The organism is Adlercreutzia equolifaciens DSM 19450, assembly GCF_000478885.1.
In the GTDB taxonomy this organism is placed as follows: domain Bacteria; phylum Actinomycetota; class Coriobacteriia; order Coriobacteriales; family Eggerthellaceae; genus Adlercreutzia; species Adlercreutzia equolifaciens.
Map to the genome: position 1 here is coordinate 115,343 of NC_022567.1, position 57,671 is coordinate 173,013.

Annotated in this window: 9 protein-coding genes and 1 tRNA gene (2 of these 10 running past the window's edge); 6 read left to right on the plus strand and 4 right to left on the minus strand. The window is 61.8% G+C overall.

The window, feature by feature from the left end; genetic code table 11:
• Positions 1-603: the 3' portion of a tyrosine-type recombinase/integrase gene (locus tag AEQU_RS00420; RefSeq protein WP_009305493.1), read on the plus strand. Its footprint begins 768 nt before the window's first position; the window shows 603 of its 1,371 coding nt (coding positions 769-1,371); its start codon lies off the left edge, out of view; its stop codon occupies positions 601-603.
• An 80-nt stretch (positions 604-683) separates the two neighbouring features.
• Positions 684-757 (plus strand) — tRNA-Gly (locus tag AEQU_RS00425).
• A gap of 343 nt (positions 758-1,100) precedes the next feature.
• Here the strand turns inward: AEQU_RS00425 and AEQU_RS00430 are convergent.
• A complete protein-coding gene (locus AEQU_RS00430) occupies positions 1,101-1,415 on the minus strand; it encodes an MATE family efflux transporter (protein WP_022738158.1) in 315 nt (104 codons plus the stop codon).
• Positions 1,416-1,667: 252 nt separating this feature from the next.
• Between AEQU_RS00430 and AEQU_RS00435 the strand changes: the two genes are divergently transcribed.
• Positions 1,668-2,405, plus strand: coding sequence for a nitroreductase family protein (locus AEQU_RS00435; RefSeq protein ID WP_022738162.1), 738 nt, complete (start codon positions 1,668-1,670; stop codon positions 2,403-2,405).
• A 51-nt stretch (positions 2,406-2,456) separates the two neighbouring features.
• On the opposite strand, the gene AEQU_RS00440 is transcribed toward AEQU_RS00435, so the two are convergent.
• Together AEQU_RS00440 and AEQU_RS00445 are read right to left on the minus strand one after the other, a co-directional pair.
• Positions 2,457-3,914, minus strand: coding sequence for an aldehyde dehydrogenase family protein (locus AEQU_RS00440; protein WP_022738166.1), 1,458 nt, complete (start codon positions 3,912-3,914; stop codon positions 2,457-2,459).
• Positions 3,915-3,938: 24 nt separating this feature from the next.
• Entirely contained in the window at positions 3,939-4,718 is a 780-nt protein-coding gene (locus tag AEQU_RS00445; RefSeq protein WP_022738169.1) for an SDR family NAD(P)-dependent oxidoreductase, read from the minus strand.
• A 123-nt stretch (positions 4,719-4,841) separates the two neighbouring features.
• On the opposite strand from AEQU_RS00445, the gene AEQU_RS00450 reads away from it, so the two are divergent.
• Positions 4,842-5,528, plus strand: coding sequence for an HAD family hydrolase (locus tag AEQU_RS00450; RefSeq protein WP_022738172.1), 687 nt, complete (start codon positions 4,842-4,844; stop codon positions 5,526-5,528).
• 5 nt (positions 5,529-5,533) lie between these two features.
• Complete coding sequence (locus AEQU_RS00455) at positions 5,534-5,992, plus strand: VanZ family protein (RefSeq protein ID WP_041714267.1); 459 nt, start codon at positions 5,534-5,536, stop codon at positions 5,990-5,992.
• A 273-nt stretch (positions 5,993-6,265) separates the two neighbouring features.
• Here the strand turns inward: AEQU_RS00455 and galE are convergent, their stop codons facing one another.
• Positions 6,266-7,483, minus strand: coding sequence for a UDP-glucose 4-epimerase GalE (gene galE, locus AEQU_RS00460; protein ID WP_041714269.1), 1,218 nt, complete (start codon positions 7,481-7,483; stop codon positions 6,266-6,268).
• A gap of 891 nt (positions 7,484-8,374) precedes the next feature.
• On the opposite strand from galE, the gene AEQU_RS00465 reads away from it, so the two are divergent.
• Positions 8,375-57,671, plus strand: the 5' portion of a protein-coding gene (locus AEQU_RS00465; RefSeq protein WP_022738184.1) for an InlB B-repeat-containing protein. The gene runs 25,469 nt beyond the window's last position; the window shows 49,297 of its 74,766 coding nt (coding positions 1-49,297); the start codon lies at positions 8,375-8,377; the stop codon falls past the right edge of the window.

Here is a 57,671-nt window from a genome sequence, read left to right on the forward strand (position 1 = left end):
TTCCTCCACGAAGTGAAGGCGCTTCCCCTGTCGCCTTTCAAGGTGGCGTGCCTCGCCCTTTTCTCCAGCGGGATGCGCCCCGAGGAAGCACTCGCTTTGAAGATGGGCGGCGTCAACGTCGGCGGCGTCCCTTCGGCGAGAATCACCGGGTCGCTCGAACACGGGACGGCGGAAATCGTTGAGTATACGAAGTCCGATTCGTCGTACCGCACGGTTCCTATCGACGATTACACCTCCCGCGAGATAGGCAGATGGATAGAGGAGAAGAGCAGACGCCTGCGCGCCATGGGCATCAGGCCCGGCCCAAGCACGCCTCTCGTGGGAGAACTTGACAAGCCCCTCACCTACAACGTGCTCAAGAAGCAGTGGCAAAGGTTCGTGGAGAAGGTGGGGTTCGAGGGCGTGCGCCCCTACGCGCTGCGGCATACGTTCGCCACCATCAACCTCGCTCGCGGCGAGAACATCAAGACCATCTCCGTCATCCTCGGACACGCGTCGCCGTCCTATACGCTCGACCTCTATGTGGGCTACATCCCCTCGACAAGCAGGGAGCTATCCAACAGGTACGTCTCACGGCTCGAATCGCTGCCGCAGGCCGCATAGTTTTGGAACTTTTGTATTCCGCTGCGTTTTGCTTGGGATGCGTTATAATTCAAGCGCTGCGTTTAGTCAGCGAATGAATTGCGGGCGTCGCCAAGTGGTAAGGCCCAGGCTTCCCAAGCCTGTACCGCGGGTTCGAGTCCCGTCGCCCGCTCCAGCAATCAACGAAGGGCATCGGCGTTTGTCGGTGCCCTTCGATTTTTCTCTTGCAGATGTCCAGTTTTGAAAACAGTTGAAATTTGACGAACTTTTTGACGAACTTCTCGCCATGCGCTAAACTCTAAAAGCGATTTTGCAGGTGACGAGCGGTTTTCTCGGAAATGGAGCTCGGGATGGAAATAGCTTCCCAAGCTTGTATTCGCGGGTTCGAGTCCCGTCGCCCGCTCCATGAACTTCCCGACCCTGCCTTCCGGCGGGGTCGTTCGTTTTTTGGGACGCGGATATTGTTTCGAGAGCGAAAGACCGCTGCTTGGCGTGAGTCAGGGGGACGGCCCTCTGACTCACTGATGCGCGGGCGAGTTCCTTCTCGCCCATAGCCGGAGGTATGCGAAGCCGATGATGGCGGGCAGAACTGGCGCCGCTGCCTGCGCTGTATAGGTTCCGACGAATCCGCAGCCCAAGGGAGCCGACAGGAGCAAGGCTAGCCCCATTCTCATGATGAAGGCGTCGATGAGGGAGTTCGCAAGGGCCAGCTTCGGCGCGCCCGATGCCAGGGCAAACGAATCGAGGGCGTACATCGACGCGTAGAAGATCCCGTTGACGCTGCAGGTGATGCGAAGATAGAGGACTGCCGCCTGATCTGTTGATGCTGACATGGAAAGCCTTTCGATGGGGGGGTGAAAACAAAAAGAGAACGGACGCCTGCCCGTTCTCGTGCCCATCGTCCATGTGCGCAAGCCGAAACAACCCATGGCGGGTTTTCACGGTCGACGATTTTTCAGGGTCTGCTCCGGTCCCACTGGGATTGGCCCTAGTTTTATCTGGGTATCCTCTAAGTCGTCCCCTGCGTTTTTGGCGCATCTTGCTTGTGCTATGCTGAGCGTGGCAACTTCGCTGAAAGGATTTCCATGGCCGCTCTGCAACCCGATCCTTGTGCGCTCCTTCCCTTTTCCGCCGGACAGCTCACGCCGATGCAGGCGATCGAGGCGCGCCATGCTGTGCGCAGCTATACCGACGAGCCCCTCGCGCCCGAGGCGGTGGAGGTGTTGCAGAAGGCCATCGCCCCGGTGAACGAGGAAGCGAACCTGAATATTCAGCTCGTACTTGACGAGCCGCGGGCTTTCACTGGCTTTAAGGCGCGGCTTGTGAACTTCACAAACGTGCGCAACTACCTGGCGCTTGTGGGGCCTGAATGCAAGGAACTCGACGGTATCGTCGGCTACTATGGCGAGCAGCTGGTGCTGCTGGCCCAGTCGCTCGGGCTGAACAGCTGCTGGGTCGGGGGCACCTACAAGGTGGTGAACCGCGCTTACAATGTGGATCTGGGCCAGAAGCTGGCCGCCGTGGTAGCGCTCGGATATGGGGCCACGCAGGGGGTGCCGCATCGGTCGAAGGCGCCCCAGGATGTGGCCCCGGGCTACGACGGGGCGCCGGAATGGTTCAAGCGCGGGGTGGACGCGGCCTTGCTTGCTCCCACGGCCTTAAACCAGCAGAAGTTCTCCTTCTCGCTTGACGGCGAAGAGAACGACGTGCCGGTGGTGCGCGCATCCACCAAGCGCGGCGCGTTCACCCAGATGGACCTCGGCATCGCCCAGTGCCACTTCGAGATAGGCGCCGGGGACGCCCTTTATCGCTGGGCCGAGTAGTAGGCGTTAGGAGTCAGGAGAACCGGCCTCCTTGGCTCCGCTTCCCAGGGCCTACTTCCCTGGCATGACCAGCTTCAGCAGGCGCATCTTCGTCTCGTTGAAGGGTGGGTTGCGAATGCCGGTCTCGATGAGGGTCGATTTCTTCATGGTTGACTTGTAGTGGGTGAACGCGTCGAAGCCCACCTTGCCGTGGTAGGCGCCGATGCCGGAGTTCTGCACGCCGCCGAAGCCCATCCGATTGCTGCTCGCGTGAATGACCACGTCGTTGATGGTGGCCCCGCCGCAGCGCACCGCATCCAGGATGCGCCGCTGGAACCGGCGGCTGTTCGAGAAGATATAGCAGGCCAGTGGATGCTTGATCGATCGCACGATGTCCAGGGCTTCGTCCAGGTCGCGCCAGGTGATGACGGGCAGCGCCGGGCCGAAGATCTCCTGACTCATGAGCGGGTCGTCGATGCGCACGCCCGTCACTACGGTTGGTTCAATCTGCAGTGTCGTGGGGTTGCGCCGGCCGCCGAAGGCGATACGGGTGCCCTGGGGGCGATCGTCGATGAGCTGGCACACCATGTCGAAGTGCTTCTGGTTGATCATGTGCGGGTAGTTGGGGCTGGCCAGCACGTCCTCGCCGTAGTACTCGTGAATCCACCGCTGCAATTCTTCCACGAACTCGTCGGCCACATCCTCGTGCACAAGCGCGTAGTCGGGCCCCACGCAGGTCTGGCCCGAGTTCAGGCACTTGCCCCAGGCGATGCGCTGGGCGGCGCGACGGATGTCGGCATCGGCGGCGATGAACACGGGGCTCTTGCCGCCGAGCTCCAGGGTGACGCTCGTCAGGTTCTGGGCCGCCGCTGTCATGATTTCCTTGCCGACGCGCGGGCTGCCGGTGAACATGATCTTGTCGAATTCCACCTGCAACAGCCAGTCGTTCATGTCGTTTGATCCGTGCCAGCAGTACACGTAGCGCGGATCGAACAGTTCGCGGCACATATCGCGCAGAAACTGCGACGTGTGCGGCGAGGTCTTCGACGGCTTCATGGCCACGCAGTTGCCCGCGCCGATGGCGTCCACTAGCGGAATGAGCGTCAGCTGCAGCGGGTAGTTCCACGGCGAGAGCACGGCGGCCACACCGAAGGGGTAGGGGTACACCGTGGACGAAGAAGGGAAGTGCGCAAGTGGCGTAGGCACGTGCCGCGGCCGCGCCCATTGACGCAGCTTCCGCAGGTAAAGGCGAATCTCGTCGTAAACGAGCCCCAACTCGGTGGCGTACGACTCGAAGGCGGATTTTCCCAGGTCGGCGTGGAGGGCATCCAAGGCTTCCTGCTCGTGGGCAAGCAAGTAGGCTTGCAGCCGGCGCAGCTGGCGCAGGCGGAAATCCACGGGTAAGGTGGCGCCGGTTTCGAAGAAGGCCTCCATCTCGTTGATCTGGTTCTGCACGTCGGCCATGGAGGTGGCAACGCCGTAGTTGTTGGGGATGGGGGTCGTGGAAGGCGTGGAAGAGGTATCGTTCATGAGGGGGTTCCTTTCGAGGGAAAGTTACAACCGGCGCAGCACGTCCCAGCCGGCCATGGTGATGCAAGAGGGAACGACCTTGCCGATGAGGCGCAGCGCCGCCGACTGAGGGCTCGCGCAGGCCACAGCGAAATGGGCCTTGTTCGCGCAAAGCGCGCGGCGCACCACTTCCTGCGGCGTTTGCTCGCCGAGGAGGTGCCCCACGTCGTGGCCGCCGCCGGAGGTGCGCGCCACCTTCTCGAAGCCGGTCTTCACCCAGGTGGGGCACAGCGCCGTGGCGGTGATGCCCGTGCCGTGCAGCTCCCAGCGAAGGGCGCGCGTGTAATGCAGCACGAATGACTTAGTGGCGGCGTACACATTCATATGGGGCAAGGGCGTGAAAGCAGCGGCGGAGGCCACCTGGATGATGCGGCTGCCCCGTTCCATATAAGGCAGCGTCGCACGAGTCATATCCACCAGCCCGCGGCAGTTCAGGTCGATCATGGAATCCACCGCGGCATCGGAGATGGTCTGCCAATCGCCGAACTTGCCGAAGCCGGCCGCGTTCACCAAGAACGTGACGCGGGGGTCTTCCGCGGAAAGCGTTGCGCGAATGTTCGCGATGTCGGTCTCGCTGGTGAGGTCGGCGGCTACCGCGCGGGAGGGCGTGTCCAGCTCGCCGGCCACTTCGGCCAGGGCCTTCTCGTTGCGCGCAACAAGCCACAGCTCGTCGGCCACCTGCTGCGCATCTAGCTGTCGCGCGAACTCGCGCCCCAGCCCGGAGGACGCGCCCGTGATGATGGCTACTCGTTTCGAAGGATTCATGGAAAGTTTCTTTTCTGAACAACCGTGGGTTTAACCTAACAGTCAGAAGGCTGTTTCCGCACTGGAAGCGGGCAACCGTTACAATGATGTGGCTCTATAAAAGCTCGAAAGGACCAAAGCCTCATGGCTGCTGAAAAACCAACGCCGCCCTTCGACACGTTCGTGTTCGATGTGGACGGCACGCTGCTCGATACGCTTGACGACCTCGTCGTGCTCACTAACGACGCGCTCGCTGAATTCAATCTGCCCCCGCGCACCCGCGAGGAGATCAACTCCTATGTGGGCAACGGCGTGAAGGCGCTCATGTACCAGGCGGTTCCTGAAGGGACGCCCCAGGACGTGGCCGACGCCTGCCTCGCCCGCTGGAAGGAGAACTACGGCACCTATCCCAACGACCTGACGAAGCCCTACCCGGGCATCCCCGCCCTGCTAGCCGAGCTGCGTCGGCGCGGCTGCAAGCTGGGCGTGCTGTCGAACAAGTTCGATGGCGGCGTGCAGTTCATCATGAACAAGTGTCTCCCCGACGCTGTGGATGTGCAGCATGGGGAAGGCGGCCCGCAGAACTTCCCGCGCAAGCCCGACCCCACGGGCCTGCTTACCACCATTGAAGAGCTGGGAAGCACGCCGGCGCGCACGGTGTACATCGGCGACTCCCCGGGCGACATCCACGTGGCCCGCAACACCGGCTGCTATGCGGTCGGTGTGGACTGGGGCTATCACGACCCGGCCGATTTCGCCGCCGAAGGCTGGGAACCCGACCTGCTCGTGAGCGATCCGGAGCAGATTCTCGTTCTTGCTCCGGAAGTCTAGCGCCTGTGTCGCAGCGAGCCCACCTCATACTCTCCTGGGTTATCGTCGCCCTGTGGGCGGGCGTGATCTTTTTCATGTCCGCCCATACTGGCAACGATTTCGACGGCAGTGGCCCCTTGGCCGCAATCAAGCGTTGGCTTGTGGGCCTCGTCGCTCCCATTTTCGGCCCCGACACCGACATCGTGAACGTGGCAGCTCACTTTACCGAGTACCTGATATTCGGTGTGCTGCTCGTTGTGGCCGCGCGGCGCACCTGGCCCGCGCAGGGCTGGGGAAAGCTCGCTCTCGTCGCTGTCGCCCTCGCCAGTCTTTACGCCGTGACCGACGAGTTCCACCAGTCCTTCGTCCCCGGCCGCATGTGCGACCCCGCCGACTGGCTCACCGATACGCTGGGGGCTGCATTAGGAGCTGGCACTGCTGTTCTTGCGCTTGAAAAGATGTTGGCAAAGAGGCAAATGGGTTGATCGGGCGAGGCAAGCGGCGGGATCAGAGAGTGAAAGTCTCCGGCAGATCTGGAGGGCGATTTCGGGCGGAAATTTCGACTTGTTAGGCATGTGCATAGGTTCAAGTACGCACCGAATTGCTATGTATAATGTAATTCATGTATTAATATGCGAATCGAATACGATCATCTAATTCGCACTATTATTGAGCGCCTGGCAAACTCTAACAAGTCGAAATTATTGTCCTCGCAAAGCGCTAGTTCTGCGAGAAATGGGCACGAGAAGCTCCTGCGCCTATTCCGCGTCCCCGTAGCCGTCGGGGTTCTGGGACTGCCAGCGCCAGCCGTCCTCGCACATGCGGGCCATGTCGTATTCGGCCGTCCAGCCCAGCTCGTCGCGGGCCTTCGTGGCGTCGGCGTAGCACTCCGCGATGTCGCCGGGGCGCCGGGCCATGATGCGGTAGGGAATCTCGTGACCGCACGCAGCCTCGAAGGCGTGAATCACGTCGAGTACCGACGAGCCCTTCCCCGTGCCCAGGTTGAAAATGCCCACGCCCCGGCGCGTTCCGTCTTCCGCCGGCTCGCCAGCCACCGAGCCCACGCCGATCGGCTCGCCGGTGCCCACGCGCCCGGCCATCCAATCGAGCGCCGCCACATGGCCGCGGGCCAAGTCCACCACGTGAATGTAGTCGCGCACGCCGGTGCCGTCAGGGGTGGGGTAGTCGTCGCCGAACACACCGACCTGCTCCAGCTTGCCCACGGCCACCTGAGCCACATAGGGCAGCAGGTTGTTCGGGATGCCCTTCGGATCCTCGCCGATGCGACCGGACTCATGGGCGCCGATGGGATTGAAGTAGCGCAGCAGCACGACGTTCCACTCGTTGTCGCCCGTGTACAGGTCGGAAAGGATCTGCTCGAGCATCGATTTGGTCCAGCCGTAGGGGTTGGTGGCGTCGTGCTTCGGGCAGCTTTCGGTGATGGGCACGAACTCCGGCTCGCCGTACACCGTGGCGCTCGACGAGAACACGATGTTCTTGCAGCCGTGCTCGCGAGCAACTTCGCACAGAACCAGGGTGCCGGCGATGTTGTTCCAGTAGTACTCGAGCGGCTTGGCCACCGACTCGCCTACGGCCTTGAAGCCGGCGAAGTGGATAATGACGTCCACGGCGTGCATGGTGAAAATGGTCTCCAGGGCCGCGCGATCCAGGATGTTCGCCTCGTAGAAGGTGAGAGAGGGCCCCGGCGCAACCTCGCGTACCGCAGCGCCGGCCACAGCTGCGACGGCCTCGGCCTCTTCCTCGTTGGGCAGGTCGGCAAACACGGGAGCCACGCCGGTGATTTCGCCCACGCGCCGCACGGCCTCGCGACTGGAATTGCTCAGGTCGTCCACGATGACAACCTGGTAGTTGCGCTCCAGCAGTTCCACGACCGTGTGGCTGCCGATGAACCCAGCGCCTCCCGTTACCAGCACGCACGTGTTGTCAGGATCTTTCGCAAGCAGTGCATTCGCCATGAAGTCTTCTTTCTCGAGCGACGGGCAGAAAGTGGTTCTGCGATTTTTCGCGAAAGCCCGCAGGAAGAGACCGCGCGATTTCGCGAAAACCCGCAATGCAATACGCAAGACGAAAACTTGCCTTGCTATAGTAGCAGGTTGTCTGAGTTGCTGCAGTGGTCAAGGGAAAGCGCCCTGCACCGAGGGGCTATTAGTCAATTCTAATAGCCGATCGCCCTTTTGACGTGGTGTTTTGCGATATACCTGGAGGGCGTTTTCACGAGTATTACTTTTTTGGTAATACAGAGAAGCGGCCCTGTCAAGTGAGGGAAGGTGCGCTAAAGAGGGCCAAATACCCTCTTATAAGAGTGTCATTACCATCTCATGTAGTATAGGGCGGTGCTTGAGATTCGCGGAGGAATATAAGGGGAAACTCAAGGAAACCCCTGCGTAAGTTACGTAAGCAAATTGAGCCAATCGGTGGAAAACGTTACCTAATAGTGGGAAAAACACCTTGTCAATTGTTGACTTTCCGTTGATAATGAAGGATGCGTAAAACTGCACTGTTGGTGACCTGCGCCCAAAATGTAGCTTTAAATTCACAAAGGTCACAAAAACAGGGCAACGTACTCATCAATGGCATGAGTGGAAACTATCTCGGAATCAGGGCCGAGATTGTGGCATAGAACGTAAGGATGGTCATATGTTTAAACATATTGATCGAGGCGCGAAAAAGGCTGACGGGGGGGGGTGTGTCCCTCTATGGAGCGCTTCTCGGCTGAGGAAACGTTCTCGGCTGAGGATGCTTTGGTACCCCCTGCTTCTCCCCAGCCGGAACATGGTAGTGCTGTCGGAACGTCTGTAATATCCGGGCGCACCCGTCAACTGACACCTTTCGGCAAGGTCATTGCGGTGACGTTGTCGGTTCTTCTGTTTCTTACTACGTGGAATACCTACTCTATTGAAGAGGCGCGCCACCTCATTATCGGCGACGACGCTGTGCCTATGGCCTCTACGGCGGGCGACGAGATTATTGATGAGTCTCTGGGAGACGATGCCACTTCCCAAGTGGCCGATCACTCCAATGGCGAGGGCGACAACCCCCTCGGCACCGATGAACTCACGCCGAACGATGATGCGCCTCAAGACCCGGCTGTCACCGACGAGGCCATGGATGCGCTTTTGCCGGACGGTCTCGTAGAGGCCGATGAAGTGCTGTCTTCCCTCGACGATACGGCGAAGAACCGACAGAGCGATCATGTGCTGAACGAGGCCGCCGTGAAGAACGGCACCCTGAAAGATGCTTCAAAACTGCAAGAGGCTCTGCTCGGCCACATAAGCTACGGCCTTGAGGCTGCGGGCACGCTGCAAGCTTCTGACCAGCGCTATCATGTGGACGGAAGCACTCTTTCCCTGACGCCTACCCTGGCCGAAGGCTCGACGGCTGAGAATTTGCTGCAAGGCGGTCACTTCGGGGGCACGTCCGATAGCGACCGCGTGGTTCTCACGTTTGATGCTCCTTATCTCTACGAAGACGCTCTGGGCAACATTGGCACGACGCTCTGCCGCGAGGAGTGGCTCGTTCGCGGCGGGGACGCGCAGGATATGCGCGCCGTGCTTGCGGTAGCTGCCGATCAGCTGCCTGCCGGCTGGGCGGTGTACACCGAGCACCGCGGCAAATATCTGGAGCGCACCGCGGAGGAATTGGTCCAAGGCTTGTCCGGCCGCATTCTCTTTGTTTACAAGGGCGTGCAGGACGAGCATGGCATTACCGCTAAGGAAACGCGCTGGCAGCTTACGGCGGAAACGCCCTTGCCCCAGCTGACGGCAACCCTGACGAGCGCTGTGCCGGCCGATGTTCCGGTTGAGGTGAAGGGCGGCTACCAGCTGAGCTCCTTTACGGCCGCTACTCCTGATGATGCTGCGACAGAGCCCGCCGATAGCGTCTATTACGAAATGGCTGATGAGAGTGCAGTCACGGTCTCTTTGGTGAACGCCGAGCCTCGTGAGTCGGTAACCGCCTCGGTGCGTCCGGTGGGCCAGGCGCTCATGGGAGCCGATGGCGGATACGCTGCTTTCGCCGTCGATGTGACGGCGACGGCGGGCGTGTTGAACGAGCGGGGCTACGACCTCGTCCTGTCCGATATTCCGGCGTGGAACCGGGAAGGCTCCGGCCTTCGCGCTGCCGATGTCGTGGCCTTCGATGCCACGGGCATGGAAGGCGCCAATCTCGATGCGCTCGATCCAAGCGATAGCGCCGCTTTGGAGCGTGCGTTCGAAGGTGCCGAGCGCGCGACGGTGGAATCCCCGTCCGATGGCGTTGCTCACCTGAGCATGAAGGCCGCCGGCCAGCTGGCAGCTCCCAAGGCAGCTGGCGCCGAGGAGGACGCCGCCACGGCGCGCACTATCTATATAGTAGTGCCCTTTGGCCCCGATGCCCTGGCCACCGACGAGGCGGGTGCCTTTGTGCCCAAAACGATCGATATCGCGGTAACGGCGCAGTTCAACGCCAAGGTCGTGCAGGAAGAGAAGGCGGGAGACGCCAAGACGGTCAATGAGACCTTGGAAGACGAGGATATCTCGTTTACCTCGTACCTGACGGCTGCGGCGGCATTCGAAGCAGATTCCGAACTTGAGCCCGAGCCCGAGCCGGCCGAAGAGCCCGAGCCGACCGATGAGCCGGCGGCGACCGAAGAGCCCACCGATGAGTCCACGGATGAGCCGACTGACGAGCCTGCCGACGAATCGACGGCGGAAACCGAGCCGGCCGACGAGTCCGTCGATGAAGCCTCTGAAACCACCGGCGATTTCATCTACGATGAGAACGGTTGGCCGCAAAGCACGGTATCGGTGGTCGACGCCGTTAACTACGTTGCGCCCTTTGCCGCTGGTGATGAGGAAATTGAAACGCTCACTCCGGCTACGTCCCTCATGGCAGCGCCCATGTCGGTGGCGCTCTCGATGGCAACGCCTTTGGCCGCAGGCACGCCACTTGAAGCAAAGTATTATGTGCCGTATTTCGTGCTGGGCGGCAACGTGACGCCCTTTGCCGAAGCGAAGAACACTTACATCTACACAACCGGTTCCTCGGTATATGCCGACTTGGCTCTCGACCTGGGTGCTTCCTCGGGCTACATGGGCGGCCGCGATTTCGATCTTGACCCGGATGATCCGGATGCCGACTGGGTGGGTGACTACGCCAACGAGATCACGCTGAAGATCCCCTACTTCGTCAAAACGGAAAACGGCGCACTTGAGCAGTACTACGACTACACAGAGTGGGTCAGTAACGGTGGCGGCTATAACAAGGGCGACGATGCGCCTTACATGACCCTGCAGTTTAGCTCTGCCATGGCTCAAAACTGGGATATTTACCTCCAAGTGAAGGGGTATAAGGAGATTTCGCTCAATGGCTATTTGAGCAACGGCAGAGCTGGCGACAATTACCCCGAAAATGACGGCATCTCCAACCTTTCGGGTATGCCTTCGGATGCAGTTCGAAGCGACTTCAATTTTAATGCCTTGCCAAAGGAGTATTACCGGTCGACAGGGATCGATCTCACCAAGGGTGTCACTGGTACGGTGCGTCTGGTTTGGCGTGGATCACCGGATAGCGGCGGCAAGGTGAAACGCCCCGTCACTGACTACTGGGGCGAGTTCGTCTATCGTGCGAAATCTGATACATATGGCATCGAACCGATTTATCAAACCAATAAAGGCGTTTGGGTGAAGAATACTCGCACTGGCGGACAGGTTCCTGTCACAGACCTTTTTCTTCCAGACGGCAAGCTTAATACCGAAGTTTACGCTCATAGGATGGTCAACGCCAATTATGACTATCAGATGACCTGCTCAACCTACAATTCTATGCGTCCTCAAGTGCCAATTTCTTTCCAGGGTACTATTCCTGAGAACACGGGCGGCGATCTGCTCATGTCAGGTAAAACCTACGGTCGCTTTTCTAGCAGCTCTGCCACCTATCCCGATGGTGTCCCGGGACATTACCTGGACGCCACCACCGAGCAAAACGCGGACAACACCGATTTTCCCCGGCGCATTTCCTTCCTGGTGAGCAACCTCACCTGGGAATCGAACTACACGCCCATCTCGGAGAACGTGCTGTACGACCGCTACAACTACATGGTCTACCGCGTGACAACCAAGAACACCTCCGAAGCCAGCTCTAAGTCGCTCATCGACGAAGTCGATTACTACTTCGACGTCATGAACACTGACGACAACGGCCAGGGCGTCACCCGCGAAGACCTGATGACGTGGCAGTACATCGAAGAAGAAGACAAGGTCGTTCGCTACGATCCCGCAAATCCGACTCCCGGCGGCAAGGAGCGTCCGTTCTGGGGCAAGATTCACCAGGGTGGCGTTCTCATTTACGATACGACGAACTGGACGGATGCGGAATACAACGACCTGGACAAGGTGCGCTTCTCCAACGTCGACGAAATGGAGCAGCGCGCTCTGCTGAAGAAGTGGATCGCCGACGAGACTGCTGCCAACGGCTCTGCTCCCGATGACGAGGCGGTGGCGGCCAAGACCACCGAGCTGGCCGGCGTGGAGTGCCGCCAGATTCCCTATACGACCAACAACTACAACGGTCGTATTTACTACGAGGTGAGCGAGAACGATCGCGACCCTGCGGGCCAGGGCCTCATCGCCGCCCAGCAGACGCTGCAGACGCTCGTGGCCATCCCCTTCACCACGAACATGCGCGTCACGGGCAGCCGCTACAACGTGTCGCTGTTGCCGCAGACCACGGTCAAGTTCGGTCGCCGCGGTGATCAGAACTACTCGTGGGGCTTGAACGGCCAGAACGCCGGCGGCTACTTCCTCATTCCGGAATTCAGCACGAGCCTTTCGAAGAAGGTCGTCAACCCGTCGAACAAATCCCTGCTCGACCAAACGGCGAACAGCTACCTGGGCACGACGAGCTCCTACGTGCTCAACCGCTTTAACGCCAAGGGCAACATGCCGCTGTACGGCCCCACCACGGGCGTGACCACCGCCGGCCCTCTCATCAATGACACGCTGCCCGATTTCTTCCGTCTGCAAAACATCGAGCTGTACATCAAGAAGAGCGCCATCGAAGAGGCTAAGGCCGCCGCGCAGAAGGCTCGGGAAGACTACGATGAGGCCATGCGCGAAGATCCGTCGGCCCAGCTCGATCAGTCGGGCTTCATGTACATGGAAGCCAACGAAGACGGTCTCGGCACCTTCTACGACACGGTGGCTGACAATACCGTCAACCTCGACGGCTCGGTCATTCAGTTCGAAATCCGCGACTACGCTGGCAACACGAGTTGGATTTCCCTGGGCACGCCCCAGCTCGTGGAAGGCGACTACAAGAATGCAAGTAACCAGGGCGCAGCGGATTACGCGTTGTTCCGGCTCGGTGGCACCACGCGCGACACGAGCCTGGCGGCTCAGATGGAAGCCATGGGCGGAAGCTCGCCCACCGGGAGCACTTCTACCTCGATCAATCCCATCCCCGGCGTCATCAAGGCCGGCAACAACTTCACGGGCAACATCCGCATCGTGCAAAAGAGTCCCTTTGATGCGCCGGACAAGAGTGGCTCGGCCACGGGTCTCGATTTGCAGACGGACATCAAGATTAACGGCAACCTGTTGATTCCCCGCGAGTCCTACACCAACAACGCGCGCCTCTCAGCTGGTTTGCGCACGTGGAACGTGGGTACGGGGACTTACACGACGGCCACGAAGAATTCGGCGCTTTCCACGGCCACCTTCAACAATGCCGTCAACCCCACGCCGACGCTCGCCGGCTTTGGCGTCGATTCCCTCAGTGGCGAGGCGCTGGAATACGGTGCGACCACGACAGCGGCGCCGGGTGTTCAGCAGGTGCTGCTCAACCGCCAGGGTGCTGGTTTCCGCTGGCAGATCGGCAATAAGTCGCAGTCGATGATGGAGCCGGCGGTGTTCTCCACGAGCGACATCCCCGGTCCCGATGCCGATTGGTTTACCACCTCCAGCATCGGCATCTCCAAAAATGTTTTGCGCAACGGGCGAATCAACGGCATCACCTTCAATTACTGCACCCGCACTTTGGCCGCGCCCGACCCCGAGGCCGGGGAGGACGCCGAGCCCACCTATGTGGTGGAAAAGCATACCGTGACCCGCAGCTTCAGCGAGCTGGAGGCCATGACCTATACGGAATCGGGCCAGGTGAAGCGCGTGCTTTCGGTGCGCGACAACGGCGACTACATCATCGATCCCCGCGCCTGGAACCAGGGCATCCTCGCCGATTTCTCCATCGACTTCGAATACATCAACAACACGGGCGCCATCGGTAGTAACACCGACATGTACATCGAGGTGAACGGCACGCCCTCCACCTTGAACGATATCAGCGTCACGGGTACGCTTGCGACGGCTTATGAGAAGTGGGACACGATGTTCCGCGACAAGAACCAGTCGGCGAGCCGTACCATTGCCCTGCACGTTGAGAAGTCCTCGGTCAAACCCGCCATCACCGTGTCGGGCATGAAGAACGCCGCCTATGCTGGCGATCCGGCGGCGGCACTCGCCCAGAACCAGACCGATACCTACTACAACGAGCCGGGCAGCGGCTTCCGTCTCATGGTCACGAACGACTCCACTTTCGTGATCGGCGACTCGGACATTTTCTTCGGCACGACAATCACCCGCGATGCCGACGGCGGTGCCATTAAAAACGCCAACTGGGGCATTCCCTACAAGACGCTCACGACCGCGGGCACGAAGACCCACGAGCGCGAGACCTTTATCACCGAGAGCCTGGCGTTGTCCCCGGGTCTGTTCAACGCGGCGCGCCCCGAGTACCTCACGGTGACCTACCGCACGGCGCTGGGGCTTCCTCAGACGGTCACGATCAGCGGCGACGACATCGTTGCGGCTAAGGACGGCGCGCCCACCAACCCGGCGGTGACGCTGTCGCCGGAGGGCTTTGTCATCGTCGATCGCGCGGCGTGGAACGGCGGCTACCTCACGCACTTCACGCTTAATATGAGCGGGTTCAAGGCGGGCATAACCGCTGCCCATACGGGAGCCAACTATCCCGACAATCCCTACGTGGACGTTTATGGCCGCATGAACAACGACGTGCGGGCGAAGGTGGGCGCCGCCTTCGGCACCCATTACGCCAAAGAGGCCTGGGATACCTCGACCAACGGTACGGGCTCGCTTACGGGCAAGCGCTACGAGACCGATGCCGTGGTGGGCGTGCAGGCCTTCAGCCACGCCCATGGTGCCGGCACGGCCACCGGCGGTCTGCTGACGAGCGGCGCGGTGGACTCCAAGACGGGCACGACCGATGCGGCCAAGGTGGCCTACTACTCCATGGACGGCTCCGGCTGGCGCGTTACGCTGCAGAATCGTGGGACGAAGCCCTTCGTTTCGGGCGTGAAGTTCGAGATCGGTGACGTGCCGGCTGATGCGCACAGCGGACGACTGTACAACTTCCAAACCGATACCCTGGTCATTTCCAAGGCGGCTTTCGAAGCTGGCACTCTGGCGGCGCTCGATTTGGACTACTACGCCTACGACGATACGGCAAAAGCCAATCGCCAAACCCGAAGCTTCAGTGAAGCGGAGCTGGCGGCTATGGCCGATGCTTTGGGCGTTGCGCTTCCCGAAGGAGTGACGGCGGGTTCGCTTCCCGAAGGCGTGACGGTGGTAAACGATCAGATTCACATCGACAAGACGGTGTGGAACAGCGGATACCTCGCAAAGGCGACGGTGGATTATAGTCGCTTCAACGGCAATGTTGCGGCAAGCACGGGTGCCTTCGTGGAGCTCTACGGTTGCACCGATTATCTCATCGATAACATTACGCTGCCGGCGACGTTTACCACGCACGAGTACGATGCTCTGCTCGGCGGAGACGAAACCGACTGGGTGGTTACGGGAAGCCATAGCGCTACGTTGAAATCTCAGATATCCCCGATGAACGGCTTGCCGGTTGTTCTCGGGTTCAAGGGTTCCTCTGCCCCCGGCGCTACGGGCACCGGTGGCGTGACTATGGCCAAAGACCAGCGCGTCATTTGGCGCGAGCCCGGGAGCGGCTATCGCGTGAACCTGCGCAATACGGCCGATTACGCCATGAATTACGGCGCGGAGTTTACCATCCATGCCATCGCTGGAGAAGCCTATGCGGGAACCGATCCGGCGCTTACGGGGAAGCTGGTGGACTTCCACACCGAAAAGCTGTACTTCTCGCGAGAGCTGTTCACGGCGGGCGTGCCCAACGAGAAGGTGACGCTGTACTACTACGACATCAACGATACAGCCAAGTCGCAGCTGAAGGCCGTGACGCTTTCCATGAGCGAGATGGCCACGCTGCTTGGCCTCGATGCCGATAAGGTAGCCGCTATCACGCCCTATGCGCCGGTGAGCGTTACCGGGGCGGGTGTTATGGGCAGCGTCACGGGCCTTGACCCCAACATAATTGCAGGCAATACGGGATTTTTCGCGGGTCAGGGAAACAATGCTCCTGCCGCCTCCTCATCGGCGCTTTCCGTCGACGATGCGAACAACGGCGTTGTCGTGGACGAGTCGGCCTGGAACGGCGGCTATCTGGTCGGTCTGCACCTGACCTACTCGTACATCGACAAGAACATCGACACTGCCTACAACGCCTTTGTCGAGTTCTACGGCACGGGCGACAACCGCAACATCAATATGCCGCTGACCGCCACCCTCACCACGTTCGAGCGCGAGGACAGCTGGCGCAAGACGTTCGAAGATACGGGTATCTTGCGCGTGGCCTTGCCGCCCATTCGCCCGGTAGTGGCGAACAACGCCTACGCCCAGGTGGAAGACCAGGGCGATTTGGCGGCCACGTTGCATGACAACAACACCGCCGGTTCGGTGAAGATCGGCTCGAGTCCGGTGGGCTATCTGTGGGAAGAGAACGCCGGCTTCCGCGCGATCGTCACCAACAACTCCACCTACGCCATGGACACGGGGGCCAAGCTGACGCTCGGCGATTTGGAGCCGGGCAGCACGGCTGGTACGGTGGCGGGCGCGCAAGGCTTGGAAGATAAGCTCGGCTTCCACACGACCAAGATGTTGCTGTCGGCAGCGCTGCTCGATACGGCGAGCGTGGCCGATCTGAAGTCCATCACGATCGACTACTATCCGAAGGACGCCACCGCGTTGCAGCGCATTCCCGCGAACCGCAAGTCCGTCACGTTCGTGTCCGATCGCGAGGGTGCGGGCGCTGGCTTGTCGCTGGAAACGCTGCTCGCTGACAACCTCGTCGCCGCCACGGGCAACGTGGTGATCCCCTCTTCGGTGTGGGAAGACGGCGATTTGGTGAACGTGGAACTGGAGTTCTACGAGGTGAAAGCTGCCGTGACGGGCGCGGGCGCGTTCATCGACCTGTACGGTTACACTAACGATTCGCCCAACGTGAACCAAAGCGTAACGAGCGGCTCTTCGAGCGACCATACGTTCACGACCATCTATGCGAACGCCCACTTCCAGGCGCTGTATCCGGTGGCTGCTTGGTCGTCTCTTTCCGAGACGCCCAACACCTACGGCGAGCAGACCCATCGCAACAATCACAGCTACTTGTACTCCATCGTGGGCAAGCCCGGCCCGCACATTACGCCGGTCAGCTACTTCGATGCCGCCAATGCCCACGGTGCGGGCAATCCGACGGCTAACGGCTCCGAGGCCATTTGGGATGCGACGGGTGAGCGCGAGGGCGCGGGCTATCGCATTAAGCTGTCGAATAGCGGCCGCCACATGTGGGAATCGGCGCTCGCTATCAAGACCGTGGCGAATCGAAAGATCCCCGCGCGCGACTCCTATGAGGATTACCAGCTGGCGCTTCAGGGCTTCCAAACGCGCGAGATTACGGTGAGCCACGAGCTGGTGGAGAACACTAAGATCAACACTATCACGCTTACGTACTACCCTTATGTCTACGACGTTGATGCCACGGTGCCTGAGGCGCAGACGATGACCTTCACGCTGGATGAGTTCCTGGCCGCGGCTACGGTGGACGATGCGACAGGCGACTACGTGCTCGACTACACCGTGTGGAGCGGTCTTTCCGCCGACGAGGCCACGCCGGGCACGCCGGACGCAGGCGCGCTGCCTTCAACGGCCGCTCCCCATCGCGCCTTCCTGCTCGGCATCGACATCACCTTCGATGAGGTGAACGCGGGGCTTACGACTGATGCCTTTGTGGATCTCTACGGCTTCGTGGATGATGTGAATACGCTGAACTTGCCGGTGGAATTCAAGACCACCTACCAGCATGACGGCGCATGGGATTACAACAACACCTGGTGCGCATCTGGCGACGCGAGTCTCTCTCGCGCGACGGCCACGGCCGTGCTCTATGGCCGTCCGCCTAAGAGCAACCCGGTGGTGACGCCTTACAGCTTCGAGCGCAGCGAGACGCCGGGCGGCAACACGTTCTACGATCGCTCGAGTGGCGCGAGCGGGCCTTTGAGCCTCGCGCAATCGAAGCAGGGTTACTTCGGCGTGGATGGAGCCGGTGCGGGCTTCCGCTTCATGCTGACCAACAATACCGCTGAAAAGATGGGCAAAGCGCGCTTCTTCACGAGTGATGTGCCCATTCAGACCCAGTTCGACATCAATGGAGACGGCTTGGCCGAGCATGTGGGCTTCGATACCTCTCATGTGGTTGTGTCGAAGGGCTTCTTCGATAGCGTGTCTCGCATGGAGGACTTCAAGCTCGATTACTCGGTCAATGCTACGGAGGTTACGCCGTCCGACACCTCCGTGATGAGTTTGAACATCCCTGAGGCGGTTGTGCAAGCCGCTATCGCCCGCGGCTACGTTCCCACCGAGACTGCTGACGATGCCAGCGGCGATACGGAGGACGCCACCGAAGGTGATAGCGCAGAAGGCGCTACCGAGGGTGCTGGCGAGGGCGCTACCGAGGGCGACACCGAGGGTGCTGGCGAAGGCACCGCCGATGGCTCCTCCGCCGAAGGCGCCGAGGGCGATGCAACGTCTGCGGCTACGGTGTACGATCCGACCGTGCTCACCGTGAGCGGCCAGCCTATCGACTCCAGCATGCTGTACGTCGACGAGAGCGGCAACCTTGTCATCACGAAAGAAGTGTGGGGCAACAACTACTTCCGCAGCATTGAATTCGAGATGTGGGATTTTGCGGCAAACGTGACGGCCGAGACGAGCGCGTTCGTCGAGCTGTACGGCGTCGGCACCTGGCGCATCGTGCGTCCGAAGAGCGGCAACAACTGGATTGAGAACAAGGTAACGGCGTCTTTCGGCACGAACTTCTTCCGCAATGGGCAGGACTATCCTGCCGAAACGACGGGGTGGAACCGCGATACGTATTCGGTGCATCCGGGCAATTCGCCCTATACCAAGAGCGGTACCGCCACCGAGACCTTCGTGTTGGCTCCGGTGCGCCCGAACGTGGGTCTGCAAACGTACGTGAACGAACGCGAGGTGGGCAACGTAAGCGCCCGGCTTTACCGGCTCGATGAGGCCGGCATGGGCGGTGGCTTTATGAATGGCTGGTCGCGTGGGGAATGGAACCTCTCCGACGGCGCGTATTCCTGCGGTCCTTATGCGGGCATCAACTCAATCAACAAAGATATGTCCACCACGGTAACGGTTACCGGTACGGCCAACCTGACGTTTGAGTATCAGACTTCGACGGAGGCCAATTACGACTTCCTGCAAGTTGGCATCAATGGTACGTATTACAACGTGGCTTCTGGTAGCAATACGAGCTGGCGACGCTACAATATCTCCCTGCCACAGGGCACCTACACGCTGAGTTTCCGCTATCATAAAGACGGGTCGCGCGACGGCGGAAGCGATACGGTCAAGGTGCGCAACATCAGTGTGGAGAACACCTTCTGGAAGCTCGACGGTACAGGACATCTTACCTATATCGAGCCCGATCCGGTGTCGTACACCTACGACAACTACGCCGGCTATCGCGCCATCATCTCGAACGATTCCGCCTATGCGATGAGCTATGGCGCCCGTTTGCGCATCGGTGGCTTTACGGTTGACCACAATATCGACAACGGCGACTTCAAGGAAACCAAGACCATCAAGAACGGCGCGCAAACGCTGGTGTGGCCATCGGAGATAGGCCCGAACAACGTCGCGGGCGGTCGGACGAACGACTACGGTGCCGCCCTGGCCGATACGATCGGCTTCCACGCGACGGGCGTTTTCGTAAGCGCGAAGCTGCTTGAGGCTACCAAAAACCCCTACGCTGCCGAGGACGCATCGGCGCGCTCTATCCGCTCTATTACCTTTGAATGGGTGTCGAAGCTTTCGAAGAAAGCGACGAACGAGCCGTCGCAATATACGACCTACGATGCGTCGTCTGCCAAATCGCTCGACGAGGTGGTAGCGGAGTGCACCGATGACGCTGGCAACCTGGTGCTTCCCGAGTCGCTTTGGCTGGGTGGTGACTTGAAGAATGTCACCATTGAATTCGAATACGTGCCGGCGCACATGGGCAATGGCTCGGCTGTTGTAAACAACGGCACGACGATGTCGAACAATGAGTACTTCGTCGATTTCCACGGCTACACCACCGATTCGGCCAACGTGAACAACGTGTACGAGAAGAAATCGTGGACCGACGATTCCACGATGCTGTTCTACCGTATCTACTGTCCCACTCACGGCAAGTGGATTGAAAGTGGCACCCATCGTCTCATCAGCAATCCGACCTCGAAAGTGGTTCGCGCCAACGGTACCGTGCAGTACCTCCGTACGGATGCCACCTGGTTCTACTATGCCGCTGAGCCTACGTGCAACTGCTACACCCAGATGATTCCCACACTGGTTATAGGTGCACCGTCCGGCAATAGTCCCGTTCGCACGAGCGATGGTGACACTTACTACCCTACGGGCGAGTATCGCTGCGACGACGGCAATTCTCATCGTGGTGGCACAGGCGAGTATGTGTACGACTACAAAATCATCGTTATGCCTTCCGGCGGCACCGGCACGGTGAACAACACCGAGATCGCCTGTGGCAACCACGGCTACTATCGCAACCGCTCGGGTAGTCTGGTGTACTGCGCCACCGTGAAGCCGCAACACTGCGGTGGTACGGTGGGCGCTCCCACCGGCGGCGTGCTCGAGCCCTACACGACCGATCATCGCCAGAACGACAATTACTACCTGATGGTAAATGCCGACACGCAGTTCACGGCGGTGTATCCCAACAGTGCTTGGGAGACGATTTCCAACGCGCAGGCCGGCAACGAGTATGCCGAGAAGACCTACGATAACTCGAAGAGCTCTCTGTTCACTATTTCGGGCCAGGTGTATCCCGATATCGAGGTGCAGTCGTACTCTGCTCCCGAGGGCGAAGACCGCGGTACCGCCAACGTTTTGTTCTCGACGATCACCAATATCTCGCGCCCCTCGTATACCTACATCAACGATGCGGGGTATTCGGTAAACCAGCCTGGGTGGTCTCAGTCGGGCGAGACGTTCACCGCAGGACATTTGACGCGGTACTACAACGCGACGCGCGACATGACCTTCACCTTGGATTTGAAAAAGGACTCGATATTCCGCTTCGAGTACACGGCCGACGATCGTTCGGACTACGACTATCTGCAAATCTCTTATGACGGCGGCTCCTTCGAGACAATTGTGCGAGGTCCGACAAGCGGTTGGAACAACTATGAGAAGAATCTGACGGCTGGCACGCATACTGTCACCCTGCGCTACTACAAGAGCGGCCGTTATGGTTACAAGGACTATTACGGCAATTGGCATTATGGTGCGAACTACGCTGGTTCCGATACCGTCAGCGTGCGCAACGTGCGCGCCGATTACGCAGTGGCCTACCTGACTAAGTGGCCGCGCGGCGCTGCGCTGGCTGATACGCCGGATTCCCTCACTGGTTCCGCGGAGGCTGGCATCGCCGCCGCTTCCAACCCCGTTGAAACGGTGTTCACGCAAGACGAGATCGACCACAAGGATGCGGCGGGCTTCCGCTTCGCACTGCGCAACTACACCATGGTGAATGGCTCGCGCATGAACGGCGCCGACATGCACAATGCCGAGCTGCGCATGGGCGTAGGCGATGAGATTGACCACACGACGGCGCCCACCAACGCCGACGGAAGCGTCTATCAAGACGACAAGGAGATGTACGAGTCCATCGTCACGGGCTTCCAGACGCGCGAGATCACGCTGAGCAAAGCTCTTTTGGCGGGGTCTGATCTTACCGGTCTTAAGGTGACCTACTATCCCGTGAGCCTTACATCCACGGTTCCGGCGAAGAAGACGGCCTACATCACTGCCGAGGAGATTCTTGCCCTGGGCGCCGATGAGGATACGGGCAACCTTGTCATCCCCTACACCATGTGGGAGCAAGGCTACCTGACGAGCGCTGTTCTCTATCTCGATCGCGTGGACGCCGGTATCGACACCGATGCCTACGCTGACCTTCACGGCTACATGAACACCTCCGACAGCACGTTCGATGTGACGTGCGACGGTTGGTTTGGCCAGGTGAACGAGAACGAAATTTCGGGTTGGAACTACAATACCTCCCGCGTGTTCACCGACACCAAGTACGATAAGTGGGATCTCATTTCTTGGGGCGGCAGCGATTCGGCCGATGCTGGGGCGAAGAAGGCCACTCTGATGGGGCACGTGCGCCCCACGCATCCGGTGGTGCTCGCGCGCACATTCATGCGCAGCAAGACGCCCGGTGCCAACGTGCCGAACGCCGATCAGTACGTGGCGGGCGAGACAGCGCCGACGTCGCTGGGTCTTGCCGGCCCGCTCTCTTACAGCGCGTATTACGGAGGCTACACGAGCGGCTGGACGAACTCCTATCGCGGCGAGAGCGGCTCGGGCTATCGCTTTATCTTGAACAACAGCGGAAGCTCGCACGAGCGCTTGGGCACCATGCGCAAAGGCTTCTTCACGACAAGCGGCGTGCCCTACGAGTATTTCGATCACGATGCCGACGATGTGAATGAGGTGTGCGGCTTCGAGGCCAACTATGTCGTGCTCTCGAATAAACTGTTCGAGGTGACCTCGCTGAACAGCTTCGTCATTACCTACCGCGAGATTGAGGCTGCTGCCGATGCGCAGAACAGCTCGCTTACCGTACCGGCGGAATATCTGAAGGCTGTGGCCGCAGGGGAGAGTTTGCCCGCCGACGCTCTGGTGGGAGATACGGCCGCCTCTGAAGTGCTTTCGCTTGATGAGGCCGGCAACGTGCTTATCGCCAAGAAGGCTTGGGGCGATAACTACCTTATCAACACGACGGCCACCTTCCGTGATTTCAAATACACGGGCGGCGACAGCAGTATCTTTATCGAGTATTGGGGTGCCGGCACGCACCGCATGGTGAACAAGGACGTCACGGCCACGTTCCGTACCGATTTTGTACGTGGAGCTTGGAATACCGGCACGTTCTACAACCATCGCTGCCCCAATGGCAATCTTGTTTCGGGCTGGGATCCGCATTCCGCCTCGCAGAGCTGCCGCTTGAACGTCACCTTGTACCCCGTGCGTCCCGATGTGTACACGGGTTCCTATATCGAGGAAGAGACGCAGGGCAACGCCGCGACAACGCTGTATAACGGCGACTCGCGCGCCAGCACCATCGCATCGCAGAACCAGAACGCCGCGAACATCATTGCGAACGGCGGGCGCCCCGATTATGCCAACATGGAGAAGTACCATCCGAAGCCCATTGCCTATGTGGGCGAGCTGGGAGCGGGTTACCGTGCGCGTCTGACGAACAGCTCGAACTATGCGCTCACGGATGGCGCCACCTTCACGCTGGGCACCATCAACCCGCGCACGGCCACCGATCATGCGGGTATTGCCGACACGCTCGGTTTCCACACGACGGCGCTTATGCTTTCAAGCAGGCTCGTTAAGCAGGACGTATCCAAGATTGAGAGCATTACCGTTAAATACTATCCGCCGACGCTCGTGCACGACAACCTGACGAACGTCGACAAGAACACGAGCCCCGATTCCGACGCGCGCACGGCGAGCGGGCTTAAGTCGGTAGTGTTTAGCGCCGACGCCGAGGGCAGCTACAACCTGGACACCCTGCTTTCTACAGCCGATGAAAACGGCAACGTTGTCATTCTCGAGAGCATGTGGCTCTACGGCGATGTGGCGCAAGTAGTCATTGAGTTTGAGCAGGTGGCCAAGAATCTGACGGGCAGCGATATCTTCGTTGATCTGTATGGCTACACCACCGACTCGCCGAACGTCAACGACGAATACCGCGAGCTGCTCTACACCGAGGAGGACCAGCAGTATTGTTCGAACCATGGATGGAATGCAGGCTGCGGCTCTACCGCAGACCGCAACTTCTACTATGGCGACAACTACTATGTCATCGTGAACGTGCCCTCGAGCTTCAAAGCGAAGTACAAGGTGAATGATGCCTACTTTGCCAAGAACGGCTATTACACGCCGTGGAGTGGCATCAACGGATGCACGACGGTAAACGGCACGAATGAGGACACCACCGAATCGTCCTATGCCGAGCTGTTCTCTATCGCCGGCAAGCCCGATTTGGCAGTGGCCGCTTGGTCGTACCACAGCGATGACGAAAATGCCGATCCCGAGACGATCACTCCCTCTTCCAGCTCGGTGGAGTCGCGCTTCAAGATCGGCCATTCGGGGTATCGCTATCGGGTGACCAACACCGGTCGCGGCATGGAGCGCGCCACGATCACGGTGGGCCCCATCTACTCCGAGGCCATTCCCGGCACCGACGATGTCGAGGACTACGCCTTCAAGCGTCGCGGTTTCGAGACCGAGAAAATCACTATCAGCAAGGGCTTGCTTGAATCGGGCAGCATCGCTCAGGTGCGCTTTACGTACTACACGGCGGCCGACGTGAAAGAGGATGTCACGTACGCCTTCGACGATCTGAAGGCGCTGGCTGGTGTTGCGACGGCCGCAAGCGGCAATCTTGTCGTGCCCGCATCAGCTTGGAACAATGGGTACCTGGAGAAGGCCGAGCTGTTCTTGAGTTCGTTCCGCGCGAACGTAGGCGCTGACAAGAACGCCTATGTTGACGTATTCGGCGCAACGACCGCTGTTGTGAAGGGCGGCATGAGCCTATCCTGCAACTTCAAGAGCAACCGCGAGATACCGGAATGGAACTGGGGCACTGCGCATACCCATGGCAATTCGTTCAACACGTTCTCCGTCAGCTCGGGGGTTTATGGCACCTTCACCCTGTGCAACTGGGGCGGTGCGAACAGTTCGAGCGTCGTGCATGCCGACGTGACCTCGTCCTCGCGTCTGTACGGGCGCCTCTATCATACGAGCCCTGCCCTTACTGCCGAGGCGTTCATGCATTCGGCGCGCCCCGGTGCCACCAACGCCGATTCTGACGACGGCGCCTACGCCAAACGAGTGACCCACGCCTCCAATGCGACTGACAACAGCTACAGCCCGATGAACTCGTATTACGAAGAGGACGGCTCGGGCTATCGCTTCACGATGGCGAACAACACCGCCTTCCCGATGCGCAAGGCGCTGCTTGCCACCAACAACTACATCCCTGCGCAGTACCACGACTACGACGGCGACGGTGTGGCCGAGAACGTTGGCTTCACCACCGACTACGTGGTCGTATCCAAGGGGCTTATCGCATCGTTGTCGGGCAACAACAACGGTGGCACGGCACTCGCCGAGCTCACGGTGGACTACAGCGCTACGGGCGATGTGACCACCACTCTCGAGACGATCACCAACGACGATGGAACGACAAGTACCATCACGCATACGTCTTCCAATGTGAAGTCGATCACAATATCGGGAGCCGTCCTCATGGCGGCCGTTGAGCGCGGCTACGTAGCGGGCGGTACGGCGCAGGTGTACGACACCACGGCCTTGGCGGCCAACGGTCAGCCGATTACGTCCGACATGGTGTTTATGGACGCTGACGGTAACTTACTTGTTGCGAAGAGCGTTTGGAGCGACGCAAATGATGCGAATTCGTATCTGCGCGGCTTCACCCTGAAGATGCGCAACTTCAAGACGCAGGGCGTTGCCGATGCGGCGTTTGTGGAGTTGTGGGGCACGGGCACTCACCGCATGGTCGACCAGGACCTCTCCGCTACGTTCAAGACCGACTTCCTCACCGATTCGTGGAATACGGACGATTGGGCGATTTACGGCTACAATTCGGATGGGCAAATCGTCTCTACCTCCTACAAAGCCAACTCTCCCTACATCGTGAGCGATGCGACGCGCTTGAACGTCGTGCTCACACCCGTGCGCCCGCGCATCGATATGTGGTCGTACAAGAACGCCACGGTGGCCTATGACCAGGCGGCATCGGTTGCCCTGTATACCACGGCGCGCCCGACGCAGGCGACGCGCACGTACACGCTGAACGGTCATTCCTCGACGCTTTACACGTTCGAGGGCACGCGTCCCCGTGCTTACTACGAGAGCGAGACGGTAGGCTATCGCGCCCGCGTCACGAATGCGTCGAACTACGCTATGACCCATGGTGCGAAGATCACGTTGGGAACGCTTAACCCGCAGACCACCTACGATGGCTATGACTACAACACCTATCCGGGCCTCATTGGCAAGGTCGGCTTCCATACCAGCACCGCCACGCTGACGAAATCTATCTTCGAGGCATCGAAGAAAGACGACGGCACGCCGACGCTCGGCCTTACCCTGAAATACGCTACCTACACGTACAACGCCACGGGAGCGGTGGATCTGACGAATGTCTCAAGCCTCACGCTGACCCCCGAACAGGTAGCCGATTTGTTCGAGACGGGCGGCGAGAATCTGTCGCTCACGGAGGGCGGAGACACGCTGCTTTCGGCCTTCGCCACGCGCGATGAGGCGGGCAACGTGGCGCTGGACGACAGTCTGTGGCTTGGAAGCGATCTGGTGTCTGTCGAACTGAATTACGGCTTCTTCAAGAAGAACCTCGCTGCGAGCGATAGCGCCTACATTGATCTGTTCGGCTATGCGAACGACTCGCCCAATGCTTCTGCGAAACGTATCGACCAAAGCGTGCGCTACTGCAGCAACCATGGATTCGATCCGACGTGTGGTGGTACGTCCTATGGCGCTACGTGGGATCGCTACTATACCGAGGTCAACCTGCCGGCATCCTTTGGCACGACGTACAACATTGAGAACTGGGATGGCTTGGCCGATAGCTATGCGCTCTACGACGACAACATTTACGGCGAGCTGAACAAGACGACCGACTATGGCGTGCTGTTCGCTCAGATGTCGCCGGGCAACCCGCAGGTATACGGCCGCGCCTACTTCAGCGCGGGCATGACGGTGCCCTTCTCGCAGGCGGTGACCGAGATTGACGACACGGCTCAGGCGTATCTGCGCTATGACGGGGCGGGCTACCGCTTCCACTATACGAACGAGCAGCCGCTTGCCAACAACGGTATCGGCTTGAACTACAACGCCAACGTTTACGACGGCTCCTATGAGCTGTTCGATTCGTATATCAACGTGGGTACCGTGCCGGCAGAGAGCGTTCCTGCTGACGAGATGGGCGACTACGCCAACGATTACCGCTCCTACGATGCTCGCTTCGTATCGCTGTCGAAGGGCCTCATGGAGGCGACCAAGTGGGATCATAACGGGCTGACGCCGAATGCTACGGCGGGCAATGCCCTCGACACCATTGTGGTCAAGGCGTACGTGCCGGCAGGCGGATCGCACCTCGATGGAGTTGAAGTAGTGGAGGGCGAGGACGGCTCTGTCGTCGGCATGATGGGTCAGCAGATTGATGACGATCCGGCCGACGACGAGGCGTTCTTCGAGGCCGCGCAGGCCGCGGGCGCCGTGACGATTGCCGGTCCCGATGCTGCAGGCATCACGACGTTCACCTTTGACGCCCAGAAGCTCATTGCCATTGCGGCAGCGGAGGAGGGATCTTCCCTGTTCCTCGATGCGGAGGGCAACTTCGTGCTTCCCCGGGCGTTGTGGAAGTCGGGTTATTTGAACAACGTGCGCATCAACATGAGCCACTTCAACAAGAATGTGGGCATGGCCCAAAACGCAACGGTGGACGTGCTGGGCGATGTGGATGTGGTTGACCGCGTGGGCCTCCGCTCGACCTTTGGCACCAATTACGAGAACATGGGCCTTCCTGTCGGTCTTGACCTGGCGACGGGAAGCGATTGGGCGTATTTGAACGCCAAGGTGCATCCGGTGCAGCCGCGCGTGACGTCCAAGACCTTTGTGGAGGCGGCCGTTCCGGGCGATACCACTGTGGCGCTGGCCGACGAGACTATCACGGTGCTCGGCAACAAGGACGCCGGCTATCGCTTCACGCTTTCCAACCCGACCGCCTTCGAGATGGAAAACGCCCGCCTGCGGGTGGAAACCATGAAGACCATCGGCGTGAAGAACCAGTGGCGCGGCTTCGATACCGATACGCTGTATTTGAGCCCCGCCCTCGTCGAGGCCATTTCTACCCACCACAACTACAAGAATGACGAAGGCACCTGGGAGCCGATTCCGGATGAGAATCGTCGCTTCATGTTGGAGGGCGCCTACGTTGAGGTAGAGCTGCTCAAGCGCGACAGCGCTCCTTCCGAGCTGCCCATCGATGCCGACGGCGATGGTGTGACCGACCAGGATGCCGATGGCAACGACTTGTACGAGGATCAGATCATCGTCGAAGCGGCCGATATCGCGACAAGCCTCACGAACGGCAACACGATCGTGAAGCGCACCATCGACCTGTTCGGCATCTACGATGAGGCCACGGACACGGTGACCACGCAGTTCTACGACGACGCTACGGGATCCATCTCTATCCCGTCGACGGCGTGGGATGGCGACAACTACTACCTCATCGCCGCCACCTTCCATTTCAAGAGCTTCGATAAGAACGTGAGCCTGCCGGCCAACCCGGCGATATCGGCTGCTACCGATCCCTTCGTGGAGTTCTTCGGCGCTCCCACCCGTGCGGGCAAGTACGATGCGAGCAACAACCTGCAAAGGCTCGATATGCCGCTCACGGGTCTGTTCTCCACCGACTACCTTACCGAGTCGTGGAACACGGTGGACTACAACGCCGCCGCAAGCCCCGCACAGGATCGCTGGACGCGCGACCGCGACAGCTCGCTCATGTACGCCAAGACCGCGCTGCCGCGCCTGACCACGTACTTGAACTGGACTGGTGCCGACGCCAATGGTGTGACAGGAGCGACGCTTTCGAACCTGAACAAGGGCACGAACGCCACAACCGTTCCCTATCGTTGGGGTGAGACGGCTGTCACCTACCAGAAGCTTGTTGGCTCCTCCACCCGTGTGACGGTGCCCACCGAGCGCGTCTGGTACTCCTACATTTTCGAGAACACCGCTGCCGCTCCGGCCCAGGAGACCTACCTCGATTTCACGCTTGATGGCATGTACAAGCAGGGGGCGACGGACGGTCGCGCCCGCGGCTTCTATGCCCACACCTTCGAGCTGGACGGCTTCACGAAGCAGGATGACGGCACCTGGGTCCATCGCACGGGCACCATTCCGAATCTCATGCTGTTCAAGTATTCCGGCACCGCCGCTGCCACGACGGTCACGGGCGATTCCACCGCCACGCCGTGGGCTACCATTGCGCTCACGGATGCGTTCCTGGATGCCCATGTGGTGACGACGGGCACGACGGATAACGGCACGACGGCCGATGGCACGCTGGTGGTCGATCTGACTGAGGCCGGCATCGCCGCGCTTACGACTGAGGGCGCTATCCAGTTCGGTGGAGTGCCGACGTGGGATTACGTATCCACGGTGCGCCTCGATATGGCTGTCATGGATGCCACCACCACGGTGGCCAACGGCAAGGCCCTGCGCGCTCGCCTGTTCGGCGAGGTGCAGACCCATGGCGCCTCCACCGGCACCAACACCTACGACAACCGCATCAAATCCACCCAGGAGATCTTCCCGCGCACGCCGTTCTACGACCAGATTCTGCGCGTGCAGGACAACGAGAACTGGATCGGTCAGTACGATGCCTACACCTCGTCGCGTTCCTTCCGTCTGGAGCATACGGGCCATCCCTCGTTGGCCGCAGCCGCTTCAAGCAGCAACGGCTTCGATGGCTCCTCGAACTCCTATGTTGAAGTGGGCAACAAGATGGATGGCACGGGGTACGCGTTTACCAACCGCGCCAAGACCGGCTTGACGTACTACACCACGACGAATGCCAATGGCGTCGTGTCCTACCACAACGTGGACACGGTTTACAACCGCGCCGATTCAGCGACGATGACGGTCACCTTCGACAGCGTGAGCCAGAAGGTCACCCCGGTGACGGCGCTGAACGATACGTCTGAGGACGCGAAAGACTTCTTCAAGGGTCGCTCCACCGTGCGCGGGTTCAAGACCCAGGTGCTCGATTTCTCGAGTCAGCTTTTGCTGGCGGGCGATCTGAAGGCCGTCGTCATCAACTACCGCATGCCGAACAACGCGTCTGCCACCGATACGCTTACCCGCGATCAGCTTGAAGCCAATGGCGACGCCTGGCGCGTCACGTTGGCGAGCAACTCCGCGACAAGCGCTCATGCGGCTGGCTATGTGACGAGCGTGCAGCTGCAGTACCACTCGCTCGAGCCGTTCTGGAACACCGGGCGCAACGACGTCACGGTGACCGCCACGGGTATCTCCGACTGGTACAACAGCCGCGAGAACTCAAGATCGGGTTGCGTCATCAGCGGTGGCCATCAGATTTCCACCAACTACACGGCCAACAAGTCGAATACGACAAACGGTCTTGAGCCCAACGTGACCGAGACCATGCTGCACACGCACTTCACGTTCGCGCAGACGAGTGCCTACGATACGCGCTCGTCCGCCAATAACTGCGCCGCGCTTTCGGTGCCCCGCAGCTGGCTCGGCGTGAACACCTACGTGCAGTACGGTACCGAGGCCTACAACGAGAAGACCTGGGACGAGGGCCTGGGTACGGTGTCCTCCACGCCGAACCTGAATTACTGGCATAACTCCAACGCCTCAAGCATCTGGTATATCGATAACGGTGCCTATTATGTGAAAGGCAACTCGCGCAACAGCGTCAATGTTCAGATGCAGATGACCATCAACTGCTCGGTGGCCATGGACGTTACCTTCGAGGTATATGCTTCAACTGAGGGCTACTACGACAAGCTCATCATGTACGACAACGGCACGGAGCGCGGCCGTTGGTCGGGCAGCGTCTCGTGGCCCAAGCAGACCGTGCGTCTCGCCGCCGGCAGCCACAACATCATCTTCGCCTATGTGAAGGACGGCTCGGTGTCGCGCGGCAGCGACATGGTCGGCGTGCGCAACATCAAGTACACCTCCGATGAGTACACCTTCGGCCAGCTGAACGCCAACTCCGACAAGAACCTCACCGAGGTGTCGGTGCCCTACGGCAAAACGTTCCAGTTCTGGGCGAACCTGCGCAATATCTCGAGCGACGCGCCGCTGAATACGGTGCAGAACGGGCTTGTTACCAAATACGGCTCGGGCAAGCTGCAGGACTCGAAGAGCGGCCACTCGAAGATCGACGACAACGACGTCACGCTGAACTTCCCCGTGAGCTTCGAGACGGGCATCAAGACGAGCGCCACGGATACCGTGGATGCATGGACCGGCTTCCATCCGGTGAGCTTCCTCATCGATGAGGCCTACCTGAAGTGCTACCCGCAAAACGATGACGGTAAGCCGAACCTCGTGGGCAAGCTGCGTCTGTGGGGTATCGCCACGGGTCAGATGAACAATAGTGCCGCCGACACCCAGGCGGTGAAGGTGGTCATGGCCCCCTACTACGCCAAGGCCGACGGCACCGAAGTGCCGCTGGCGGCCAACGGCTTGAAACCTGAAGGCGCCGAGCGCCTGGCCGGCTGGTATGTGGAGTCGGTCGACAAGGCCGGCGCGACGACCACCTATAATTTCGCGGATATTGATGCGGCGAAGAAGGTGGCCTACAACGGCAGCGGTAACTTCACCTTGCCAGAGTCCATCTGGTACAACGAAGGCATCGCCTCGGTGACCCAGTTCCAGCTCTACGCCTGGAAGGACATGGCCGAGGAGCCCTCCTCCGGCACGAGCGGCACCGTGAACAACCAGAACGTCGTCGTCAACGGCTACATGGACGCCAACTTCGAAACGGAGTCCATCATCACCGCCAAGGCCGAGACGCATCTGGATTCCTTCCGCAATCCGCCTTACACAATGCCGGCGAACGATCCGTTCAGCATCGTGCGTACCGACAGCTCGCGTGTGTTCGTGTCGAAGATGTACTTCGACACGGTGAGCCGTGCCGCCTACGCCGACGTGAACCAAGGCGAGACCATTACGGACAAGTCCGACGAAAAGGAAGAAAGTGTTCTCGACACGCTCATCGGCTTGCCGCTCAACGACACGGTGGAAGATGGCAAGACCATCAAGGGCGCTCTCACTATTCTGGAAGAGAACGGCTACGACTGCTACCTCTACGGCGACGATGCCGGCTACACGCCCGGCGAGGGCGATCCGGCCGCGACGGACAAAAAGTACTTCACCGACTACAGTGAAACGATAGCGAAGGACTTGGTGCTCGGCGCCGAGTTCGCTGAGGATCCTGCCGCTACGGGCGCCGACAAGTTCCTGTATCACGTGACCGATGTGGGCGGCGTGGAGAGTCGCCGTCAGGTGGTGAAGATCACCCTTTCTCTGGGCAAGCAGAAGGAAGTCATCGATTACGACAGTATTATGGCGTCGGTAGTGGGCGAAACCGATATCGACGCGGCTCGCAGCACGTTGGCAGCTGGCAAGATGGACGTGCTGGATGCCGTCGTGTACGATTACTGCGAGAAGAAGGGCGGCGATGGCGAGGACGCCGATGATCCGGTCTACGCCAAGGGCCAGATTATGCGCGTCGATACCGTCATGGCCGAAGATGATGACAAGGGCACCAAGCGCGTTGTGCAGATCGTCATTTCGCGCGGTCTCGAGCCCGACTTCTCCGACTGCGTCAACGACACCATTGAGAACGTGAGCGCGCGCTTCGCCGACGAGGCAGTCTACAGCGTGCAAATCGTGCACGTGAAGAACGACGAGTACGCCGAGGGCAAGGTCATCTCCGTGCGCGAGAAGGATCCCGAGTCCACCGACGATGAGAAGCTCACGTACCTCATCATCACCGTGAGCGACGGCCCCACCGATGCCATGGTTGAGGCCACGGCCTTCCAGGCGCTCATCACGGCCGGCACCCATCGCGACGATGTGCTGGCAGCTCTCAATGGCGACGACACGCTTGCTTTCGGCGACGATGCCTTCGAGTACGTCATCAACGAGGTAACCGAAGAGACGAACGAGGCCGAGGCGGGCACGGTGCTCGCCATCACGCGCGTGGAAGCTCCCGAGGGCGCCGAAGCGGGCAAGCGCTATATCGACCTTACCGTGTCGAAGGGCAGCTGGACCGAGCAGCGCCGCGTGCTTCTGGCCTCCTGCCAGGGCAAGACGGTCGACGAAGTGCGCACGCTCATTGCTGCTGCCGACTTCGCTGAGTTCACCATTGTGGATGAGGCCCAGCAGGAAGAGTACAGCGAGGGAGTTGATGCGGGCAAGGTCGTCTGCGTCCACGTGGTGGACGGCGACGAGACCGGCACTCAGCTCTATCTCATCCTTTCCAAGGGGCCGCATATCACCGAGGCCATGATGGCCATGACGCCCGAAGAGGCCAAGGCGGCCTTGGAGGCGTACACCGACGTGACCTATATCGTGACGTTGGCCTACGACCCGGATGCCGTGAGCGAGACTCAGCTCGCAGGCTCCATCGTCTCCATCCAGACCACCGATGCTCCCGCCGAGGGCGCGGTGGAAGGGGCGTGCTACGTCACCATCACCGTGGCCGGCGCCGAGCCGATCACTCCCACGCCGGAGGACGAGGTGGCGGCCCAGGCCGAGCAGAATCAGGCTCAGGCTCAGGCCCTCTCCCGCATGCTCATGGCTCCCATGGCCGCTTCGGGCGCGGCGCTCTTCGCTGCAGCTCCGGCGGCGTATGCCATGACGAGCCCGAGCGCGGCTGACTCTGCGTACTACGACGCCACGACGGGCACCACCCAGGTGCTGCCTGCCGGGCCGCCCGCGGGCTATACCCGCTTCAGCAACTACACTTCCGGTTCGGGCGATTCGCACCACAGTGGGCATTCCGGCTGCTGGGGCAACTCCAACGACGAGGGCTCCGCGAACTTGTCCATCGGCTACAAGGCCCAGGGCTCCTTCCTGGCCGACTTCCGCCAGGTGCGCACGACGCCCGGCACCACGCGTCCCGAGGCGACGACGTTCATGGAGCAGGGAACTTACGGCAACTACACCATCTACGACTCGGCGTACAGCTGCCCGAGCGAGTACAACGGCACGAAGACCGCCTTCTACCAGTATGCAACGAGTGCTCCCATGCCCACGGATTCGCAGTTCGGCACGGCCATGGTGAATGCGTCGACGTCCGCGAATCTCTATGACGTTCCCGAGGCCCATATCCGTTACGACACCGTGGGCGGCATCACCTACAATGCCGGTGCGCGCGTGAAGCTGACTCAAACGTTCACCTCCACCACGCCCGGCGTGCTCGGGTTTGACGCCTACTATGTGAAGATCCACCAGCAGGCGCTGCCCTACATGAATGGCGTAACGGTGTACTTCAGCGACGGCGGCACCATGGAAGTGTCCGGCAACACCATCCGCGAGCAGGCGGCGGCCAGCGGTGGCTCCTTCCAAACCGATGCGAACGGTGCCAAGTACTTCCGTCTGAACTTGCTGAAGACGAGCACCACCGAGGCCGACGGCGCGACGAGTGTCGTCCATGAGCCGAGCTTCGGCGTGAACCAAGCCGATGCCTTCAAAGACACCTTCCTTGGCTACAAGGACGGCGCCGCCATCACCACGGTGGACAAGATCGTCTACGACGTGACCATCAACCAGGGCGCGCTCAATGCCGATGGTTCGGCGAAGGTGTCCGATTACGGCACCTGGTTCGCCGACAGCCAGAGCTCGGCGCTCAACTGGGCCAACGCCATGTCCTTCGAGGTGACGGGCCGCTTCTACCGCTCGCCCTCCACCATCACCTGCACCACGACGGCCGAGATGGTCTTGGGCGGCGAGAACCAGGGCGAGACGACCTACCTCAACAAGGCCGTCGAGCGCTACAGCGGCTCCCCCAACGGGGCGTCCACCGGGGATGCGGCTGCCAAGTCCCAGGCGGCCGGCACCATCACCTCCGGCAACGACCAGACAAAGAGCAGCTTCTCCTACAAGAACTTCCACCGTGTGGGCTTCTGCCACTACCAGCGCTATAGCTCCGGTGGTTACAGCTACTATCATCATACCCACCCGCTCTCCTTCGACGAGGGTAAGATGCGCCACATGAAGTCGCTCGTGAGCTTCAGCACTTACGACTCCCGCAACTTCCTGCGCAAGAGCTTCCGGGAGACGACGCCGGTTCAGGGCACCTACGCCAACGGCGACCGCAACAACAATGCCGCCAACAACTACAAGTTGGGCAACGACTCGAATATCGACGCCGGTTACGGCGAGACGCCTATTGCCGTGGAATACGGCAGCGACCAGCGCTTCTGGAACGCGCTGTATCGTTGGCCCGCCGGCTCGAACAATTCCAGCTACGGCAATTCGAACTACCAGCCGTGGGGCGGCTACATCACGGCAGCCGACTCCCTGAAGATCGCCGACACGCTGCCGACCATCTATCCCGACAGCGATATCGAGTACTTCGGCTTCTTGGCCACGGGCCTGCAGTTCAAGAGCCAGGCCGGTACGAGCCGTCACTTGGATCCCTATCGCTACACCACGGTGGTGAACAACCCGAAGAACTTCGACGACGTCTCCATCGTGCTGCACACCACGGCGTGGGCGGCCGACGACGAGGCCGCCAACGACGCCAAGAAGGAAAAGGGTTATGCCAACGGCTTCAGCCCCAACCCCGATGCGAACCGCACGATCACCGTTAAAGAAAACTTCATGACGGTGACCGACGCTGCCGGCAACACCACCATGGTGGACGCGCACCTGAACCCGGTGACCGACCGTACGTTGTCCCCGGGCCTGCGCGACCTGTTCGCTGCCGCCGACCCTGCGACCGGCGTGCTGGCCGCCAACCAGCCCACCTTCAACCAGGCGACCACCTATCCGCTCTACACCAACGAGGTTACCGAAACCAGCAGCACCACCAACACCACGGCCACGACGACCAAGCGCTTCGCCCGCAACAAGGCTGGCGACGCCTATATCTGGTTCAACCGCGACTACGATCACGATCCGGATTTCTACAATTCCCAGAACTCCGATGACGATTGGTACGCGGGCACGATGCCCTTCACGCTGTATCTGGCCGACAACGAGTTCGTCACCAGCTACGAGCTGAACCTCGGCCCCTATGCCGGCGACGCCGACGCCACAGCCGAGACGGCGCGTTTGTACGACGGCGATGCCGATGGTGTGGTGAGCGATACCACCGACGGCACGCTGGCCGTGACCACGAGTGTTGCCGGTGCCGTGCAGAGCGCCGACTTCGCCGTGGTGGGCCGCCCCTATATTTACGAGCAGCAGGCCAACCGCGCCTTCGCCGCCTACAACGGCAGCGACTACGCCAATGCGGCCTACGGCGTGGCAGATTGGAAGACCAACGCCACGAGCACGGCCACCGTTTCCATGCGTCGCGCCTACGATACGACCGATCAGGTGACGCCGACCCACCAGGTGTACGAGCAGAACTACTATTATTGCTACAACAACTACTACAACTCTTGGACGTGGGCCTACCACTGGAAGAACCGCAACGCCGCCACCGATCAGGCGAACATGTACGCCTATCGCGTGAATTACGGCTACGACACCACGCTGCAGACCGACAACAACGGCTTGTGGCGCACCGACGAGATGGCCGGCAAGGTGCCCGGCACCGCCGTGGACAACACCGCCGTCATTACGGGCCGTACGCAAGTGGCCGGTGTGTCGGGCGGCAGCACCGCGCCGACGAGCAAACTGATCACCAAGCCGACGTCGACGGATCTGAAGCTGTCGGAGACGAGCAGCGCCTCGACGACCTACGACGAGTCGGTGGGCGCCACGCTGAGCAAGACGTGGAGCGAAGGCCAGGCTGCCGCGAACCTGCCCGCGGGCACGACGACGGCCGTGGCCGACGTGCGCACCATCTACGACTACAGCACCGACAACATCACGCCGAACCGGGCCTCCTACGAGGTGCGCTACCGCAACGCCTCCGATGCCTCCGGTGCGACCGACGACGCCAACGCCGGCGCCCCGCGCCGCGCGGCCCACATCAGCGAGATCACCCTGCGTTCGGAAATTGACACGAACTTCGCCAAGCAGAACAGCGAGGACTTCGGCATCTTCCGTATGCAGAACCTCTATATCCCCGAGTCCATCGCCAAGTCCGCGGCCAACGTGGCCCGCACGCCTCACGCGGCGACCGGCACCTGCACCCAGTACCGCGACGCCAAGGGCGCGTTGCACTGCCAGGACGGCTGCACCTGCGACGAGTGCGCCAACTCCTGGTTCTCGGTGCGCTCCATCACGTTCCGCTACCTCGATCGCACCGGCGCCGAGCAGACGGCCCAGGTGATGTGGGATCGCCTCGTGAGTGACGGTCGCGTGGAAATGAGGGGGGGCACGGTGGGAGACGCTGACGGCGACGGCGATGTGGCGGTTGACGTGGAGGGCTACCTGCGCGCCTATACCGCCGCCCAGGCCGAGGCCGACCCCGAGGCCGGCATTGCCCTGCTCGCCGCGGGCCTGCCGCTTTCCGGTGCCGATGGCGCGAGCTACGACACCTACAAGGCACTCGAGGAGACGAACACCCTCACCGGCGGCTTCGGGGCGCTTTCGGCCAATGCCGAGTATGCCAAGCCCATTGTCACTTCCATCTCGGTCGCCTTCGTGGCGCCCGAGGCCAATCGCCGCTTCGCGAGCACGATGCTCGACGGCAGCCAGTGGCTCACTCGCTACAGCCTGCGCAACCTCACCGATGATGAGGCCAAGACGGCGGCCGATGCCGGCGCGGCCGAGAAGAATTACGCTTTCCGCTATGATGGCGTCTTCGCCGACCGTACCGTGAACAACTTCACGTCCGCCACCGCCGCTACCAACGATCCCACGGAAGGCAAGTGGGATACCACCTCGACCCCCACCTTCGGCAAGGTGTTGGTCGAGAACGCCCAGGATCAGCTGAACAAGACCTTCGACGGCGAGAGCTCGCGTCATCAGCTGTACGTCGACCACGTGAAGTCGAAGGATCCCAACGCCGCCACCCGTGTGGCCAATTACACCACCAACGCCTCGGGACAGCCGGTCTTCTCCTCCTGGACCTATTACAACAACACGGCCGCCGCTTCCACGGCGAGCAACTGGTCGGCCCAGTACGACGTGGAGCACCGCCTGGGCAACATGGATATCTCCTACGTGCGCGGCAAGAAGGTGAACCTGTATGACGCCGATGGCACGGTTAAGACCGACGCCGACAGCAAGCCGCTTGTGAAGAGTATCTTCGCTTACGATTTGGATTCCACCAGCGATGCGATGCCCTACAGCTACGAGGATTGGGACGAGACGGGTCATCGCAACGAGGTGCCCGATGGCGCTCTGTACGCTGGCGACTACCTGGAATACACCCTTGAGATTCGCAACGAGCCCACCGCCAATGGCGCCGCCACGGTACCCCTGAACTTCGTCCAGGGTCGCTTCGAGGTGAAGCCGGGCCAGCGCATCGTCGGCTGGGAAGTGGTGGAGTCTACCGTAGGAACCACGACGGTGGGCGACACGGGCAAGCAGTACTACGGCGCCGATCCGCTCACCGAGGCCGAGTCGGTCGCGCTTGTGACCGCCCAGATGCTCGGCGACAAAGTGGTCACCGAGACCGATCCCGAAACCAACGAGACCACCACGTCCGTGGACGGCTTGGAAGTGTCGCTTGACGATGCGCAGCCCCATACCGACCTGACCGCCGCCGCGCCGGCGCGCGTCAGCGCAGACGGCGCCTACACCGTTGACTACAGCAAGACCCGCGCCCTGCTGTTCAGCGTGGGCTCGCCGGCTGGCGAGTCCGATGGCGGCGCGGCGACGCTGCCCACCTACCTGAATCCCACCGAGCACGTGGTCATCCGCGTCATCACCCAGATGACCGACGAGCTGCAGGCCGACCGCGACGCCTATAACGGAGCGAGCAGCGTTGCCTTCACGGGCGATGCCGATGCCATCTCCTACAACGGTGCCGAGGTGGACGCCACCTTCACGGTGACGAGCGCTCCCACCCACGGCTATACCCAGTTCCTCGTGGCCAACGACGACGACACCGTGGGTGACCGCACCCTCGATTACTACGGTCCGTGCAGCGGCCATCCCACGGGACACCCCTACACGGGCTCGTTCGGCTTGGGCGCGAACGTGTACTCCATGGAGCAGGGCCAGTACCGCTACGAGAACACCGACCCGGGCTACCACAACGTCTACTACTTCCATCAGCCGACGCTGGTGGCCAACCTCACCGACGAGAAGCAGTACGGCGCCAAGGCCACCTCGAAGGTGCGCTTCTACGAGCACGACCGCGATGTGACCGATTCCGACATCAGCAACCACAGCGCGGGCAAGGTGACGAGCCATGGCGGTACGAGCCCCGATGGCACCTGGTGGCCCCAGGTGCTCGTGAACAACGTGTTCGCCGCCAACGTCATCCTGAACGACCCGAACATGCGCGCCTTCGCCCAGGCCGATGCGACGAACAACATCCTGAACCCGTCGAACATGATGGCGAACCACACCAACGACGTGCAGCTCACCTACGAGTTCCCCTACGATTCGGCCACCCGCCGCACGAGCAAGGCGAACCAGGACGGCAACCCGCTGTACCTGCATGTCACTAACATGAAGAACACCACCTGGCACACCGGCGATGTCACCGTGACGGTGCCCTTCACCGAGGGCTTCGATAGCGCTCGCCAGGTGCCGACGGGCAGCCAGATCTTCGAGATCACCGGTCATGACATCGCCTACGAGGAGAACTTGGCGGCCAATAAGAAGCTGACCGACCGGCCCGTGGTGAAGATCGAGTACTACATTCCCTCGGCCAACGACGGCGCCGGAGCCTGGCTGCGCCAGGATGATGGCTCCAACGAGCTTCTGAACTACATGTCCGGCCGCGATTTGGATGCTGAGGTGACCGACGCCACGGCTTTGGCCACCGGCCGCAGCAATGCCATCGAAGGCACCGACCATGTCGTGAACATCAACCTCTATCGCGAGGCGGCGGCCATCCGCTGGACTTACTACGACGTGCCCGCCACCGATGCGGTGGAAGAGGGCGACATCACCACCTGGACCGTGGGCCAGGATCAGCCGGCGGTGACGGCCACCACGGTCAATGGCGTGACCACCTACAGCGCCAACAAGGACGTGCCCGGCTACAACCTTCCCGACGTGACCTTGGAAGGCGTGGGCCGCTACAACGACCTGCGCGATGCTGCAGCCATCGCCGAGGCCTACGAGGAGCCGGCCAACTACTACGAGAGCCACCTTCAGGTGGACATGGCCATCGACCACAACCACAACGCCGACATCACCGAGAACGCCGCCGGCGATGCCTCCGACTTCTCCCATGACGGAAGCCGCCTGAGTGCCGCGGCCAAGGCCGCCGACGAGCCGGCCAGCGTGGTGACGTGGCGCACGAAGCAGAGCGAGTGGAACGCCACCAACACCGGCCTTGCCAAGCAGGAGCCTATCCGCGTCTACCGCAAGGTGCCCAACGCCGCCTACCAGACCCAGGTGTTCCAGAGCGAGGACTTGGCCAGCGCGCCCTACGCCGATGATGCGGAGCAGAAGCTGGGCTATGTGCCCGGCGAGGTGTTCTGGTACAAGGACACCCTGCGCAACGCGCGCCTGTCGCTGACGGCCAGCAAGCCGGAACTCAACCTTGCCGCCGGCGGCTACGCGTGGTCCTACGACGCGGGCTCGGGCGAGTACCGGTCGGGCAACTTCAACGTGCATAACTCCAATTCTAAAATGACGACCAAATTCACGGTGTACTCGACCACGACGTTCTCCTTCGATTATTACTACTATTCTGAGAGCTACTCTTACGACTATCTCACGGTGGACTATACGCGTACGAACGCTGCGGGCACTGCTTCGTGGCGAGCAGCCCGCTGGGGCGGCCTTGATGGGGTTTGGCATACGTATACCGCCCAGCTTGAGCCGGGCGACTACACTGTCACCTTCAATTACCAGAAGGACGGAAGCGTCCACGCGGGCACTACGGGTGATCTGGACACCGCGAAGCTGCGCAATATCTCCGTGGGCGCCGACGCCACCCTGACGGCGGCCGAGATCGGCACCTACAGCGATACCTATCCCGATACCGTTATGGTGCCGGGCACCTCCGAGCAGGGCGCCGGCGAGGGCGAGCTGTACAACCCGGTGTTCTACGAGCGCATCCCCACCACCTATCTGCTGACCGCCGCCAAGGCCGCTGGCTTCACGGGCGCCAACCTGAGCAGCGCCGATGGAAAGGCCATCACGGCGGCCTATCTGGAGCAGGCCCTGGCCGGCAACGTGCGTTGGACCGACATCGCCGGCAACGACGTGACCGCCGAGCGCACCCACGGTCTGCGCCTGAAGGTGACCCAGGTCGATAGCGCCGAGGCCACCGACTTCGGCGGTGCCATGGATTACGTCTCGGCCGATCGTCTGGCCGCGGTGTCCGGTAACGTGACCGGCCAGGCCTTCGCCGACCTCGACCCGCGGGCCACCGGCCTTTCGGCGGAGGGCGACCCGACGGCGGTTTCCCATGAAACCGATTTCGCCACCTTCAAGATCGAATGGGTCTACGACGAGCACAACACGGCCGGCGCCGCCGGCATCAACGCCCCGGCTCTGGATAATCCGCTCGAGAGTCTCGTGGCTGCCGAGCGCGAGCTGCCCACCGGCTCGGTGAACCCGAACGGCTTCGGCATCGACGGCGCGGAAGGCACCGAGGACGATGCCCCCAACATGACGCAGCTGCGCCCGACCGACCGGGCCGATTACACCTCCACCTGCATGGAAGTGGGCGACACCCTGGAAATCTGGTTCCCCGTGCGCGCCGCCACCGAGAACCTGCCCCAGGTGATGCTCGATCTGGACAAGTCCGCGAGCACGGCCAAGACGGCCGACGGCGCCGCGAACACCGCGGGGCTGGAGCCGGCCTACCTGCCGCGCTTCGGCCAGTACTACTTCGCCGTGAACGCCACCAACGATGGCAGCCTGCCGCTGTTCAACCCGTCGCTGAACGCCGCGACGAATGCCGCGGCCTCCATGGCCACCGGCGTGAACCGCGTCCAGACCCAGGACGCGCTGCTCGACATGGACTCCCTCATGCACGAGAGCGCGTTTAGCGCCGATAAGCCGAAGCATGTGGACAACTGGAGCTTCCTGCGCAACGCCCTTACCTACATCCCCGGCAACGCCTCCAACGACGGCGCCTACAGCCACGGAGCCAACGACGTCTTCATGGACGAGGACGTGAAGACCGCCAACAACGTGCAGCAGGTCGCCTACGTGGTGGACGGCCGTCCGACGACGGCGGCCGATGCGCTGCGCAGCCCCCGGGCCGCAGGCTACACCTACGCTACGGTGGGCTTCGGCCGCGCCCGCGAGCGCGACTACTTCCAGTTCGTCACCGGTCCGCGCATCGAAGAGGCGCGGGTGACGGCGGCCGGCTCCGGCGAGCTTGTCGACGAGGACGGCCCGCTGGCGGGCACGGCGCTTTCCGGCACCCCGCTCGTATGGTCCCAGACCCGCGTGCACCTGCAGAAGGCGTGGCTCGCCGGCTCGAGCGCTTTTGTGGCCGACGGCACCGATTACCAGGCCACGCGCCGCTACAACACCCAGGATCCGAACAAGACCTGGAACCTCTCGGGCAACCTCGCCACGGCCCAGGCCACGGTGAACGGCACCACCACCAACCGCGGCATCGAGTACGGCCAGTACGAGACCGCGTTGCAGTACAACGACGAGTTCACGGCGCGCCTGACCGCCTACAACTACGGCGACCGCAACCTCGATGGCGTTGAGTTCACCTACATCATGCCGCGCGGCGTGGAACCGGTCATCGCCGAGGACGGCACCGTGTCCCTTAAGGCCGAGCTGCTCGGTGCGGCCAACGGCTATACCAACGGCCTGGCCGACAACGCCGGCGCGGCCACGGGCGAGAAGTACGCGCCGAGTGTTGTGGAAGCCTACCTTGCCCTCGATCCGTCCCAGGTAGAGGTCGAGGTGCTGCAGACGCCCTATTCGGCCTACGCCGGCTACGATGCGCCGAGCGCTTCGCAGGATCCGGCCAGCTACCGCACCGGCAATCGCGGGAAGGCAAATATGGCCGACCTCGCGGCCGATGTGACTGGTTCCACCTACCTGTCCGTGCGCTCCGGCGAGGACACGACCGCTATCGACAAGAACCTCATGAAGGGCGAGAGCTACGTCAAGAGCTCGCAGCCCTGGGTGCTCAGGATCACCGTGAAGCAGTACCTGGGCAAGTGGTACGGCCGCGCCATCGACAACACGGCCGCCAACGCCGCCGACCCCGACGACGTGACGAACAAGTACGTGGAGGCCTACGAAGCCGGCGGCTACAAGCTGCGGGTGAACGTGCGCAGCCACGTGTTCGGCAACAACGAGAACGGTGCCTGGTATGACCGCGTGCTCGTGGCTCCGTGGGACAACACGACGATCGTGAACACCGTCGAGGGCATCGCCGGCGCGGGCAAGACGGCCGATCTGGCCGGCGGCGGCGCCGTTGCGGCCATGGCCGCGGTGCTGCCCACCTCCCGCGACGAGGAGAACGACGAGAGCGCCGTTCTGGCCACCATCCTGACGGCCGCTGGCGGCGCCGACGGCGATGGCGACGACGAGGCGCCTTCCACGATCGTGCCCGTCGCCGCTGCCAACGGCGTGGGGGTCTACGATCCGCTGGCGGGCGTCACCCGCACTGCCGGCAGCACGGTGCCCGCCGATGCCGAGGCCGCGCCAGTTGTGGCTCCTATGTCCGCCGAGCCCGCCGCCCAAAGCGACGAGTCCCTGCCCGAGACGCCCGAGGCGTTCCAGGGCTACCTGTCCATGACCGTGGACGCCGCCGCCACGCGCCTTAACGGCGACGGCTACCAGGTGCTGCGCCGCGGCGTGCCCAGCGACACCGTTGCCGAGGGCGTCATCATGGCCATCTCCGAGGTGCACGCGCCGGCCTACGAGACCAATCCGTTGGCCCGCTATGTGGAGATCGTCTACAGCACGGGCGTCGATTTCTCGCCCTATCTGGCGATGACCCCCGACGACGCGCAGGCGGCGCTTGAGGCGCGCGGCTTCGAGGTCACGCGCACCACGATGGCCAGCTTCATGGTGGCCGAAGGCGCCATCATGACCGTCGCCCCCACGACCACCCCGGCCGAGGGCGATCCCATGAAGACCTACGTGCAGATCACCGTGAGCTCCGGCCCCAATTTCGAGTCCTACCTGGCGCTTACGCCCGACGAGGCTGCGGCGGCGCTCGCCAACGAGGGCCTTGCCGTCGAGCGCGTCGAGGCCTACAGCGACGAGGCGGCCGCCGGCACCATCATGGACATCGCCATGACGGACTTCGACGTCCACGAAGTGACCATCACCGTGAGCGCCGGGCGGGCCCCCATCGACTTCTCGGGCTTCCTTGAGGGCAACACCGAGCCGGACGTGGTGAGCAAGGCGCTCGAGGACGCCGGCTACGTGGTGGTGCTTCCCTACCTCGAGGCGACCCATCATGTGGACGACGACGAGGTGGAGGGCCACCAGACCGGGCATGTCATCTCCATTCGCGAGACGACGCCGCCCGAGCCCGCCGAGGGCGCCGAGCCGGATACGCGGACCCATGTCCAGCTCACCATCTGCGTGGGCGTCTCCAACGGCACCGAGGAGCCCGGCCCGGTCAATCCCGGCATCCGCGACGACGTTGAGGTCATCGAGAACCCCTCCGAGCCCTCCGCGTCTTCCAGCTACTACGCCATTTACGATACCGACCTGTACGAGGGCGGCGCTGCCAACGCCGGCCGTCGCCAGAACGTGCAGCCATTTGGCATGGACTACGCCTACACCCTGCGCGGCAACGCCGGCGCTACCTGCGCCAGCTACCTGTTCGGCTACGGCACGCCCAACATGCCCGCCGTGAACGGGTACACGGTGCTCAACAACACCGTGGTGACCGATCCGGCCATCGTCGGCGCCGAGGCGGACAGCACCGCCGAGGCTCTGGCGGCCATGGGTCTGAAGGTAACCGACAACCGTCAGATTCAGTGGAACGCCGGTGACAAGGGCGGCCAGCGCCTCTATGCCCAGACGGGCACCCACGCCGTGCAGCGCGCCCCGATGCTGCGCACCTGGACAACGGTGAGCTCCTTTGTGCCCGGCGCCGGCACCTCTTCCTCGGTGCGGACGCCCCAGCAGGTCGACTACTATGTGGATACCGAGGCCGAGGCCCGCCAGCTGAATGTGTTCGTCGAGAACCGCTACTGGCTGGAGACCCAGCCTCTGCAGTGGACTGTGGCCAACGAGTCCTCGGTCTACAACAACGCGGCCGCCGATTCCACGGCCAAGAACACCTACGCCGTCGACGGCGGCTCGAAGGGCGACTTCCTGCTGCCCGTGGTGACGGTCGTGCTGCCCTACGGCGTGGCGCCCTACAGCCAAACGACGCTTTCTCCCTACGATGCCGATCCGACGGCCGGCCCCCGCGAGATTCCCGTGAGCGATTGGGAGATGTCCTACACCGAGGGCACCGACGCTACGAACCTCGATGCTGCGCGCCCCAATGCCACAGGTGGCGGTGAGGGCCGCACGATCGGCTCCAACGTGGACGCGAACATGTCCGAGGAATGGAAGCAGAAGAACTTCAAGGTCACCTACACCTACGAGCAGGTGTCCACCGATCCCTACAAGGTGTACCAGAACGGCGCCCTGCAGAACGTGTCGGCCACCGAGTACCGCTACGTGGTGCGCATCGAATCCACGGCCGACGGCTACAACTCCGGCGCCGCCGACATGATCACGCGCATCGCCACCGACGGGCTCGACGTGTTCAAGCTGAATGTGGTCACCGTGGCCAAGCCCAAGGCGCTCAAGGGCAACCAGTCCGCCGACGTGTACGAGAACGTGCGCGCCTTCGTCACCTCGAAGATGACTGGCTTCACCTTCCTTAACGACAACGACATCACGGTGAAGGAAGCAGGCCTGAACGTGACGGCGAAGAAGGCCGACAACCCCTACACCGTCGGCTCGCCCATCATGCTCACCAAGCAGCAGCTTTACAACGCCACCTACGGCGCGGCCATGCACAACGGCATGACCCAGCTTCAGCGCAACGCGCTGGCCGTGGGCACGCCGAAGGACGCGCGCCTCGATTCCATGAGCAACAGCTACCTGACGCACACCCACTACTCCTCCAGTTACGCCTGCGTGAACACCACCAACGTGGTGCCCGGCCACATGACCCAGATCATCAAGGGCGCCTACACCGATCCCTCCAAGGCTGACGAGCGCACCGCCGAGCTGGCGGTGACCGGCGCGGCCGAGTACCCGAACTACCTCATCGGCTTTTCTGGCACCTACAGCGAGAGTGCCGGCACGACCCGCGGCTGGGTGCTTGACGGCAACCACGCCCTGGTGAAGAGCGGCCTTACGCTGCCGCTCTCCGGCGCGCCTCTGGCGGGCGGCGCCGGTCTGCGTGTGGGCGATTACACCGACGTCGACCGCACCTTCGGCCTGTCCGAGGCGACGACGCGCGGGCTGAACGCCAACAGCGCCTCGGTCAACGTCTCGGGCGCCGATGGCATAGGGGAGAATGAGACCGCGCGCTACGCCGAGCGTTTCGGTAACCGCGCGAACGAGAACGCTGCCGCCGACGTGCACGACGACGACGGTCTGTACAGCACCGTGAAGCTGCGCTGCATGACGCCGACCCTCGACGTGACCTACGAGGTGGAGGCCAACCCGACCGACCGTCCGACCGACAGCGGCAACCCCGCCACCGATCGCGAGGGCACCCAGCGCACGGGCGCCGGTGCCCATGCGGGCGCGGAACTTGCCTTCGACGGCTCGGTGACGCAGCCCACCAGCGATGTGGACGTCATCAACTACAGCAACGGCAGCACCGACTACAAGCGCACGCACGTGAAGCGCAACGCGGCGGGCAGCGTGGTGCTCTCCGCCACCGAGGTGACAACGGTGGGTCGCAACAACGCGAGCAACGTAACGGTGGACGACATCTATCGTCTGCGCGATAACGGCACGCGCGTCTTCACGGCGAAGCGCACGCGCAACAACCTGAACGGGCAGGTGTCCATCGATCTGGTGGTCTACCAAGAGGACGGCACCACCATCGATTGGCGCGTCCATCAGGATGCCGTGATTGAGAACCGCGACGGCAACGATATCGTTGCCAGCCGCACGGCCTCGCTTTACCAGGGCGACGCGACGACGCCTATCGCTCGTACCGATTACGAGGACAACGGCGTCGATGAGACGACGGGTCTCGCCGTCGGCAGCCAGAAGACGGTCGTCGATATGGAGCTCGCCTTCGCCAGCGTGTCCGACTACGATATCGAATACGACGAGTACAGCGACTTCTACGAGTACATGTCGCTTTCGGTGGCCGACGCGAAGCAGGGCATCGCCGACGCTTTCGGCGAGCACTACAAGTTCCAGGAGTCGACCCGCTTCTCCGCTCAGCCCGTGGGCACCATTCTCTCCATCGAAGTGGTCGAATCGCCCATAGGCGCCGATCCGGAGGACGTCTGGGTCGAAATCGTCTCGAGCCGCGGTGCGCCGACGGCCGAGGAGCAGAAGGACCTTACCTATCACTTCCAGAAGACCTACTACAACAGCGGACTGGTCGACACCTATCGCTCGGTCTTCTCGAACCAGTGGTTCCACACGGCCAACGGCTACTTCAAGTACGCCGTGCCCGCCTGGCGCTTCGATGCCGACATGGGCCTCATGTTCGGCCCGTTGGAGAACTGGATCGATAACGAGACCTTGTTCGTTCCCGACAACGACGAGGTGTGGAACTACGACGACACCCCGTGGTTCTCGGCCACGGTATCCAACAACGCTCCGGACGCTACTGTGGAGACCTCCGGCTCGGTCAAGCACGCGGCCCTCGTATTCGCCGTGCAGCTGCCGCAGCAGGTGACCTTCTACGACCAGAACATCCTCACGGGCTCCTACCGCGATTCCTCGGCGAACGCGACGGGCGGCGGAAGCGCCACCTACATCGCCGACTACGAGGGCGACGACTACGCATTCTACGTCGAGCGCACGTGGATCGATCGCCATACCGGGCGCACGATGAGCGCCAAGTACACGCCCAAGCAGCTTATCGAGGAAGGCTGGACGGTGAAAATCACCGCGCAGCCCAACTATAGCGCCAACACCTACGGCGCTGCGGGCACCGATGCGGCTCACTATGCCAAGCCCGATACCGACCAGCCCGATGACACGCTTACCTCGCGCGGCATCGAGAACATCAAGCCCTACGAGCATGAGGCGGAAACGGTGGTCTTCGAGATCGCTCCGCCCGACGATGCCACCGACGAGGAGTTCCTCGGCTACAACACCTTGTTCGATGCCTACTATGCCGGCGTGCACGCCGACGGCTACCTGGGCTTCGGTGACTCCATCACGTTGAAGGTGCGCACGCGCATCGACAACCTGGATTCCGGAAACGTGCTCGAGGACAACTTGTTCGACGGCGCCGGCGACTTGGTGAGCTACAAGGATCAGATGAACACCATCAACACGTGGACCAGCGGCTCGACCAACGTCTACCTCACGGCTCACGATTCCGATCTGAGCTTTATGGCCAACGGTAGCAACTGGACCCATGTGTTCGACGCCGACGTAGCCTCTTATAAGGGCGACGACGACCAGCCGAAGTACTCCGTGGCCGACCAGGGCAAGAACTACATCGCCGCCGATGTGGCAGCGAGCACCCATAACAACGACCGCCCCGGCGCCATCCCGAGTGATCTGTACCTGAAGAGGGGAGACGTGGCCTTCAAGGCGAAGAGCCGCGTGGCCGAGGGCGCCAACGTGTCGTCCTTCGCGCCGCAGGACGTCGACCGCTTCTTCAAGAACAGCGCCTCGGCGAAGGAGTCCGACAGCGATGGTGGTGGGGACGAAGAGGGCATCGTCGACCACGACAAAGACGGCGACTACACCGACCCCTACGTCACTGACGAGGCCGGATACCTGCGCATTCGCAAGCCGTCTTCCAGCGTGCGCGCCGATACCTCCTCGTTGCGCAACAACGTGGGCAACAAGGATCTGGGCAGCACGCGCGGCGACGACGCGACGCTGAAGAACGTCAACGACTTCTTCATCACCCAGGCCATCAACACCGGCGGCTCGGTGAACAGCTTCGTGCTCGATTGGCAAGTGCCGTTCTGGGGCACCGATACCCCGTCGCTGAACGACGCCTACTTCGAGAGCACCACCGTGGCGATCGCCCGTATGAACTCGCTGTTCAGCTCGGTGTCCACGGGCGTGTGGGAAGTGCCCGGCGCCGAGTATCAGGACGCCTCCGGCAACGTGGTGGCCGCCAACGCGGAGGGTGCCGAACCCGTCAACGACGAGGCGCGTGTCGAGAGCAAGCTGCGCGTATATATGTACGCGCGCATCGTCTCGAACGACCGCACCCGCGACGGCAACGTCTTCGCCGAGCAGAACGGCATGGAGTACAACGAGTACGAGAACTATGCCTTGGCCGGCACCGACGCCGACCGCGACCACTGGTACGGCGAGGACGACCTCAGCGACGTGAACATGTCCACTGACGGCAACAACGCCGACGAGTTCGAGGGCATGTGGCTGCCCATCGGTGAGGCGAACGGCTATGCCGTTACCGACAAGAGCAACGTGAAGATCGACGACTCGTTCCTCGCCGAGCACGATGGCTACCAGGTGCGTCAGATTCGCTGGGTCGTAAAGGCCGGCGAGCTGGATGCGGCCACGAACACCGTGCGCGACCTGTCTCGCGAGGTGGCCGTGCCCCACGGCTTCCGCCTCGATGTGGACGCCATGGGCCCGCAGTACTACAAAGACGAGTATACCGGTGTCGAGAAAGAGGTCATCCAGGACATCACGGCCGGCAAGCAGGAGGCCGACGACATCGACCCCGAGCGCTTGAACGAGAGCTGGAAGTACAAGCTCGACGAGAACGGCGTCGTCATCGACGAGGTGCCGGTGCTCGACGAGAACAACAACCAAACCTACGACTTGAACGGCGATCCGGTCGTCGAGTCGAAGCGCGCCTTCGATTTCTCCGGCACGGAAGAAACCGAGATGCCCGCCTCCATGACGGACAATGCTCCGGCCATTCGTTTCAGCACCGACCAGCTGAGCACGCCGACCATCGGTCAGAACTCCAAGTACAACCTCCGCGGCTACTCGCTGCCCAACCGCGCTGACGATAACGAGGGCGTGGCCGTGGCGGCCGAAGGCGATGGCACGGGCTCCGGTACCGGTACGGGCGGCGACAGCGGCGCGGGTGCCACGGTGTCCACCGGCGGCAACCTGCACCTGAACCACTTCGTCTCCGCCACGCCGCGCTACGACGACACGAAGTACGTCCAGGCCGAGCGCAGTCGTGCCGGCTTCTACAGCGCCTCGGCCAAGCCGGCCCTGTCGCTGTTCCTCACCCAGGGCTACTTCATGGGTGATACGCAGACTGGCTACGCCTGGGTGTCTGGTGAGCACAAGATCGAGATTCGAAAATCTCGCATGATGCGCTACCGCATTCAGCTGACCAACATGACCGACGAGCAGATCGCCCTGAACAACTTCCCGAAGGAGGCCGAGGAGGGCGTCTGCGTCGACCCGCATCTGTCCATCATCCTGCCGGCCTGCGAGGGCTTCGGCGGAGCCGAAACGCTGAACAATGGCAACTTCACCTATGTGCCTTACAAAGAGCTCCAAAAAGGCATTCAGGAGTCTGCCAGCACTGGTGAACGATACGAGTATGACTACTTCAGCTGGGATTATGTCTCGTCACCCATTCAGATTGGTGGCCTCGTCATTCCGGCAGAGCGTCTCGATTCCGCCAAACCCATCTGGACGTACTACCTCTCCGACACGAGCGATGAGATGACCGAGGACAACCAGTTCCCGCTCACCGACACCATCGACTTCGAGGCCAACAGCTCCGTGCCGCGCCTGAATGATCCGGAGGTGGGCGGCGACTTGCTCATCCAGGACAAGTACGCCTCCACCACCTCCGACATTCGCCGCAAGTTCCTCACCTGGCACTTCAGCGGCACGCGCGCCGGCGATGCCGATTCCTCTGCCGACCGCGGCGTGCTGCGCCCGGGCCAGTCCATCGTCATCGAGATGATGATGCCCGTCTCTGCCGAGGCGACCGACGCCATCGACGAGGATCTGCTCATCGCCGAGACCTGGGGCTGGCAGCCCACGAAGTTCTACGGGCATCAGCCGGAGAAGAAGAACCCCAACGACCCGAACCGCGCCATGATGCAGGACACGCGCGATTCGAACCTGGACGGCCGTACCGCCCAGGAAATGATCGTTATGCAGCTGTCGGCTCTGAAGATGGATTCCACCGAATCTACCCATCAGACGAAGACCTCTGCCTCGTCGCTGGAGACCAATGCCACGCGCGACAGCGCCGGTCCGGTCGCCGTGCCCGAGGGCGGCACCTATAGCTATACCGTGAAGCTGAACAATCCGAACCGCGACGAAGCGCTGCAGTACAACAACAAGGGCATCGTTTTCTATGACGTGCTGCCCTACCGCGGCGACGCTCAGGTAAGCCAGCTCAACGAGGCTGGCGAGCGCTGGAGCCGCGAATCCACGTGGGCCGGCTCGCTCGTGAACCTGGATTCCATCACGGTCAAGCAGTACTCGGCCATCGATCGCGAGCTGGCAGGAACGGGCAAGGTGCTCGCCACGACGCCCACGACGACTGCTGGCGCTGGCGGGCAGCCGGTTACCTACACCGAGGCTTCGGTGTACGTCGGTCCCTTCAAGCGCGACGACGACGGCGTCATCAGTGTCGTGCCGGAAGATGAACTGCTATGGCTCTTCGATATGTACGATGAGGAGAAGCACTCCTACTTAAATGCCCTGATTTCTGGCGCTGGCTACCGTGAAGTTTTTGACGAAGAGGGCAACAAAGTCGGTGAAGAAGCGATCTCATTGGGCGACTACGCGCTGATTGAGCTTAACGAAATGAAAGCCTATCTGAATGCTCATCCTGAGATGGAAGGTGATGTACTGCGGGCGCTGCGAGCCATTTGGGTCATGTGCGACAATTCTATCTACGCGCCGCGCAAGGGCTACGTGTCCCTTGAGTACTCCCTGACCGCGCCGCTCAACTTGCCGAAGTACGTGGGCAACAAGAACGGCGACCCGAAGGTCGATATGTACGAGCTGCCTACCCAGAAGGACTACGACGCCATGACCGAGGAGCAGCGCGCCGAGGCGCGGGCCACAGCCACCCGTTCCGACCTTCTGGCCTCGGTCACCCAGTGGAACACCTGCCTGACTCGCATGGAGTCCGGTGGTATCGACGCGAACCCGTTCTTGTGGGAAACCGCTCAGGCCGGCGCCTTCATCGATGCACCGCGCGATCGGGGCTACATCGGCGACTACGTGTGGCTCGACAAGAACTGGGACGGCGAGATGAACGACCTTCTCACCGACGAGGCCTTCGACGGCATGAGCGCCGACGAGCGCTGCGCGTTGGCCCGCACCCGTTCAGGCCGCGAGGATCTCACGCCTTCCATGTTCGGCGCCACCGGCACCTTGTCCGAGGGCGAGCAGCGCGAACTGTGCGCCTCCTACCAGGAGAGCGCCAACGGCCGCAAGCTGCTGCGCGGCGAGCGCGCCGTCACCACGACGGTCAAGAACGCCGACGGCTCGGTGAAGACCGACGTCCTCGGCCGCCCGGTAACCGAGACCACCTATGTGCCTTTCGACGGCACCACTGACATTACCGACACCAACGCCGGCGCGAACTTCGACGACCTCGACTACGACGGCGTTTCCGACGACGATCCGGGCATCAATGGCGTGAAGGTGGAACTCTTGAATGAGTTCGGCGTGCCGGTGAACCGCGACGGCCAGGCCTCTATCTACATCAACAACTCCCGTTCCGGCAATCGCTGGATTTGGGCCATCTGCGACGACCAGTACGACTCCAACGGCAACTTGGTGCCGATTGTGAATCACCTGGGCGTTTACGACACGGCAGACGCCGGTGCGCCGCTGTCCTACACGACGACGACCGACGCCTACGGCAACCCGGGCTACTACATGTTCTCGAACCTGAAGCCGGGCAACTACCGTCTGCGCTTCACGTTCCCCGAGCAGTACTACAACTTCTCGCCCACCGAGCCCGATCTGGGCGTGAACGAGGACTGCCGGGTGACCGTGGCCCGTACCGAGGCCGACCCGGCCACGGGCACGCCGGCCACGATGACCATGACCACCGACGTGATCAAGGTGGACGCCGTGGCCTATGACGATGAGGCCATCTCGGCGGGCACCGAGGATGCCGTCCATGCGGCCTACGACACCAAGATGTCCGGCTACAAGCTCGGCATCGCCCAGGCGGTCACCTTCGAGGGCGTCACCTACCAGGACGACGTGTCGGTCGAGCCCATCTACGTCAACGACGAGGGTGACATGTCCGTCAAGCGCCCGCTCTACGACGGTAGTGGCAACCCGGTGCTCGATGCCGACGGCAATCCCACCTACGAGCACTACATGGTGGATGCCTCCCATCAGACGATCACCTCGGGTGGCTCTATCGTGCGCCCGAGCGCCGAAGAGCTGGCTAGCGTCGAGGGCTCGCCCCGTCGCGGCTACACTGAGGACAACAAGATCATCAACTCGCTGCTCGATTCCTACAGCGCGGGCGCCGGAACGAGCGAGGAGCAGATCGCTGGAGCCTACCCGGTGGAGGAGAAGCGCCTCGACGGCATCCGCGTGGCGGCCTACGAGTACAACCGCGAGCGCGGCACCATTTCCAGCACCATCGCCATCGACGCCGACGGCAACCAGGCATCCTATGTCACCGGCACCGATGCGACCCTCGATGCCGGCTTCTTCCGCTTCCGCCTGAAGCCTGGGCGCACTTATATCATCAAGTGCACCGACACCAATTCCAACCGCCTCATCAAGCCGACGCTGCTCACCTGGAGCGAGGATCCGCTGAAGTACGCGAACGATAACGACCTGCGCTACGTCTCCGGCTCGTCGCGCACCTTCCCCTTCGATGCGGAGCTGCCCGTCGACGAGAACGGTGTGGTGCGTTACGAGGACCCCGACAATCTGTGGAAGGGCTTCGCGCGTCAAAGCTCGCTGGCGCTTGGCTACGTTGACGGCACCAAGGGCTACATCGGCGATACCGTGTTCAACGACGAGAACTACAACGGCGTGCGCGAGGAGCACGAGGTTGGCGTCGGCCAGCGCTCGGTCGACGGCGGCGTGGCCGTGAAGCTCGAGCAGTGGTACTACGGTCCCGTTCAGGGAGGCGACCCGAATGATACGGACTCCTATGTCTGGCAGCTGTATCCCTCTGGCGAGCCGTTGCGTGTGGCCTACACCGGCGACGCGGCCTCGGCGGGCACCTATCTGTTCCGCGATGTGAAGACCTACGTGGTCGATCCCTACAGCGACGCCGAGGATGACGACGCGAAGAAGAAGTACCTGGCCGGGTACCGTCTGCGTGTTGACCAGGAAGACCTCGCGAAGCTCGATGGCGACTACGCGGTCACCCTGCGCGACCAGCTGAAGGAAATCGAGATCACCGATGAGAACGGCGAGACCATCACGGTGCCGGCCATGTCCATCGACTCCGACTCCGACCTGTCGGCCAAGCCGGTGTCCACACCCATCATGGGCCAGGTCGGCTACAAGTTCGGCCGGGAAGACGAACTCGGCAACAAGCTCGATGTGCAGACTGACGCTACGAGCAATACGGCCAACGCCACGACGCTGACCTATTATCTGAATGAGCCCGGAAGCCAGCCCGAGAGTGGCTCGTTCGCCGACGGCTTCATCGTGGTGGCCACCATCGGCCAGTTGCAGCAGACCGGCGTTCTTGTGAGCCCCGTTGAATACAACGCTCCCGATACGGTGACCGGCGGCCTTGTGCGCGATCCCTTGAGCAAGCTCGATGCCTTCGAGCGCATCGTCGAGGGCGACGTGGTGCAGGTGACCTACACGACCACCTATCGTAACGAGACTGACGCGGTGCAGGACGTGGTCATCGCCGACGCTTATCCCGATGCCGACGCCGTGGCCTACGAGGGCGACCATGCCTTGAAGGTGGTTGACGCGACGACGACGTGGAACGGCGGCAACGTGGCCATCTACGAGGGCAACCGCGGTACGGGCTCGTTCGACGAGGGCGCGTGGGCCGGCGCGAGTCGTCCGGCCGACGACGCCGTTTCCTTCCGCATTGGGCGCATGCTGCCCGGCGAAGAGGCGACGGTGAAGGTGACCTACCAGTACCAGGTGAAGAAGACCGTCGCTCACTTCTCCCAGATCTTCGTGGGCGACGAGCCCATGGACACCAACGTCGTGAGCTTCAAGATCATCCGTACCTCGCTTATCGAGCCGAAGGTCGAGATCAGCGAGGACGAGCGCGTCCACCTCAACGAGCTGCTTGAGAAGAAGTTCGAGGACGACAAGGCGGCCTGGGTGGCGAAGGTGCTTGAGGAAACGGGCGAGGCGCCGGATCCCGCCAATTACCCCGGTACGCTGGAAGTGTGCGATACCACTATCCTCGGCATTGGCGAGCGCACCTGGCTCGAGCTGTTGGTGACCGACGCGCGCCAGAGCCGCGATGCGGCCAAGCGCCTCGTGCCCGCCGAGCCGGTGCTGCCGCCGGATCCGGAGACGCTCAAGCGCGACCAGTTCAAGTACAACAAGATGAAGAACCCGCAGTACGATCCCGAGAACCCGGGTGACACTCCCGAGTACATCGATCGTAAGGAAGAAGATGCCGACGAGTTGTGGGCGGACGACTTCATGACGTTCTGCCGCACCTATGCCGACGTCTTTGGATTCGTGTATGTTGACCTTGACGCAAATATGCAGATCAATCCGAGCGAGCCTTCGTGGTACCAGGAGGGCATGGACCTTACCAACCTGGCCGTGCAGTGGGGCAAGCCCGGCGGCGGCAAGTACGTAGTGGCTAACGACACCTCCTACGAGGACATCTACTACGGAACTGGCACCCTTGAGGGTGAGAAGGGCTACAAGGCCATCTATGACGAGCTGAAGGCGACCTACGACAGCACTAGCGCCGATTACGAGCAGAAGCTGGCCATCTACAACGACTTGAACGATCGCTACAGCACGTGGCAGCGCGCTTACTCGGCCTACGCCGTCGACTTGGCCGAGTACGAGGCCGAGGAAGATTACGGCGCGAATCGCCTCGTGGTGGGCGATGTGGTATACAACCTCGCCGATGCCGCCCGTCTGTACAACTGGGATATCGGTCTGGTGAGCGTGCCTCGCAGCTCCATCACCGGACGCGTGTGGGACGACTCTTACCATCCGACGCCCGAGCCGGTCGAGCCGGTGCAGGCCGACTACCAGACCGACGGCGCCGACGATGTGGTGACCTTCACCGCTGCCCATGACGCCTGGGTCGTCGAGCACGCCGCGTGGGCTGCCGCGCCGAATAAGGGCTACAACGGCATCCAGGACGAGGGCGAGCCGGGCCTGGCGAACCAGGAAGTGCGCCTCACTCAGTGGTACTACCTGCCCTTGGCCGATCTGTCCGATGCGGACGAGCCTGCTGCTGGTGATGAGCCCGAGGTTGCCGACGATGCCTTCAAGTTCGTGACTGACGACGCCCTGAAGGCGCTGGCCGATAAGTGGGCCGCCGGTACGCTGGCCGAGGAGGACGAGAAGGATCTGGCGGATCGCGCTATCGCCGCCGGCGTTCCGGTGACGTACGTGACCGATGAGGCGGGCGCCGCAACCGACGAGATTGAGACGATAGCCGACTTCGAGCCCGCCTCCGACGGCAGCGGCTTCTGGGTGCGCAACATGAACTTCGGCACCGATCGGTCGACGGGCAAGATCGCGAACGTGCCCGTCACCGATCCCGACACAGGCGAGGCGGTAACCGACCCGGTGACGGGCGATCCGATCACCGAGCAGGTCACGCAGCCTCGTACCGCTGGCTCTTGGATCGTCGAGGGCACTCCGGGCGTCATCGCCGTGCATACGGCCGATGTCGGCACGAAGACGGTAAAGACGACCGATCCGACCACCGGCATTACCACCGAGGAAGTGGTGCCCGACGAGTCCACCTGCGGCGTCTACGCCTTCGACAATCTGCCGGCCGCCTACACGGGCGCCGACGGCTCCCATTACCTGGCGAGCTATCGCGTGGAAGTGGGGGATACGAACTACACAAGCACCGACGAGACCACCTTGGCCGACGACGAGGCCTGGTTGCTCACGCGCCTGCATCGCCCGCTGGAGGCAACCGACGCCGATGACCCGCTGGCGTCCCAAGTGGTCGATTCCGACGCCGATTCCTCCGAAAAGGCCGTGACCGACGGCATTGCCGTGACGGCCCAAGATACGGTGCTCGTCTTGAATGGCGCGGATTCCTACAACGGTGTTCGCGCTCATTCCGGCCACATCATCTTGGCCGACGTGGCCGAGAGCGTGCGCTACTCCAATATCGACGCCAACGCTACGGCCAACGACCTGCAGACCTCCAAGGTCACGATTCCCGTGACCGACTTGGTGGGCACCTCCGCCTCCGGCGATCCCGAGGCCGCCGACTACGTGCACACCGAGGGCGGCGTGCCGGTGAGCGTGCTCGTGCCGACCGATCGCTACGTCACCTTCGACTGGCTTACCTACAAGACGAAGACCGACGAGGCGGGCAATGCCGTGCGCGATCCGCAGACCGGCGAGCTCGTGCACGAGGTCTTCGGCGGCGATGCTGGCGAGATTCAGCCGCCCACTCAGAAGATCACGGGCGTGGTGTTCAACGATGTCGACAACAACGGCATGAACGGCACGCTGTTCGCAGGCGAGGGCGCGACGGCTGCCGATCGTCCGGTGGCGGGCATCCAGCTCACGCTGGAGCGCTACTTCACCCTGGCCA

Bases quoted from the DNA above. Each gene is read 5' to 3' on its own strand.
- AEQU_RS00430 (WP_022738158.1), bottom strand. From the start codon at position 1,415: ATGTCAGCATCAACAGATCAGGCGGCAGTCCTCTATCTTCGCATCACC.
- AEQU_RS00435 (WP_022738162.1), top strand. From the start codon at position 1,668: ATGGCCGCTCTGCAACCCGATCCTTGTGCGCTCCTTCCCTTTTCCGCC.
- AEQU_RS00440 (WP_022738166.1), bottom strand. From the start codon at position 3,914: ATGAACGATACCTCTTCCACGCCTTCCACGACCCCCATCCCCAACAAC.
- AEQU_RS00445 (WP_022738169.1), bottom strand. From the start codon at position 4,718: ATGAATCCTTCGAAACGAGTAGCCATCATCACGGGCGCGTCCTCCGGG.
- AEQU_RS00450 (WP_022738172.1), top strand. From the start codon at position 4,842: ATGGCTGCTGAAAAACCAACGCCGCCCTTCGACACGTTCGTGTTCGAT.
- galE (WP_041714269.1), bottom strand. From the start codon at position 7,483: ATGGCGAATGCACTGCTTGCGAAAGATCCTGACAACACGTGCGTGCTG.